Source organism: Kitasatospora sp. NPDC127060 (assembly GCF_042724935.1).
Taxonomy (GTDB): Bacteria; Actinomycetota; Actinomycetes; order Streptomycetales; family Streptomycetaceae; genus Kitasatospora.
This window is the reverse complement of record NZ_JBHXEG010000016.1, coordinates 46935-102966: the sequence shown is the minus strand read 5'-3', so window position 1 is coordinate 102966 and position 56032 is coordinate 46935. Positions and strand designations below refer to the sequence as shown.

Below are 56032 nucleotides of genomic sequence, written 5' to 3'. Positions count from 1 at the left end.
GGAACAGCGGCACCCGGCGCACCGTCACCCCGGCCCGCGCCAGCCGTTCCAGCTGTTCCTCGAACACCCTCCGCGCGGCCGGTTCGGCCCGCTCCAGGTACGGGCCGTCCGGTACCCCGACCACCGGCGCCGGGTCCGCCGACTCGGGCGCCGGCCGCCAGTCGTCGCAGAGCAGCGGGGCGGCCAGCGCCGCGCCCGCCAGGTCGTTGGTGAACACCCCCAGGGTGTCGAAGCTCGGCGCGTTCGGGATCACCCCCGCGACCGGGATCCGCCCGTACGTCGGCCGGAACCCCACCACCCCGCAGTACGCGGCCGGCCGGATCACCGACCCGACCGTCTGGGTGCCGATCGCCAGCGGCACCAGACCGGCCGCGACCGCCGCCGCCGAACCGCTGCTGGAACCACCCGGGGTGTGCCCCGGGCGGTGCGGATTGCGGGTCGGGCCCGGGGCGCTCGCCGCGAACTCGGCGGTCACCGTCTTGCCCGCGACCAGCGCCCCCGCCGCCAGCAACCGGTCCACCACCACGGCCTGCGGGCCGGCCAGCACCCCCGGCGGCAGGGCCGACCCGGCGTGCGTGGGCAATCCGTCCACGTGCACGATGTCCTTGACCCCGACCGCCACCCCGTACAGCGGCGGCCGCCCGGCCGCAACGGGGTACCGCGCGGTCAACTCCCTTGCCCGTGCCTGCAGTCGGTCGTGCCGACCGGGCTCCGCCACGAAGGCGCGGAGCAGCGGGTCCACCCGCTCGACCAGCGCGCAGAACCGGTCGACGTACTCGGGCAGAGCGGGCGCACCGGAGCGCAGCGCGGCGGCCTCGATGGTCAGCGACCGGGGCCGGACCAGGGATTCCTCCATAGCGGCCACGGTAGCGGCCGGCCGCTCACTGGTGCTCGGCGGACAGGTACGGCGCCTCGCGCAGGAAGTACGCCCCGCAGGTGTGGCAGCACAGCTCCGGGGTCTTCCCCCAGTCCACCGCCTCCCGCACCGGCGCCCCGGAACCGAGCTCCCGGCCGCACATCGCCACGCTCTGCACGCCCCGGACCATGTGCCACAGCCGCACCCCGCCGGCCTCCCCCTCGGGCCCGTACTCGGCTCGCATCTGATGCATCATGCCCCCATCGTCCGACCGCCCCCCACCCCCGGCAACCGGGGCCGCCACGGCGCTCCCGGTCCGCCGCGCACGAACGACACAAGGCCCACCGGGCGCCGTCCGAACCCCGCCACCCCCGTCCGGATCCGGCCACGGCGGCTCGATAGGGTGCGCGATCGCGACCCGCCCCGGCGCCCCGCGCCCGGCCCCCGTCGCCGGACCACAGCCTTCCCCTCTTCACAGCTGGAGCACCGATCGTGCGCTCTTCCCGCCTCCTGGCCTCCGCGGCCCTGGTCGCCCTCTCCCTCGGCACCACGGTCGGCGCCGCCACCGCCGGCGCCGTCGGTATCCCCGTGACCCCCACCGCGGCACCGAGCGCCCCCACCGGCCCCGCCACCCTGCCGACCCACCTGCCGACCACCCTCCCGACCAACCTGCCGACCCCGCCGATGCCCTCGCCCGGCGGCCCCTGCCCGGGCGGGTACCACCTGGAGAACCTCAAGGTCACCGGCAGCGGGCTGTCCGGCGTCACCCTGACCAAGGGCGGCGCCCCGCAGGAGGCGAGCGTGACCTTCGAGAACGACACCCCCGTCGACCTGAAGAAGCTCAGCACCCACTTCTTCGTCACCGACATCGGCGAGGAGGGCGCGCCCAACCAGCCCACCTGGGGCAAGGACGCCTTCACCGTCCAGGTGAAGCTGCCCGGCGGCGACTGGAAGCCCGTCAGCCCGAGCGCCATCGAGAACAACATGAGCTACATCCGCGCCGACCTCGGCACGTTCAAGCTCGCCAAGGGCGAGAAGCTCACCCTCCAGGTGCGCCTCGCCGCCACCGACAAGGCGCTCGCCGCCGGCTACTTCGCCCAGCTCGACGGCGCCTCCGAGTCCTTCCCCAGCAAGGACGTCCCGGGCGTCCGCCAGGGGCCGGAGGGCAGCTGCACCGGCTTCAGCGGCAGCTACCGCATCCCCGAGCTCTTCAAGGTCGTCGCCGGCACCCCGGCCCCCGCCGGCACGGGTACGCCCTCCGCGTCCGCCCCGGCCGCCCCCGCCACCCCCACCGCCCCCGCGCCCGGTGCCACCACGACCCCGGCCGGTCCCGAACTGGCGCACACCGGTGCCGACTCCAACACCCTGCCGATCGCCCTCGGCGGCGCGGCGGTGCTGGCCGCCGGCGCCGGCACCCTGTTCGTCCTGCGCCGCCGCAAGGCCGGCGCCCACAGCTGATCCTCCGCCACATGAACCGAGGGGCACGGACAACCGTTCGGGCCCCTCGGTGGTCTTCCCCCGGAGAGCGAACCCCGACCCCACCGCTGGAGCCCGCCGATGCGTCCCGCCCGCCTTCCCGCCGCCTGCACCCTGCTCGTGCTCACCGCCGGTCCGGTCGCCCTCGCCATGGCCCCCGCCCACGCCGCCGACACCCCGTCGGCCACCCCCACGGCCGCGCCGTCCGCCCCCGCGTCCTCCGCCACCCCCGGCGAGTGCCCGGAGGGCACCACCGAGGACCCGATCCCGGTCACCGGCGCCACCGACACCGCGGGCGAACTCTCCGTCACCTTCACCAACACCAGCACCGCGACGGTCAAGCAGCTCGCCACCACCGTCGCCCTCGCCGAGGCCGGCAGCCTCCCGCTCGAAGTCCGCGCGGGAACCGGCGCCTGGAGGCCCCTCACCGTCACCGGCACCCCGGTCAACACCGGCGGCTACCCGGTCCCCCAGGGCCAGAGGCTCACCCTCACCGTGCGCGCCGCCGCCGGAGCCCCGCACGGCGAGCACCGCCTCACCTTCACCGCCAAGTCCGAGGTCCTCCCGAGCGGCTCCGCCCCGGCGAAGAAGTACACCTGCCCCCAGCTCACCGCCACCTACACGGGCGCCCTCACCCCCACCGACCGCACCCCGGCCCCCGCCCACCTCGCCGACACCGGCGCCGGCACCGCCACCCGCCCCCTCGCCATCGCCGGCACCACCACCCTCCTCCTCGGCGCCGCCCTCCTCCTCCTCACCCGCCGCCGCCCCACCGCCGACTGACCACCCCGGGCCCGCCCCGGCCGGCGGACCGGCGTCGACGAGGAAGACCCCGGCCCCGGTCAGGACGCGACGCGCAGCAGCGCGCCGTCCTGCCACTTGAGGATCTTGTCGAAGCTCACGATGGCCCCCCGGAGGGGGTGGTTGCGGAGCTGGACGTGGTCGGTGAGGGCGTGGATGAGGAAGAGGCCGCGGCCGGATTCGGCGGTGAGGTCGGGGAGGGCGTCCAGGTCGACCGGGCGCAGGGTGGCGGCCGGGGCACGGTGGGGGAGGACGTGGGTGTCGTACGGGTGGCCGTCGCGGCGGGGGCGGTGGGCGGTGAGGACGCGGGCCGGGACGGTGGCGCGGGCGCGGCGGGAGCGGCGGGGGGCGCGGGCGCTGCCGACGGGGTGGGGGGCCGGGCGGCGGGCGGGCGGGGCGCTGGGGGCGGGCAGGCCCGGGCCGGAGTCGGTGACCTCGATCCGCAGCCGGTCACCGCTGATGGAGGCGGTCACCTGGAAGCCGTCGTCGGGCCGGCCGGTGGCGCCGTGTTCGACGGCGTTGGCGCAGGCTTCGGTGATCGCGACGCCGAGGTCGTCGGCGATCTGCGGGTCGACGCCCGCGGTCGCCATGGCACCGAGCAGGATGCGCCGGGCCAGCGGAACGCTGGCCGGGTCGCGCTTGAGGTGCAGAGTCCACCAGATGTCCACGGGAGGTCCCTCCTGGCTGCGGCTCCACATACAACTAGGTATCTCCGGGCGATTCGGCGGTGAACCGTGCCCGGGGGCGGCTACCGCCCGTTCGGCGGATGGACTGGGGACGGGGTCTGTGCCGAAGGGCGCGCTCGTGGTCCTGCACGCCGCGGCCGAACGGGGCATTCGTAGGGATTTCCCCCCCTGCCCGTGTCGGCGGTGTGCGCGATGAGATGATGGCCCGGCCATGACTGCCCTCCCCTCCGCCCCCGTCCAGGGCACCCCTGTCTTCGAGCGGGCCCGGCCGGCTCCGCCGGTGGGGGCCGCCTGGGACCTGCGGCTGGCCCGGGCGGTCCCGTTCGCGGTGGTGTGCACGCTGATAGCGGCCGCCGGGCACGCGCTGGCGGGTGGCGGGAACGTGCCGCCGGTCGCGCTGGCGACGGGCTTCGCCGCGGTGCTGGTGCTCGCGGTGGCGTGCGGTGGACGGGAGCGTTCGCTGGCGGCCATCGCCGGTGCGCTGGGCGCGGGGCAGCTGGGGCTGCACTGCCTGTTCCACGGTTTCGGCGGCCACGGCATGCCCGACGGCGTCCCGATGAGCGTGCCGCAGGCGGCCGGTCGGCTGATCTGCAACGAGGCCCGGCCGGGCACGCTGGCCGGGCTGCCGGGCGGCACCTCGCCGGAGCAGTTGGTGTCCTCCGCCGGTCTGGACCCGCACGCGTACGCCGCCGCGCCGTGGTGGCAGGGCGGCGTGCTGGGGATGACGCCGTCGATGCTGGCCGGGCACCTGGCCGCCGCGCTGGTGGCGGGCTGGTGGCTGCGGCGCGGCGAGGCGGCGCTGTGGCGGCTGGTGCGGGTGGCCGCGTCGGCGGCCCGGGAGCACTGGGCGGCGCCGCTGCGGTGGGCGCTGGTGCTGGTGGCCGCGCTGCTGCGCGGTCTGTTCGGCGCGGCCGGTCCGGTCCGCCGGTTCGGTGCGGGGGGCGGCGGGAGCCGGCTCTCCGCGGGTGCGGTGCTGCGGCACAGCGTGGTGCGGCGCGGTCCGCCGTGCGGGGCCCTCGCGTACTGATCCGGTGGTCCCGTGCGCCCCGTGATGGGGTGCCGGTCGGGTCCCGGTGAGGTGCGCGGTGTCCGGGTCGTTCCCGTCCTCCGACGGCGGCGGCCCCTGGCTCTGCCCCACCCACGTCCGCGCGTCCGGCGCCGCCGAGGCACGGTTCCCCCGTCGCCCGGTACGGCCGGCCGCCGAGCTCCGATCGGAGACCCCCATCATGCGTTCCCTTCCCACCCGCCGCCTCGCCGCCGTCGCCCTGACCGCCGCCGCCTCCGTGGTGGCGCTGGCCGGCCCGGCCTTCGCGCACGTCACCGTGAACCCGGGCTCGGCCGCCCAGGGCGGTTACGCGACGGTCAACTTCCAGGTGCCGAACGAGAGCGACACGGCGAACACGGTGAAGCTGGAGGTCAACCTGCCGATGGACCACCCGCTGGCCTCGGTCCGGACCCTGCCGATGCCGGGCTGGACGGCGACCGTCGAGAAGGCCAAGCTCGACAAGCCGATCAAGGTGCACGGCAGCGACGTCACCGAGGCCGCCTCCAAGATCACCTGGACCGCCGACACCGGCACCAAGATCGCCCCCGGCCAGTTCCAGGAGTTCCGGCTGTCGCTCGGCGCGCTGCCGACCGACGCCGACAGCATGGTCTTCAAGGCCCTGCAGACCTACGACAACGGCGATGTCGTCCGCTGGATCGACGAGGCCCAGGCCGGCCAGCCCGAGCCGGCCCACCCGGCGCCGACCCTGAAGCTCACCAAGGCCGCCGCCGGTGACGGCCACGGCGTCACCGCCTCCGCCTCCCCGGCCGCCGGCGCCCACGGGGACAGCTCGGACCACGCCGCCGCCTCCGGCGACACCAAGTCCAGCGACAGCACCGCCCGCACCCTGGGCGTGGTCGGCATCGTGGTCGGCGTGATCGGCACCGCCGTCGGCGTGCTCGGCCTGCGCCGGAAGAACAGCGGCTCCGCCTCCTGACCCCCGCGCCGGCGGGGCCGTACCCCGCACCCGTACCGGGTACGGCCCCGCCGGCGGTCCACCGCGCCTGATCGGATCCACCATGCACCGCACCACCCGCACCACCCGCACGTCCCGCTCCACCCGGCTGGCCGGCGCCGCCGCGCTCGCCCTGGCCGCCGCGCTGACCCTGTCCGCCTGCGGCTCCTCCGGTGGCGGCTCGACCGCCGCCAAGGTGACCCAGCAGAAGGACGACACCCCGTACCAGGGCACCAAGCTGGCCAAGAACTTCGAGAAGCCCGACCTCCAGCTGACCGACACCTCCGGCCAGCCGTACGACCTGCGGCAACAGACCAACGGCAAGGCCACCCTGCTGTTCTTCGGCTACACCAGCTGCCCGGACGTCTGCCCGACCACGATGGGCGACATCGGCGTGGCGATGAAGGCGCTCTCCGCGGAGGACCGGAAGAAGGTCAACGTCGTCTTCGTCTCCACCGACCCCCAGCGCGACACCCCCAAGGTGCTGCGCACCTGGCTGGACTCGATGGGCACCGACTTCATAGGCCTCACCGGTGACCTGGGGAAGGTGAAGACCGCCGCCAGGTCGCTGGGCATCATGATCGAGGACCCGGTGGTCAACGCGGACGGCACCGTCACCTCCACCCACGGCGCCCAGGTGCTGGCCTTCCTCCCCTCGGACGACAAGGCGCACGTGCTCTACATGAGCGGCACCGAGGAGAAGACCTACGAGCACGACCTGCCGCTGCTCGCCAAGGGGGTCGCGGCGTGATCCCGGCGAACCGGCGGTTCCGCCGCTCGGCGCTGGCCGGGGCGGTGCTGGCGACGGTCCTCGGCGGCGGGGCGATACTCGCCGCCTGCGGGACGGGCGACCAGGGCGGCGGCCGGACCGAGACCGGGCCGGCGAAGCTGACCGTGGCCGACCCCTACATCCCGCTGCCCCCGGCCGGCGGGATGGGCGCCGGCTACCTGACCGTGCGCAACGACGGCGGGCCGGACCAGCTGCTCAAGGTGACCAGCCCGGAGGCCGGGTCGGTCACCATGCACCGCTCGACCGCCTCGACCATGGAGCAGGTGAGCAGCCTGGACGTGCCCGCGCACGGCTCGCTGCAGCTCGCCCGGGGCGGCACCCATCTGATGATCATGGACTGGCAGAAGGCCCCTGCCCTGGGCGACGAGCTGGAGCTCGACCTGACCTTCGCCAAGTCCGGCACCATCACCGTCAAGGTGCCGGTCAAGGAGCTCACCTACCGCCCAGGCCAGAGTTAGGGGACCCGCCAGCATGGAGAAGGCCGCCCACCCCCGGACGGTCCGCCGCCGGACCGCCCGCGCCCGTACCCTCCCCCGGCGGATCGCCGCGGCGCTGGGGACGCTCGGCGCGCTGCTCGCGCTGATGCTCGCCGGTGCCGCGCCGGCCTCCGCGCACGCCACCCTGGACGCCACCGACCCGGCGCAGAACTCGGTGGTCGCCACCGCCCCGGCGGCGGTGACCCTGACCTTCAGCGAGAGCGTCTCGCTGTCCGGGGACTCCGTCCGGGTGCTCGACCCGGCCGGCAAGGCCGTGGACACCGGCAACCCGGCGCACGCCGACGGCAAGGGCGACACCGCCCGGGTCGGCCTGAACAGCGGACTCGCCAACGGCACGTACACCGTCGCGTGGCGGGCCGTCTCGGAGGACTCGCACCCGGTCGGCGGGGCGTTCACCTTCTCCATCGGCGCCCCCTCGGACACCTCGGTGTCCACCACCGCGCTGCAGGGCGCCAAGGCCGACGGCCTGGTCGCCGCCCTGTACGGCACCGGGCGCACCGTCGCCTACGCGGCGTTCGCGCTGCTCGCCGGGGTCGCCGCCTTCGTGCTGGTCTGCTGGCCGGCCGGCGCCGCCCGGCGACCGGTGCAGCGGCTGCTGATGACCGGCTGGACGGCGCTGCTGGCCTCCACCGTCGCGGTGCTGATGCTGCGCGGCCCGTACGAGCGCGGCTCGGGCATCGGGCAGGCCCTCGACCTGTCGCTGGTGCGCGCCACCCTGGACGAGCGGATCGGCACCGCGCTGGCCGCCCGACTGCTGCTGCTCGCCGCGGCCGGGATCTTCCTGTCGCTGCTGGTCGGGCAGCTGGGGCAGCCGTCGCAGCCGGTGGCCGCGCCGGCCGCCGAGGAGCAGGGCCGGGGCGAGTCCACCGAGGACGCGGAGTCCCGCGAGGCCGCCGAGCTGCGCGCGCTGGAGCAGCGGGCCGCCGAGCGGCCGCAGCGCGAGACCCGGCTCGGCCTGGGCGTGGCCGGACTGCTGCTGGTCGTCGCGCTCTCGGCCACCTGGGTCGGCGCCGACCACGCCTCGGTGGGCATCCAGGTCTGGCTGGCGCTCCCGTTCGGCGTCCTGCACCTGATCGCGATGGCGCTCTGGCTGGGCGGCCTGGCCTCGCTGCTGGTCGCCCTGCGCGAGGGCGTCGGCGCCGAGGTGGTGGACCGCTTCTCGAAGATCGCCTTCGGTTCGGTGGCCGTGCTGGCCGGCACCGGCATCTACCAGTCCTGGCGGGGCCTGGGCAGCTGGAGCGCGCTGACCGGCACCGAGTACGGGAAGCTGCTGCTGGTGAAGAGCGGCTGCGTGGTCGTGATGCTGGGCGTCGCCTGGATCTCCCGCAGCTGGCTGGCCCGGCTGCGCTCGGCCCCGGCCGAGGCGGCGGAGGTCGAGCGGGCCGAGGTGCCCGAGCCGGTCGGCGCCGCGGCGCACGGCGAGGACCCGGTCCGACGGGCCCAGCTGGAGCGCCAGCGGGCCGCCGCGGCGAGCGCCGGGCGCGAGCGCGGACTCACCCCGACCCGGGCCGGGCTGCGCCGCTCGGTGCTGGTCGAGGCGCTGGTCGCGGTGGCGGTGCTGGTGGTCACCACGATGCTCACCAACTCCCCGCCCGGGCGGGTGGCGGGCGAGGTCAAGGCGGCCGGGAACACCGCCCCGGTCGCGGGCGGCACCGCGGCCGCCCCGCAGACCGAGCCGGGCCGCACGGTGGAGCTCAAACTGCCGTACGACACCAAGGGCCGGACGCCGAACGCCAAGGGCACCGCGACCGTCACCCTCAACCCGGCCCGGACCGGCCCGAACGAGGTCAAGCTCGCGCTGGACGGCGCGGACGGCAAGCCGGTGGACGTCCCCGAGGTGCAGCTCGCCTTCACCCTGCCGGACCGCGACCTCGGCCCGCTGCCCGTCGCGCTCACCCCCGAGGGCACCGGCCGCTGGAGCGGCACCGCGCAGCTGCCGCTGGGCGGCACCTGGGTGGTCTCGGTGCAGATCCGCTCCTCCGACATCGACCAGACCACCCCGACCCAGCAGTTCAAGGTCGGGTGAGCGCGGTGGACGCGGTGGAACAGAACGCGGTGGATCAGGAAGCGATGGAACCGGAAGCGGTGGCACAGCACGGGGCGGCCCCGGCGGGCTTCACCCGGCGGGCGCTGCTCGGCACGGCCGGCGCCGGACTGCTGGTCGGCGCCGGGGCCGGGGTGGCCGGGGCGGTCGCCTACGACCGCCGGCCGGACGCCTCCCCCGAGGCCCCGGGCGGCGCCCTCGGCGCGGGCCGGGTACCGTTCCGCGGCGAGCACCAGGCCGGCATCCTCGAACCCCAGCAGGCCCGGGTCCAGCTGGCCGCCTTCGACCTGGTCGACGGCGCCGGCCGGGACGGACTGCGCGGCCTGCTGCAACGCTGGACCAAGGCCGTCGACCGACTGACCGCCGGGGAGCCGGCCGAGGAGTTCGACAACCAGGTCGCCCTGGACGCCGGCCCCTGCTCGCTCACCCTCACCCTCGGCCTCGGCGCCGCGCTGTTCGACAAGACCGGGCTGGCCGACCGCCGCCCGGCCGCCCTCGAACCGCTACCCGCCTTCCCCGGCGAGGCACTGGATCCGACGCGCGGCGACGGCGACCTGTTCGTCCAGCTCGGCGCCGACGACGCGCTGGTGACGGTGCACGCCCTGCGCACCCTGCAGAAGCTGGCGGCCGGCACCGCGACACTGCGCTGGCAGTCGGCCGGCTTCGCCCGGACCCCGGGGGCCACCGCCCGGCCGATCACCGGGCGCAACCTGATGGGCCAGATCGACGGCACCAACAACCCCAAGCCCGGCGAGGACGGCTTCGCCGCCAAGGTGTTCTGCACCGCCGGCGGGGACCAGCCGGCCTGGCTGGCCGGGGGCTCGTACCTGGTGTTCCGGCGGATCCGGATGCTGCTGGACCACTGGGAGGAGCTGCCGGTGGAGCGCCAGGAGCGGGTGATCGGGCGGCGCAAGGCGGACGGTTCGCCGCTGAGCGCGCCGGCCGGCTCGGGCGAGGGCACCCCGGTGGACCTCGCCGCCCAGGGCCCGGACGGGGCGCTGGCCATCCCCTCCGACGCCCACGTCCGGGTCGCCGCCCCGGCGGGCAACGGCGGGGCGGCGATGCTGCGGCGCGGCTTCTCGTACCACGACGGGGCGCTGCCGGACGGCTCGCCGGACGCCGGGCTGCTCTTCCTCGCCTTCCAGGCCGACCCGCGCAAGGGCTTCACCCCGGTGCAGCGCAAGCTCTCCCGGGGCGACGGGCTGTCCCGCTTCCTGCGGCACGAGGCGAGCGGGCTGTACGCCGTCCCGCCGGGGGTGCCGGCCGGAGGGTACCTCGGGCAGCAGCTGCTGGAGGGGTAGAGGGGGAGCGGTCCCGGCCTGCGAAACGCTTTCCGGCCGGGGCCGCGGAATCGTTATGGTGGCTGCTTCGGCACCACCCTGCTCCGGTACCACTCCCGTTCACTCACGGAGGCGTCATGTCGGCCACCCGCTACACCTACCTCGGTCCGGCCGGCACCTTCACCGAGGCGGCGTTGCACACCCTGCCCGAGGCGGCGACCCGGGAGCTGGTGCCGCTGTCCTCGGTGGCACTGGCGCTGGAGGCGGTGCGCGGCGGGGAGGCCGCCGGGGCGTTCGTGCCGATCGAGAACTCGGTGGAGGGCGCCGTCACCGCGACCAACGACGAACTGGCCTCCGGCGCACCGCTGATGATCTACCGTGAGGTGCTGCTGCCGATCACCTTCGCGCTGCTGGTGCGGCCGGGCACCGAGCTGTCCGGGGTGAAGACGGTGACCAGTCACCCGGTGGCCCAGCCGCAGGTGCGCAAGTGGCTGGCGGCCAACCTGCCGGACGCCGTCTGGGAGTCGGCCGCCTCCAACGCGGACGGGGCCCGGCTGGTCGCCGAGGGCCGGTACGACGGGGCGTTCGCGGGCGAGTTCGCGGCGCCGATCTACGGGCTGGACCCGCTGGTCAAGGAGATCGCGGACGCCCAGAGCGCGACCACCCGGTTCGTGCTGGTCGGCCGCCCGGGGCGGGTCTCCTCGCCGACCGGGGCGGACAAGACCTCGATGGTGGTCCGGCTGCCGGACGACCACCCGGGTGCGCTGCTGGAGCTGCTGCAGGAGTTCGCGGTGCGCGGGGTCAACCTGATGCGGATCGAGTCCCGGCCGACCGGCGAGGGGCTGGGCAGCTACTGCTTCCTGATCGACTGCGAGGGGCACCTGTCCGAGCGGCGGGTGGCCGAGGCGATGATGGGGCTCAAGCGGATCAGTCCGCAGGTGCGGTTCCTCGGCTCCTATCCGCGCGCGGACCGGCAGACCTCGAAGCACCGCCGGCCGGGGACCTCGGACGAGGACTTCGCCGCGGCGGCGGACTGGTTCTCCCGCGCGCTCGACGGGCGCGGGGAGATCTGATCCCGGCCCGGTCCACGCATGATCCACGACGCCTGAGCGCCATCTCGCGTCTTTCCGGCCTTTTCCGACCGCTATCGACCGTTATCGACCGGGCTGATCAAGTGCGGCGGGTGACCGTACCGTCATCCACAGGAACGTCCGGCTCCGGGGGCCGCTGTCCACAGGCCTCCGCACTGTCCACAGCCGAAAGTTATCCACAGGCCTGGGGATGAGTCGACAAACCGGTATAGCCATTGCCCAGAACTGGTCGGACCATCGGTTTGCGGCGCAGAGATGACTTATCCGACCAGAGTCACCCGGTTGCCTGCAAATCACCCGTGCGAGTGCTTCAATTCCCTCACCCGAGAAGGTTCATTGAGGTTTGAAAGCACAATTCCCTGGTTTCCATCGGCGGACGCCGATCGTCCGCTCTCGTCCACAGGGCCCGGGCCGGGCCTGTGGATAACCCGGCCCCGGCCCGGACCCCGCGCGTTGCCCCCAGGAGTTATCCACAGGATCCGGTGAGTTATCCCCAGGGGAAAACCGGTACCGGTGGAGGAACGCCCGCCCGGTACGCTTGGGCCTGTGATTGACCTTCGCCTGCTCCGTGAGGACCCTGACCGAGTGCGCGCCTCGCAGCGCGTCCGTGGCGAGGACGTCGACATCGTCGACGCCCTCCTCTCCGCCGACGAGCGACGCCGGTCCTCGGGCAGCCGCTTCGACGAACTGCGCAACGAGCAGCGGGTGCTCGGCAAGCAGGTCGCCCAGGCCAAGGGCGAGGAGAAGACCGCCCTGCTGCAGCGCACCAAGGAACTGGCCGCCGAGGTCAAGGCCGCGGACGCCGAGCAGAGCGCGGCCAAGGAGGAGGCGGACCGCCTGCTCCGCTCCCTGGCGAACCTCATCGACCCGGCCGCCCCGGTCGGCGGCGAGGAGGACTTCGTCACCCTGGAGGAGATCGGCACCCCGCGCGACTTCGCCGCCGAGGGCTTCGAGCCCCGCGACCACGTCGAGCTCGGCCAGCTGCTGGGCGCGATCGACACCGAGCGCGGCGCCAAGGTCGCCGGTGCCCGCTCCTACTACCTGACCGGTCCCGGCGCGCTGCTGGAGCTCGCCCTGGTCAACATGGCGATCGCCCAGGCCACCGCGGCCGGCTTCATCCCGATGATCACCCCGGCCCTGGTCCGCCCGGCCGCCATGGACGGCACCGGCTTCCTCGGCCAGGCCGCCGAGAACGTGTACCACCTCCCCGAGGAGGACAAGTACCTGGTCGGCACCAGCGAGGTCCCGCTGGCGGCGTACCACATGGACGAGATCATCGAGGCCGACAAGCTGCCGCTGCGCTACGCCGGCTACTCGTCCTGCTTCCGCCGTGAGGCGGGCACCTACGGCAAGGACACCCGCGGCATCATCCGCGTCCACCAGTTCGAGAAGGTGGAGATGTTCGTCTTCACCACGCCCGAGGACGCGGAGAACGAGCACCGTCGCCTGCTCCAGTGGGAGAAGGACTTCCTCAACGCGCTGGAGCTGCCGTACCGGGTGATCGACGTCGCCTCCGGTGACCTCGGCTCCTCGGCCGTGCGCAAGTTCGACATCGAGGCCTGGATCCCGACCCAGGGCAAGTACCGCGAGGTCACCTCGACCTCCAACACCACCGAGTACCAGGCCCGCCGGCTGTCGATCCGGATGCGCGAGGAGGGCAAGACCCGCCCGCTCGCCACCCTGAACGGCACCCTGGTCGCCGTCCCGCGCACCATCGTGGCGATCCTGGAGAACCACCAGCAGGCCGACGGCTCGGTCGTCCTGCCCGAGGCGCTGCGTCCGTACCTCGGCGGGCGGACCGTCCTCGAGCCGGTCAAGTGACCTCGACCGCACACCCGATCGGTGGCGACCTGCCCTACCGGCTGGTCGCCACCGACCTCGACGGCACGCTGCTGACCAGCGCGGAGGCCGTCTCGGAGCGCACCCGCGCCGCCCTGGCCGCGGCCACCGGCGCGGGCGCGCTGCACATCGTCGTGACCGGCCGCTCGGCCGTCTGGGCCCGCCCGGTCTTCGACGAGATCGGCTACACCGGGATAGCGGTCTGCGGCCAGGGCGCCCAGGTCTACGACGCCGGCGCGCACAAGCTGCTCACCTCGCTCACCCTGGACCGCCGGCTCGCCGCCGTCGCCCTGGAGAAGATCGAGGCCGAGACCGGCCGGCTGGCCATCGCCGCCAACCAGGACGGCCTGGACGGCCAGGTGCTGGCCGGCCCCGGCTACGAGCTGCTGATCGGCTCCGACCTCCCGGTCGTCCGGGTCGAGCGCGGCGAACTGCTCGCCTCCCCGGTCAGCAAGCTCTACATCCAGCACCCCGGTCTGACCGACGACGCCCTCGCCGAGGCCGCCCGGCGCGCCGCCGGCGACCTGGTCGGCGTGGTGATGGCCGGCGCGGGCGTGGTCGAGCTGCTGCCGCTGGGCCTGTCCAAGGCCACCGGCCTGGCCGTCGCGGCCCGCCGGCTGGGCGTGCGCGCCGCCGACACCATCGCCTTCGGCGACATGCCCAACGACGTGCCGATGTTCGGCTGGGCCGCGCACGGCGTGGCCATGGCCAACGCCCACGAGGAGTTGCTCGCCGTCGCCGACGAGGTCACCGCGGGCAATGACGAGGACGGCGTCGCCGTCGTCCTGGAACGCCTCTACCCGGAACGCTGAGCATCGGGGGCCCGCGGTGATCGCCAGCACGCCGGTGGCCCGGTGGACGTGGAGCGGGGCCGTCGACGCCCCCGGCCCGCTCGACTCCGACCTGCTCGACTCCGACCTGCTCGCCCGCTGTCTGCGGGACCTGCGGACCGGCTGGACGGCGCTGTCCGGGCAGCGGCTCGCGGTCGGTGAGCCCGACGTCCGGCTCACCCTCGGCGACACCGGCAGGCCGAACGCCCAGCTGTACCGGGGCGCCCTCACCAGGCAGTTGCCGCCCGGCCCGTACGGCTCGGCGGACGCCTGGTGCACCGTGCCGGGGCTGCTCGACGGCGGGCCCGGCCGGCTCGACGGGGCCGCGCCCGCGGCGGGGCTGTTCCGGCTGTCCGCCGGCGCGGACAGCCGCTCCGCCCGGGTGGAGCTGGTGACGTACTCCGACGCCTGGCTGCCCTTCGACCTGCGGGGCCGGGCGCAGCCCGCCGTGCACGCTGCGAACGCGCCCCGGCTGGCGGCCGTGCTGGCCGGACTGGCCGAGGCGCTCGGCCGGGAGACCGCCCCCGAGGAGCCGACCTCCTTCGGCACCCCCACCACGACCGGCGTGCTCCCTCGCCAGGAGCCGGACGGCAGCCCGTCCGACACCTGGTCCCGCTTCGAACTGGCGGGCCGGTACCGGGAGTTCGTCCACGCGCCCGGCCACGGCCGGATCGGCTACCGGCGCACCACCGCGACCCCGGTGCGCTACCTGCCGGTCTCCGACGGGCACGGGCCGCTCGGGTACCTGTGGGCCTGCGACAGCGAGCACGCGGCGAGCTTCGAACCGCTCGACCTGGCGGTGCTCGACCACCCGGAGCGCTACCGGACGGCCCGTGAGTGGCTGGCCCGGCTGCACACCGCCCACGACCTCGGCCTCACGCCCGGCGAGGCGCTGGCCGAGCTGACCGGACGGCCACCGGGCGAGGCCCACGGGCCGGTCGAGCTCCAGGTGCTGCGGGAGCCGGGCCAGCGGGACTGACCGGTCGAGCGGAGCCGGTCGAGTGGAGCCGGTCGAGTGGAGCCGGTCGAGTGGAGCCGGTCGAGTGGAGCCGGTCGACTGGTGCCTGCGCGGTCGCGAGCCGGCCGGCCGGGCGTGAGCGTCGCCGGTCAGGTCACCGGTCAGGTCACCGGTCAGCTCACCGCGCCCGGGGTGCCACCACGGCGGAGTCGGGCGCACCGCGGGCGGCCGGCCTGCGGGCGACTCCGTCCGCGAGCAGCAGCAAGGCGGCGGTCACCAGCGCGGCCATGTGTTCGTAACCCGCCAACTCCGGGTCCACCACCGTGATCGCGGACGTCACCAGCACCACGCCCAGCGCGGTCCAGCGCGCCCCGAACCGCCAGGCGACCAGCAGGCCCAGACCGACCACGGCCGCCGACGGCCCGGTGTCCCGGACCTGGGCGAACACGGCGGGCAGGTGGAGCAGGTGGCCGGGCGGCCGGGACACCCCGAAGCGCGCGTAGCAGGTGCCCACCAGCGAGCAGGTGTACCCGACGGCGACCGTGCGCCACGGGCCGAGGGTCAGCTCGGCGATCGCGAAGACCACGAACACCTGGGCCAGCGCCCCCCAGACCGGCAGGCCCAGGGCCGGCACGAATATCGAGACCGGGAAGCGCAGCAGCGCGACGTCCCACGGCTCGCTGGCCCGGACCACGCCTATCCGGGAGACCAGGGCCGCCCCGCTCGGGAACTGGTCGACCGCGGCGAACAGCAGCACCAGGCAGCTGGAGACCACGGTGAGGGTCAGTGCGGCGGCGCCCCTGGCCCTCAGTCGGGCGCGCGCTCGGCGGTGGAGCAGGCCCCACTCGCTCTCGACCGCGCGCCGGATGCCGGGACGGTTCACGACGCTCCTCCAGTCCCGATCAGGCGTCGATGGTGGCCGCACACCGGTCCGCGGCACCGGCGCGCGGCCGACCGTCGGAGCCCGGGGTGCACGGCCGCAGCAGCGCGAAGTAGGACAGGGCCGGTCCGGACTGCCGGATGACGTGCAGGCCGACGGCGTTGGCGTGCCGGGCCAGGGTCGCCGGGCGGATCTGGTGGCGGTCGAAGAACTCGCCGACGACCAGGCGGCCGGTCGGCTTGAGGACGCGGCGCAGCTCGCTCAGGGCGGCGGGGACGTCCGGGATCTCGCCCAGCGCGGTGACCAGGTAGGCGGCGTCGAACGTGGCGTCGTCGAAGGGGAGTTCGCGCGCGTCGGCCAGGGTGGGGACGATGGTGCCGAGGCCTGATCCGGCGGCCCGGCGCATCACGTGGTCGAGCATCTCCTGCTGGATGTCGACGATGTCCAGCCGGCCGTCGGCGCCGAGCCGGGGCGCCACCTGGAGCGACTGCAGCCCGGTGCCGGGACCGATCTCCAGCATCCGCTCACCCGGCAGCGGCTGGAGCTGCTCGGCCAGCCGCTCCCAGGACAGGAACGGCAGTGGCAGGTCGAGCAGTCGGTGCTGCGCGTAGGGGTACGGCGCGGAGTCGGTCACCCACCAGGCAGTGGCCGCGGCCGCGACCGAGGCGCCCGCGAGGGCCCAGATGCCGGGCTTGCCGAACGGGGCGCGCAGGGTTGGGGAGGGTTGGCGCATGGTTCTTCTCCAACGTTGGTCGTCGGCGTGGGGCGGTGGTGCCCGCTCAGTGGATGTGGCCGCCGCCGTTGGGGGCGGCCGCGGTGAGGAAGGCCGACGCGCCGTCCGCTCCTCGTTCCCGGGAAGGCCGGTGGCCTTCGCCGGTGGTTCGCGGCGGCGCTGCGGGGGCCGCGCACCCGCGCGACCCCGCACCGACCATCTGCCGTCCAGCCAACAGCAGTTGGGCCGGGCCGGACACGTGGCCAGCCCACCGGACCGGGGTAGGGATAACCCACCTGTCGGTCCCGGCCGTCGTGGTCGGGCGGGGTGGTGGTGCCGGCGGTGTCGGCCGGGGCGGTAGCGGGCCGCGGCTGCGCGGCGGCGCCGGCCCGGATGCGACGGCGGCGCGACGAGGCGCCGGGCAGCACCTTCCGGAAGGCAGCCACCGCCGCCGACCGCCAGGTCGGGCCCGGTCGGGTCAGGTCAGGTCAGGTCAGGTCGGGTCAGGTCAGGTCGGGTCAGGTCGGGTCGGGTCAGGTCGGGTCAGGTCGGGTCAGGTCTCGGCAAGCTCGGCTACCCGTTCGAGCTGCTCACCCGGACGATGAACCGCCCCGCACCGGCGGTGGCTCCTCGCTCTGCACGGGCGTGCTCAGTGGACCGTGATGCCGCCGCGCGTGGTCTTCACCACCACGCTGCGCGGCGCGTCCACGGCGGTGTTCGGCAGCGAGACGCTCGGCGACGACCAGGAGCTCTGCGCGTCGACGTGGTAGGTGGCGTCGTGAGGCACCTTGAGGTCGACCCCGCCGTAGCCCGTGGTGACCTTCAGGGAGGCGGGTGCCGCCGTGAAGGAGGCGCTGACCGCGCCGTCGGTGGTGATCACCTCGGCGTTCGGGGCGCTGCTGTCGGCGAGGGTCACCGCGCCGTACGTGCTCCGCACGGTCAGCGGGCCGGACGACTGGTCCACCTCGACCCCGCCCAGCCCGGTGGTCAGATCCAGTCGGCCGGTCAGGCCCTTCGCCTGGATCCCGGCGTCCCCGGTGCTCACCTGCGCGGCCAGGCCGGCCGGAACCGTGATCCGCAGGTGCCCCGAGCAGTCGCCGGAGCAGCCGGCGGTGACCGTGACGTCCGGCCCGGACCTGGCGACGGAGACCTGCGGGACACGGCCCGTGTAGCTGCCGTCCATGGCCACCGTGACCTGCGAGGAGCCGTCCTGATCCAGCGTCACACCGAGTCCGTCGGTCCGGACCGTCACCTGGCGGGCGCCCGCCGCGTCCTGCTGCCAGTTGCCGCTGTACCGGTGCTGCACCGGAAGCAGGGCGACCACACCCCAACTGGCCACGGCGACGACCGCGACGAGGACGGCCAGCCCCATGAGGAAGCATCCGCGGCGCATCTTCGGTGTGGTACTGATCTCAAGCTCCCAGGTAGCGCAGCACGGCGAGCACGCGACGGTGGTCTCCCGCCTCCTGCTGCAGATCGAACTTCACGAAGATGCTGCGGATGTACTTCTCCACCGCCGCCGTGCCGATCACCAGATCGGCCGCGATCCCGGCGTTGGAACGGCCCCCCGCCATGGCCGTGAGGACCTCCCGCTCGCGCGGCGTCAGGGTGGACAGCGGATCCCGCTGCCGGCTGCCGGCCAGCAGCTGCTTGACCACCTCCGGGTCGAGGACGGTCTCACCCGCGGCGACCCGGCGCAGCGCGTCCACGAACTCCTCGGCGTCCGACACCCGGTCCTTGAGCAGGTAACCGACCCCGTTGTCATTGGAGTTGACCAGGTCGATGGCGTAGCGCTCCTCGACGTAGTTGGAGAGCACCAGGACGCCGGTCTCCGGCCAGCGGGCGCGTACCGCCAGTGCGGCGCGCAGGCCCTCGTCCAGGAAGGTGGGCGGCATCCGGACGTCCGTCACACAGGCGTCCGGCCGGTGTTCGGCCACCGCGCGCAGGAGTTGCTCCCCGTCGCGGACCGCGGCGACCACCTCGATCCCCTGCTCGCTGAGCAGCAGTTCGATGCCCTGGCGCAGCAGCGCGGAGTCCTCGGCCAGTACTACCCGCACGGCAATTCCACCTCGATCACGGTCGGTCCACCCACCGGACTGCTGATCCGGAACCGCCCGTCCACCCCGGACACCCGGTCCGCCAGACCGGTCAGACCCGTACCGGCCGCGAGGTCGGCTCCGCCACGTCCGTCATCGCCAACCGTAACGTCCAATCGGGCGCCCTCCCGCCGGATCTCCACCCAGGCGCGGGTCGCATGAGCGTGTTTGGCCACATTGGTGAGCGCCTCGGTCACCGTGAAGTAGGCGACCGCCTCGATGGCGGAGGAGGGGCGCGGCTCCACCAGGACGTCGAGGCGCACGGGCACCGGAGCCAGCGCGGCGACGGCGGAGAGCGACGCCTCCAGGCCGCGGTCGGTCAGCACCGGCGGGTGCAGGCCGCGGGCCAGGTTGCGCAACTCGGCGATGGTGCTGAGGGTTTCCCGCCGGACGTCCTCGACCAGCTCGTTGGTCTCGTGGTCACCGGACTTCTTCAACCGCGAGCTGGCCCGGCCCAGGGTGATCGACATCGCCACCAGGCGTTGCTGGGCACCGTCGTGCAGGTCCCGCTCGATCCGTTTGCGCTCCGCCTCGGCGGCGTCCACCACCCGGGCTCGACTTTCCGTCAGCTCGGTCACCCGCTGCTCCAGTTCCATGCCGCGGGGCCGGGAGAGCAGTGCGACGGCCAGCGCGGTGTCCAGCGCCAGCAGGAGTCTGACCATCAGCGGGGAGAGGACCGCGCCGACCAGCAGCGCCACAGCCGCGACCAGCAGCGCCCGGGGCAGGGAATCCACCACGAACGGCCCGAGCTGGGCCTGGCCGCCGGGCAGGCCCCGGTAGTAGGCCGGAAGCAGCACCATGGTCAGCGGCACGGCCCAGGTCAGCGCCACCCCGACCACGGTCACCACCGCCACCGGCATCATCAGTACGAAGTAGCCGATCAGCCGCCAGGTGCAGAGGTTGTGGACGAGCGACTGCAGCGACTTGGCCAGCCGCCACGAACAGACCGGCACCGGCAGCTCGTCGAGCTCCAGCCCGCAGGTCACGGCGAACCGGGCGCGCTCGACGGCGGCCAGCCGGAACAGCGCCCACCCCGCCGCCACCGTGAGCGGCAGACCCACCAGGCCGGCCGGCGCCAGGCAGACGGCGGCGACCATCACGACCAGTACGACCAGTCCCGCCAGCGCCACCAGACCGTCGAGTACCAGGTGGATCGACGCCCACCACAGGACGGGGGAGGCCAGCGCACGCAGCGGATTGCCCGGCACCACCTCGCGGGGTGGCCGGGCGTCCGTCCAGGCTCTGCCGGTGGCACGGCCGACGATGTTCTCGGTCAACTGCTTCGGACCCGCTCTCGTGGGCGGTGCGGGCGGCGACCAGTTCACCGTCCGCACCTCGATTCGACAAGGGGACGGTACCCAACCCGACGACCCGTCGACAGCGAGGAGAGCCCACCAGCGGGGGTAGGGTTTACCCCCCGTCCGGCCGGTGGGTTCACGCTGCCGACCCGGCGCCGCCCGGTGCGACATCGTGGGGACATGACCGATCGACACTCGAACGCCGCCGGCCGCCCCTGCCCGGCCGGCGGGACCGACGACATCGAGCAGTTCCTCGTGCGCCACGGGGACACCATCGACGACCGGGTCGCCGAGATCGTCGAAGAGGTCCTCGGTGAGCAGCTGAGGCGGTCCCGGCGCGACGTCGTGCCGCCGGTCACCGTCGCGCTGCTGGCGGCCGCGGCCGTCTCGCCGGCACTCATGTGGTGGAGCCCGTGGACCGTCCCCCTGGTGTGGGCCGTCACCTCGGTCATCTGCGTCTCGCTGTCATGGACCGCCCCGACCCTGCGCCGCTCGTAACGGGCCCAGGGCCCCGCCCCGTCCCGCCCCGCCCTGCCCCGGTCGAGGGGTGCCCCCGCGGTCGACCGGCCGCGATGCGGTGGCGGCCACCGTGGGTTCATCCCCAGTTGTAGGATGACCGGGCAAGCGGTTGTAGGATGACCGACGACCGATGAGTGGTGTGCGAAGGGAGGCCCGGTATGAGCAGCGGCGGCAACGGCCTGCAGGCGGCCGGGCGGCGTTCCCTGGTGGACACCGCGATCGACCGGCTGCGCGAGCAGCTGGCCGACGGGGCCTGGCCGGTGGGCTCGCAGATCCCCACCGAGCACGAGCTGGCCGAACAGCTGCAGGTCGGGCGGAACACCGTACGGGAGGCGATCCGGGTGCTGGCGCACGCCGGAATGCTGGTCTCCCGGCAGGGCGAGGGCACCTTCGTACGGTCCACCAGCGACCCTGCGGCGGTACTGCGCGGCGTCCAGCGCTCGGGCATCCGGGACGTCCTGGAGGTCCGGGCGGCGCTGGAGACCGAGGGCGCCCGACTGGCCGCTCTGCGGCACACCCCCGAGGACATCCGGCGGATGCGGGCCGCACTGGCCCGGGAGGCCGAGGTCTTCGCCCGGCACCCCGAGCGGGCCAGCCGCGAGGCCACCGTCGAGCACGACCTTGAGTTCCACACCGCCGTCGTCGAGGCCGCGCACAACCCGGCCCTGGCCGAGGTGTACCGCTACTTCGGCGCCTCCGTGCGCGAGGCGATGACCTCCGCGTTCGGCGACCACGAGATGCCCGAGGCGGTCGTGGCCACCCACGAGGCACTGGTCGACGCGATCGAGAGCGGCGACCCGGACCGCGCCGAGACGGCGTGCCGCGCGCTGCTCGCCGAGCCGACCGCGGCCGTCGAGCAGCTGCTCGCGGCCATCGCGGCCCGGAAATAGGACGGCGCGAGCCCCCTTCCGTCCTCCCCGCGGCCGGTGGAGGCCTCCCTCCGCCGTGCCCGCACCACTCCTGATCCACGGAAAGAACAGCACACCCATGGCCGTCACCCGTGCCCAGCAGCCGGTTGTCACCGCTCCCGCCCCGCTCCCCGTCCGCGCCCGGCTGGCCCACCCCGCCCTGCTGCTGACCGGCATCCTGCTGGTCGCGCTGAACATGCGCGCCTGCCTGGCCGCCGTCTCCCCGATGGTCGCCGAGATCCAGCGGACGTTCGGGCTGTCCGCCACCGCGAGCGGGCTGATCACCACCGTCCCGGTGCTGTTCCAGGGCGTCGGCGCCCCGCTCGCCCCCCGGCTGACCCGCCGGTTCGGCGCCGAGCGGGTCGTGCTGGGCGCGGTGCTGGTGCTGGGCGCGGGCGTGCTGCTGCGGGTGCTGCCCTCGGTGTTCGCGTTGTACGCGGGCTGCGTGGTGATCGGCGTGGCCATCGCGGTGCTGAACGTGTCGATGCCGGGCCTGGTCAAGCGGGAGTTCCCGGACCGCGCGGCCACCATGACCGGCGTCTACTCGACCACCATGCTGGTCGGCGCGACCCTCGCGGCCGGCACCTCCGTCCCGCTGGAGCACGCGCTCGGCGGCGGCTGGCGGGCCTCGCTCGGCGCCTGGTCGCTGCTCGCGCTGGTCGCCGCGGTGGCCTGGCTACCGCAGGTGCTGCGCTCCCGGCAGGAGCAGGCGGCGGTCGCCACCGCGACCCGGCCCGCCAAGCCGATCGAGGGCCTCTGGAAGTCCCCGCTGGCCTGGCAGATCAGCCTGTTCATGGGCATCTCGTCGCTGCTCGTCTACACCCTGGTCGCCTGGATGCCGACCATCCTGGCCGACCACGGCATGGACCGCGGCCAGGCCGGCCTGGTCTTCGCCTTCTCCAACCTGGTCCAGGTGGCCGGCGCCTTCCTGGTGCCGCTGATGGCCGGCCGGATGACCAGCCAGCGCGCCCTGGCGGTCACCATGGCCGCCCTGAACGGGCTCGGCATCGCGATGCTGCTGGTCGCGCCGGTCTCCGGCGCCTGGGCGACGGCGGCCGTCCTCGGTGTGGCCCAGGGCGGTTCGCTGGGCCTCGGCCTGGCCTTCATCGTGCTGCGCACCGGCACCGCGGCCGGCGCCGCCCAGCTGGGCGGCATGTCCCAGGCGATCGGCTACCTGGTCGCGGCGGCCGGCCCGGTCGGCGCCGGTGCGCTGCACCAGCTCACCGGCGGCTGGGACGCCACCCTGGTGCTGATGCTGGTGCTGGTCCTGGTGGTCGGCGCGGCCGGCTTCGGGGCCGGACGGAACCGGACCCTGTAGGGCCCGGGGTCACCCGTCGGAGGGTGAGGGCCAGGCCCTACTCGAAGGCGAAGCCGAGGCCCTACTCGTCGGCGGCGAGGGTCAGCCCGGCGAGCTTCACCGAGGCCAGCACCGTGGCCCCGACGGCGACCACCAGCAGCAGCGGGACGGCCACCCCGAGGGAGACGTCGGCGCCGATCGCGGAGTCCCCGGCCACCGCCTCGGCGACCGCCCGTCCCCACTGCTGGATGCTCAGCGTCCGGGCGCCCTCGACGAAGTTTCCGATCAGCGACTCCCAGATCAGCGCGTACGCCAGCCCGGCCACCACCGCGTGCCGGGTGACCACGCCGAGCAGCAGGAACAGCGCGCTGTACGCGGCCCCGGCGACCAGTACGGCGACGGTGTAGCCGAGCGCCACGCCGTCCTCGGTGCCGTACAGCAGCAGCCCGGCGAGCAGCGTCGGGACGGCGGCGAACACCCAGGTGGTGCCGATCGCGACGGTCAGCTTGGTGGTGATGATCTGCCGGCGCGGCAGCGGTTTGGCGAGCAGGTAGACGATCGAGCCGTCGTCGATCTCGGTGGCGATCACGCCGGTGCCGATCACCAGGCCGAGGATCGGGACGAGGGTGCCGAGGTCCAGCTGGCCGAGGATCTTGACGGTCAGGCTGTGCGCGTCCCCGCTCGACCCGCTCGCGATGGCCGAGACGACCAGCAGCAGGGCGGGGGCCGCCAGGAGCAGGACGCCGCGGCGGCGGCCGAGCAGGCCGCGCAGGGTCAGCCTGGCGACGGTGGGGTTCATGGTCGGTCGGCCCCTTCCCGGGCAACAGTGGAGGTCATGCGGACACCAGGTAGGCGAAGACGCTCTCCAGCGACTCGTCCGCCGGGGAGACGGTGTACAGCCGGATGCCGGCCTCCCGGGCGACCCTGGGCAGCAGGGTCGTGAAGCCCTGGAAGTTCACCGCCTCGATCCGCAGTGCCCGCTCCCGGCCGTCCACCTCGATGCCGGTGGTCGAGCCGTCGGCGATCAGCGCGGCGGCGAGCCGGCGGTCGTCGCTGGAGCGGACCAGGTAGCGGTGCGGGCGGTCGGTCATCAGCCGCCGGATCCGCCGGAAGTCGCCCGAGGCGGCGTGCCGTCCGGCCACCACCACCTCGATGTGCCGGGCCAGTTGCTCGACCTCCTCCAGGATGTGGGAGGAGAACAGCACCGTCCGGCCGTCCGCGCCGAAGCGGCGCAGCAACTCCATCAGCTGCAGCCGCTGGCGCGGGTCCATGCCGTTGAAGGGCTCGTCCAGCAGCAGCACGGCCGGGTCGTGGACCAGCGCCGAGGCCATCTTGACCCGCTGCTTCATGCCCTTGGAGTACGTCCCGGTGCGGCGGTCCTTGGCGTGGGCCATCTCGACCAGGTCCAGGGCCCGCCGGGCAGCGGCGCCGGGCTGGGGCAGGCCGTGGAGTTCGGCGTTGGCGAGGACGAACTCCCAGCCGGTCAGGTAGTCGTACATCGACTCCCGCTCGGGGACCAGGCCGATCTGCCGGTACACCTGCTGGTTGCGCCAGATCGGCGCGCCGTCCAGGGTGACCGCGCCGCTGGACGGGGCGAGGAAGCCGCTCATCATGTGGATGAGGGTGGACTTGCCCGCGCCGTTGGGCCCCAGCAGGCCGGTGATGCCGGGGCCGATCGACATCGTGATGTCGTTGACCGCGACCACGTTCCCGAACCAGCGGGAGACCTTGTCAATGGTGATGGTGGCCATGCCGCCCTCTCAGACGTCTTGCCGGACACTGCGGTTGATCGGACGTGGTTGATCGGACGCGGTCGATCAGACGCGGCTGTAGCGGCGCAGCAGGAGCCGGTACGCCCCCGCCACCATCGCCACCGCGACCAGGGCGAACACCAGCGTGCCGAGCGCGCCCGGGGCGTGCCGGCGGTCGATGCCGTCACCGAGGTCGAACACCTCGTTGACCAGCGCCTCCACCAGGCCGTTCGGCGAGATCAGCGCCGTCCACTGGGCCGCGTCCGAGCCGCCCGGGCTCGGGCTGCTCATGCCCACCACGACCGCCGCGACCGTCGAACTCACCGCCAGGTAGCCCATGATGGCGGCCACCCCGAAGCCTCGGCGCGGGGTGCTCGCGGCGATCACCAGCGCCACCGAGGTCGGCACCAGGGCGTACAGCACGGCCGCCGCCAGGCCGTACAGGAAGTGGCCGGTGTTGTGCCCGAAGTCCATCCCGGCGAGCAGCGCACCGATGTACAGCACCAGCAACGGCGCTGCCATCAGAAGGAGTTGGGCACAGGCCATGGCGGCGAACTTGGCCCGGACGTAGTCGGCGCGGGTGATCGGGCGGGAGAAGTAGAGCGGGACGGTGTGGTACCGGAGGTCCCTCGAGAGCAGCACCGGCGCCTGGGAGGCGAGGAAGATCGACACCACCAGGCTGAGGCTGGAGAGGTAGCCGGCGTACTCGACCGGCAGTTCGTCCCGCTTCAGGTAGACCGCGGCCGCGACGAAGATCATCGCCGGGACGGTGACCACGCCCAGCAGCAGCATCGGCAGCACCTTGGACTTGCCGGAGCGGCCCAGTCCGTAGGTGGCGCGCAGGCTCTGGGTGAAGAGCGAGCGGGTCGCGTAGCCACGGCCCAGGCGCGGGCCGGTGTAGCCGCGGTAGCCGATGTCGTGGATGACGCCGGTGTCGGCGGGCCTGGTGTCAGGAGGCTGCGGCATCGTCCTTACCTCCCCTGGTGCCGTCGGTGCCGTCGGTGCCGTCCGTGTCGGCGGTGAAGAGCTCGGCGACCCGGTGCCGGCGCTGCTCCAACCGGACCAGGCCGAGGCCGAGTTCGGCGACCGTGTCGCGGATGGTGTCGTAGGTGTCCTCGCCGGCCAGCCGGACCAGCAGCAGGTGCGAGCCCTCCGCCTGGACCTCCAGCCCGCCGGCCGCGAGCCGCGCCCGGACCTCGGCGCCGGGCTCGGCGATCGCGTCCTCCGGGTGGTCGGTGACCTCGACCGCGAGGACGGCCGTCGCCTCGGTGAAGGAGGCGGTGGAGGAGGAGCGCAGCAGCTTGCCGCCGTCGATGACCACCAGGTGGTCGCAGGTGCGCTCCAGCTCGCCCAGCAGGTGGGTGGTGACCAGCACCGAGATCCCGAAGTCGGTGTGCACGCGGCGGATCAGGCCGAGCATCTCGTCCCGGCCGGCCGGGTCCAGGCCGTTGGTCGGCTCGTCCAGCAGCACCAGCTTGGGGTCGTGCACCAGCGCCTGGGCCAGCTTCACCCGCTGCTTCATGCCCGTCGAGTAGCCGCCCATCGGGCGGTAGCGCTCCTCGTACAGGCCGACGTGCCGCAGCGTGTCCGCGGTGCGCTCGCGGGCGGCGGTGGCGGGCAGCCCGGCCATCCGCGCCATGTGCACCACGAACTCGGTCGCGGAGACGTCCGGCGGCAGGCAGTCGTGCTCGGGCATGTAGCCGACCCGCTCGCGGATCTCCGAGCCCCGGGTGGCGATGTCCAGGCCGAGCACCTCGCCGCGGCCGGCGGTCGCCGGGGAGAGCCCGAGCAGGATCTTGATCAGGGTGGACTTGCCCGCCCCGTTGGCCCCGACCAGCCCGACGACCCCGGGCTGCACCTCGACGGTCAGCTGGTCGAGGGCGGTGACCCGGGGGAACCTCTTGCTGAGGCCCTCGGTCTTGATGACAGCAGTGGACACGCCCTCAACGTAACGGGCCTCTGCCACAAGGGCCATGAGCTGGAATGACGAGGCCGTCTAGTGCCCCGGTATGACACCGGGCCGGGCCACCCCTAGGGGGCCGCCCGGCCCGGTGTCACGTCCGCCGTCGGATCAGGAGCTCGGACGCTCCCACATCTCGGTGACCTTGCCGGAGGCGTCGAACGCGACCTTGTAGACGCCGCTCGAACAGGGGTAGAAGCCCTTCTGGTTCCCCGGCGTGGCGATGCACTCGTTGATGTGCTTCGCCAGGTCGGCCGCGTTGACGTCCTTCGGTGCGGCGACGACCGACTTGAGGTGGCCCTTGACGGTGGGCGCGAACTGCGCGGTCTTGTCGGGGCCCACCGCCTCGTGGGCGACGTCGTCGACGCCGCAGGCGTCCTTGGTCTCCTTGTAGACCAGGGCCGTCGCGCTGGTGCCCTTCTCGACGTTGATCCACTTCTGCCCGGCGGGCAGCGGGTCGCTGGTGCAGAAGCCCTCCGGGCCGCCGTCGGTGGGCTTGCCGCTCGGCGCGGGCTTGGCGGTGCCGGTGGCCGGAGCGGCGGTGGGCGACGCGGCGCCGGCACCGGCCGGCGCGGCGGTCGCGGTGGCGCCGCCGGCGCCCTGGTCGGACGTGTTGTCCGGGCCGCAGGCCGCGAGGCCCAGCGCGGCGGTGGCGACCAGAGCGGTGGCGAGCAGCCTCCTGGATGCAGACATGACGAAAGAACCCCCGTTTAACGCATGATCAGATGAAGGTGCGGCGGACAGACTAGCGCCTCCCGCCCACGGGACTCCTGGACGTGGACCGGGGCCTGCGCCGGCGCGGCGTCCCGGGGTTGCTGTGCGGGCATGTGTGCGGCCATGCGTGCGGCCATGCGGTGACCCTCACCGCTGTGGCACGGCTGTGACGGTCGGCGCACGAAGCCGTGGATCATCGCGGGATACAACTGGCACTGAAGGTTCACGAACGAGAGCGACATGGAACGGCAGGAACGCCCTGCCCTCCGGGGGAAACACATGCGCACCGCCTCACGCCTGATCGCCACCGCTGCTGCCGTCCTGACCGCCGGCCTCGCGCTGACCGCCTGCGACGGCCCGGGCACCGACTCGTCCTCGGCGGCGGGCTCCGCATCCTCGACGGCGGGCTCCGTGTCGTCGGCACCGGCCCCGGCCGCGTCCGGGAAGACGGCCCCGGGAGCCCGGGCCAGCGCGGATCTGCTCTACAGCGACGTGAACGGCCAGGCCTCCGCCTCCGGCCGTCACGTGTGCGCGGTGACCGGCTCCAAGGTCTCGATCATCCTGCCGAACACCACCCAGCAGACGCAGGTGGCCGTGACCGGCGGCGTCGACAACGGCACCCTCGACGTCTGCGGCGGCCTCGATGTCGACCCCTTCGCGAGCAGCCAGGGCTGACCAGGGCCGGAGGAACACCGGCGGCGCCTACGCCCACTCCCGAGGAGGAACCCGCGTACTCGGCCGCCCGGCTCCGCCCGGCGGCGCGGGGCGGAGCCGGGCTGCCGTTCAGGAGGAGAGGCGGTTCAGCGCCGCGGTGGCGATGCCTTCGACGTAGTTCGGGGCGTCGGTGGGCTGGCGGGTGAGCTCGACGACGGCGACCCTGGTGCCGCTGCGCAGGACCGCGACCCCGCCGCTGACGGTGCCGTCGCCGTTGTACGCCGGGTACCAGTGGGCGGCGCCGCCGGTGACGGTCAGGGTGTGGGCCGCGCCGTAGTACCAGTGGCCGGCGGGCTCGTCCCGGCAGTCCTCGACGAGCGCGACGAGCTGCTTCTCCCAGGTGTCGGCGGCGGTCCCGGTGGGGGCGCTCGCCGCCGACTCGATCAGTCGGCCGTCGGTGTCGAAGCTCCAGGTCACGGACGCGTACCCGGTGGCCTCGCCCTTGGTCAGGTCGCGCATCGTCTCCTCGCCGGAGCACGCGGACAGCCCCTGGCGTCCGGTCAGCGAAACGGTCGCGCCGACCGGGTTCAGGCCCTGCTGGACGTAGTCCTCGCTCTGGACGAGGGCGGCGGAGCCGAGTCCGGGCGCGGCGACCGCGGCGCGGTGCGGCGCGTTGTGCGTGGCGCCGTCGGCGGTGGCCGACTGGGTGCCGACGACGCTGACCGTGATCAGTGCGGCGGCGAAGCAGGCCGCGGCGGCGACCCGGTTGCGGCGAACGGACTTCTGCTGGACGGCCTGGTTCTCGGTCATCTGGTCCCCCTGCTGGTCGGGACGCCTGCTGCGTCCTCGTACAACCGGGGAGATGCCGCCGGAGGAACAAATGTTGGAGCCCTGACCGGCTGTTTCACAGCTGTGACAGAGCGGCCCTGACGACGCGGTCCATCGCGGCCGTCCCCAGGCAGGCATCGACCTCCAGCACCCCGTAGTGGCTGCCGCTGCGCAGCACGGCGATGCCGCCGCAGGGCTCCTTGCCCTCGGGCGCTCTGCCGGTGGTGTTGAGCGCTCCCGGGTAGAGGCCCATCCAACTCGCGGTGACGTCCGGGGCGAGTTGCAGCGTCGTGGTCTTTCCGTAGACCCAGTGCCCCGGCGATTCCTCCTGGCAGGGCACCTCCTCCAGCAGCAGACGCTCGCTGAAGTTCTGCGCCCGAGCAGGGCTCGGTGTCTCGGCGGCGACCTCGCGGGCGACCTGGTCGGCAGAGGCGACGGCCACCGTGGGGTCACCCGGATCGGTGCGGGTGGTGGTCATCAGTCCGCGGAAGTGGGCACCGGGCCCGCCCAGGGTCTGGCTGAGGGTCTTCTCGCCGGTGCAGGCCGCGTTGGCGTAGACCCCGTCGCCGTACCGGTCGGTGACGTGGATCCGCCCGATGCTGACGTCCGGGCCGAACGCCGCCGGTCCCAGCAGGTTCGCGGTCGTCACCGGCCCGGTCGCGCCGGTCGGCGAGGCGGAGGCGGAGAGGGAACCGGAGGACGCGGGCGCAGACCTCGGGACGGCCCCGCCGGGTGGCGGTGGCAGGACGAACCGGCCGGTCGCCAGTCCGAGCGCGGCGGCCGCCACCAGGGCGGCGACGGCGTACCGGGGTCGGACGACGGCGTGGCCGCCGCCCGCAGCGGGACCGCCGTTCACAGATCGGCGACCAGACGCTCGCGCATGAAGCGGCGAGCCTGGTGGATCCGGTCCCTGACCGTGCCCAACGGGATGCCCAGTTGCTCGGCGGCCTGGGCGTAGGTCAGGTCGCCCAGGTCGCGCAGCACGAAGGACTCCACCAGGGTGGGGTGCTGCTGCTCCAGCGCGGCCAGCGCCTCCATCACGTCGAGCCTGGTCCCGGCGATGACGCTGGTGGTGCGCGGGTCGACGGACTCGGGGAGGTCGGCGTGGCTGTCCTCGGCGCGCCGGCGCATCGAGCGGTAGGTGGACCGGGCGGCGTTCGAGGCGATCACCGTCACCCAGCCCAGGAAGGAGCCGCGGCCGCCGTACCCGCCCAGGTGCGTGCTGATGGACAGCAGCGCGTCCTGCGCGGCCTCCTCCGCGTCGGCGTGGTGGGGCAGGAAGCGCGAGCAGCGGCGCAGCACCACCGGCCGCAACTTCGCCAGCAGGTACTCCATCGACCCCGGGTCCCCCGCCTGGGCAGCCGCCACGAGCCGCTCCAGCTCGCCTTCCTCCAACACCCGGATCCCCCCGTTCGTCCCGCCCCGAGTACGGGTGTTCCACGCTCCCCCCGACTCCGGCAGAATGCTCCCACATGCGCAAGCTCGGCCGTTACCTCCTCCTGGAGCGGCTCGGAGCCGGCTCCTTCGCCACGGTCTGGAAGGCCTACGATCCGGAGCTCGACACCGAGGTCGCGGTGAAGGTGCTGGCCGAGAACTGGGCCGCCAACGCCGATGTGCGCGAGCGGTTCCTGGCGGAGGCGAGGCTGCTGCGCCGGATCGCCAGCCCGCGGGTGGTCCGGGTGCACGACGTCGGGGTGCAGGAGGAGCGGCCCTACTTCGTCATGGACTACGTACGTGGCGGCACCCTGGCGGACCGGGTCGGGCGGTGCGACCCGCAGGAGGCGCTGCGGCTGGCCGCGGAGGCGGGCTACGCGGTCCAGGTCCTGCACGAGGCGGGCGTGGTGCACCGCGACGTCAAACCGTCCAACCTGCTGCTCGCCGACGGCCCTGCACCGGCCGAGGTGCTGGTGGCGGATCTGGGCAGCGCGAAGCAACTGGCCGACGCGTCCGGGCTGACGGTGACCACGGGCACGCCCGCGTACATGGCACCGGAACAGGCCTTCCAGACCGGCGGGTTGGACGGGCGGGCCGACGTGTACGCGCTGGCCGTCGTGGCCTACGAGCTGCTGACCGGGCAGAAGCCGTTCGGCCCGGGCGGACGCGCCACAGCCCTGATGACCGACCAGCCGACCGCCTCGACGCTGCCGGCGCTCCCAGCCGCAACGGAGCTCCCACCGAACGTCGTCCTGCTGCTACGGGCCGCGATGTCCGTCGAACCGGCAGACCGACCGCCGACCGCCCAGGCCTTCGCGGACGCGCTGCTGGCTCCGGTTCCGCAGTCCCAGCCCCTCGAAGGCCCGCGGTGGCTGACCCCGCGCGCGGTCTGTCTTGCGTCGGGCGCGGTGTTCACGGCGACGGCCCTGCTGAGCTGGCTGCGGCGTTGAATCCGCGTCGACGATGACGACGGCCCCCCATGCCGTGGAACACCTGGAGCATCGCCAGCACGCCGCGGTCCTGCGTGATCCACGAGGACAATCCTTGCGAGTCCAACACGACCGTCTCGAAGCGTTCGGTCACGCCGCACTCGCCGAACCCGCCGACCCGGCGGACCCGCCTCCGGGAGGGCTTGGACAGCGCCTCGTTATCGAGAACGAGGGTGCCGTTCACGCGGCATCCTCCGGAGCGGCCCCTTCGCGATGGGCGGCGTGGTGTGCACGAATACGCTCTGCTCCGGCTGCGACCTCGGCCGGGTCGATCGGGCCGCGAAGGGGATCCGGACCGGGGCGGCCGGTCCTCGGTACGGCTGACCGATCGGGAGGGGCGGCACCTGCACACGCCGAAGGGCCGTCATCCTTTCGGTGCCGGGCGTCCCGGGCGCCACGACCGCCGCGCACGAACCGGGCGAGCGGGGCCGAGGGGCCCCGCTCACTCTCTGCTACGTCAACCTTGTCACTTGGGGGTGAAGACGAGCACGCGGTCCATGAGGAGTGAGGAGAAGGCGGGGCGGGTGAGGGTCTCGGGCTGCATGTACGCGCGGGCACCGATGCGGATCGCGCTCAGGTCGACGGGCCGGTCCCCGCCGTACTGCGCGCAGAAGTTGGTACTGACGGGCGGGAGCGTGGTCACGTGCGGTCCGGAGGGGCCGCTGTCACCGGCGCGGGTGAAGGACCAGGCGTAGAGCTTGTCCGCGTCCGGCTGGTCGTCGATGAAGTCGCGCGCACTGCCCTGGAGATCGACGTTGTTCTCTGCCGTGACGGCCACGGCCGCGTGGGTGTCGGCGTTGACCGTGACGCTGGAGTAGCTTGCCTGCCCGGTGGCCACGTGGTTCGCGCCGTAGGCGACCGCGAAGGAACCGTCTGGCAGCGAGAACTCGTTGGTGATCGGATCGTCGGCGTCGTTGGACAGGCCGTCCACCCCCGCGGTCGGGGGGTTCGTGATCAGGTTGGCCTGCAGCCCCGGATTGGACTCCTCGACGCCGCGCTCGACGACCTCGTCGTGCACGTCGAAGCCAGGGTGGGCGTCGATGATCCGCTGACGCAGCGTCTGCAGGGTCGGGTTGAGGTCGAGTTCGGTGGCACCGGTCCCGGAGACGCGCAGCGGGGGGACGGGCAGCGGATCGGCGGGGTAGACCGGGTTGGTCTCGTCTCCGGAGTCGCTGTGCGGCCGGACCCGGAAGACCTGGACCGGGGGTGTGGCGCGGTAGTCGTCGAGCGCCTTCTCGAAGCCGGGCTTGGCCACGATGGTGCGCGTCCCGAGGAGGAACTGGTCGGCGTCCTGGTCGAGGCCGAGCTTGTACATGGCCGGGGGGATGGTCATGTCATTGGTCTCACCCCCGAGGCCGGAGGCGTCCAGCATGTGGTTGACCTCGTCCCTGGTCCGCGCGTTGCCGGTGATCACCAGGGCGAAGGGCCGGCTGTACGATTCCCGGCCGGTCGTCTTCACGGTCTTGTTGTTGACCGGGTCGCCTACGGAGGTCCACACGACCGGACCGGTGTGGAGGGAGCCCTTCACGTTGGTGAGGTCGAAGGAGAAGTACTCCTCCGGGGGCGGGGTCGTGCCGATCAGGACGACGGCCTCGTCCTGGCGCAGGCGCCAGGTGACCGGCGGGTTGGTGTTGGGGGCCTGGCCGGGAACCTCCGGCATGTTGGTGACGATGTAGGGCGACTGGGGGTTGGGCCACAAGCCGCTGAAGAGGGCGCCCTCGCAGTACCGGCGGTTGAGGTCGAAGACCGCCTCGCTGCCCTCCTGCGAGACGTAGCCGGACTTCGCCAGCTGGTGCTTGAAGTGATCCACCTGGTGGCCGGTACCGCCCGGGGAATGGTGTCCGTCGGTGGCGTCCAGGATCGACGAGGCCCCGTGGGGGAGAGCCGACGGGGTGGCGGCCATTGCGCCCGGTGCGACCAGGAGCATGGCGGCGGCCATGGTGAGGAGCGCGGGACAACGCCGCAGAGGAGAAGTGTCCATGGTTAATCTCTATACAGATCAATGACGCGGAACCGCTCCACACGCCGCAGTCGTGCGCTGCCCTCACCCGTCCGGAACACCCCGCCAACCCGCTGGGCGGGTCGAGACCTTCGGCCTGATCGGCCGCCGCCGCACCATCGAGCCCTACGACTCGAACAGCGGCGAACTAGGTTCGCGATCACAGTGATTGGGCGTGACCTCTGCGTTTGGGCGGTCCTTCCGCGACCAGCCCTGGTTCGGTTCCGCCCCCACGCTCACCGCCGCAACGGGCCGATGCGCCGTTCGAGTGGGCTCCTGTCCGACCTTGACGGCGTTTGCGGAAGCGGAACTTGCCCAGGCCCGCCAGCACTTGGCCTCCGCACGGCCACTGCTCTTGGATCCGCCGCTCGGAAGCATCCTGTGCCCGTTCAGCCGCATGCGCGTGCGCCGGAACGAGAGTGAACACCGATCTGCCGAAGCTCCGCCGGTCACTCCCGCGGAGGTCAGGGGAGATTTGCCAAAGGCGCAGGCGATCATCGATATGGCGGAGAAGGCGATGCCCCACATGGGTCGCTACCGAGGGTCGATGTTCGCGCCTACGGGTGGTCGGATCGGCGCGGCGCACGCCGTGCCCTGGCGAACCTCCGTCCCCGGCTACCGGCGGCGAGCTCGCTGAGGCGCTCGCCGACCACGGAGACGCCGGGACGGGGCTCCTGCGCGTAGTACCAGGGCTTGCGCCGGCGCAGCAGTTCCTCACCGTGCTCGCCCCAGGTGAATCCTGGCTTCCGCAACAGCTTCCGGAACACCGCGTCGACCGTCTCCGGGCAGGCGGCGGCCAGGCGGCGGATCGGTAGTGGCGCGATCGACTCCTCGCGCAGGTACGTGCGCAGCGCGTCCTGGTACTGCCTGCGGCCCGCGAGGGACGGGTCGGCGAAGAGGTCCCGCAGCATCCCGTAGTCGGCGTAGAAGTTGAGTCCGTCGACCTCGTCGTAGATGACACCGACCGTGTCCGAGTCCGCGAGGGCCTGCGGCAGTTCGAAGGCCGGCAGATCGATTCCCGGCAGCCGCCTGCCCCGGGCCCGGTCGGGCCGCTCGGCTACGGCGGCCTCCTGCCGGTGCCGGTAGTAGGCGTTGAGCCGCTCCTCGACCTCGGCCGGGGGAAGGACCAGTTCGTCGCTACCGCAGAACTCGACGAACGCGGCCCGGTCCTCCCGCATCGAGCGCCAACCCTGTTCGATCTTCTCGGGGTTGCGGAAGACCAGTTCGGGGCGGCTGGCGGCCAACTGGAGCGCGGACCGGGCGATTTCAGTGGCGCTGGCCTTCGGGTAGGACGACATCGCCCCGGAGACCAGCCACACCCCGTCGGCCGAGTGGACGGGCACCAGGCAGGCGAGGAGGAACCCTCCCTTGGAAACTCCACGGAAGGCCTCCCGCCCGACGTTCGAGTACGTGCGGTACTCGAGGTCGTCGACCAGGTTCAGCAGAACGACGGCATCACCGTCCTTGTGCCGGACCTCGAAGACGCCCTCGACCGGGTCACGCCAGCCGAGCACCATCGCTCGATCGGCTTCGGTCAGATCCCAGGGCTCGCATGGCTGGCGTGGTACGGACCGAGGACGAGGCGTCGTTGCGAGGCCTGATCGAGCGCAGCTCCGAACTGAATGAAGGGCGAACTCGTCTCCTACGCCCAGGGGCCGCGCTTCGACCGGTGGTTGACGCCCCTCCTCCTGGAGGCCGCCGGGCCTCGGCGGCAGTTGGAGGAAGGCGATGCGATCCGGATCACCGACGACTTCATCCTGCGGTACCGCCTGCCGGACGGCTCGACCGTGGTGGACCGGTTCGTCGCCGGGCGGCCGGGTTCGGCAGTGGGAGGTCCAGCAGCCCGATCGTCTGCCGGAATCCGCCGCGGGTGCACAGGGCGACGATCCTGCCGTCCCGCGAGAGGTCGACGCCGCGCACGGTCACCTCGACGCCCAGCACCACGGTGCTGAACGGCACCGCCAGGTTCTCCTCGACGGCGGCGAACAGAGCCGATACCTCCTCGTGCTCGTCGTAGGTGTCGACCGTCGCCTCGTCGACCAGCGCGGCGAGTTCTCGCCTGCTCAACGTGCCCATGGCGCCACGCTAACCGACCTGCCCGTGCCGACTCGCGGGCGGCCCGAGGCGCTGCCGATTTCGCGCGTATCGTCACAGCATGCGCTTGAGTACCGTGATCCTCCCCATCCACCGGTGGAGCGAGGGGCAGAAGATCTGGCGGCGGGCCGAGGAGCTCGGGTTCCACGCCGCGTACACCTACGACCACCTCTCCTGGCGGTCCTTCCGGGACGAGCCCTGGTTCGGGTCGGTGCCGACGCTGACGGCGGCGGCCTGCGCCACCGAGCGGATCCGGCTGGGGACGCTGGTGACCTCGCCGAACTTCCGGCACCCGGTGACGCTGGCGAAGGAGCTGATCACGCTGGACGACGTGTCCGGCGGGCGGGTCACGCTGGGGATCGGGGCCGGCGGGACGGGCTTCGACGCGACGGCGATGGGGCAGGAGGCGTGGTCGCCGAAGGAACGGGCGGACCGGTTCGGGGAGTTCCTGCCGCTGCTGGACGAGCTGCTGCGCACCGACGCCACGACCCGCGAGGGCACGTACTACTCGGCGGTCGAGGCGCGGAACATCCCCGGCTGCGCGCAGACCCCGCGGGTGCCGTTCTACGTGGCCGCGACCGGCCCGCGCGGGCTGCGGCTGGCGGCCGAGCACGGGCAGGGCTGGGTGACGTACGGCGACCCGAAGGGCCCGGCGGACGTGCCGGTGGAGCAGGCGCCCGCGGTGATCGCCGCGCAGATCGCGAAGCTGACGGCCGCCTGCGAGGCGCAGGGCCGGGACGCGGCCACGCTGGAGAAGGTGCTGCTCCAGGGCTCGACGGCGGAGAAGCCGCTGCAGTCGCTGGACGCCTTCGTGGACTGGGCCGGGACGTACCGGGAGTTGGGGATCACCGAGTTGGTGATCCACTGGCCGGTGCCGGACTCGATCTTCGAGAACGACCTCGCCGTGTTCGAGCGGATCGCCACCGAGGGCCTCGCCCAGCTGGGCTGAGGCCGGGCGTCACGGGTGCGGGCGGGTGCGCTGGGCGGGGAGGGCGGGGGGCTGGGCCGGGGTGCGGCGGGCGAGCTCGGCGAGGGTGTGGAAGAGGACCTCGCCGAGCAGGACCGGCTCGCGGGAGGCGACCGGTGCGCCCGGGGGCTCGTGGGCCTCGGGGGAGTCCGGGGAGGGGAGGGTCGGGGGCGGCTCGTCACGGAGCTGGCGAGTGGGCATGGCTCTTCCTGCCGACGGCGGTGACCGGGGGGGAGTCCTGCCCGGCGTGCCCGCAGCGACACCCCGGGCGGGCCCGGATCGGCCGGAAACGGCGCCCGAAGGGCCGGAAGCCGACCGTACGGTCGGGGCCGCACGCCCCGGCCGCGCCGGTGACCGGGCAGCGGCGATGGGCGAAGATGGACCGGTGACCGAACCCCGCACCGCCCCCCGCCTCATCGCCACCGACCTGGACGGCACCCTGCTGTGCTCCGGCGGCACCGTCAGCGACCGCACCGCCGCCGCGCTGGCCGCGGCCGAGGCGGCCGGCGTGCAGGTGGTGTTCGTGACCGGCCGGCCGCCGCGCTGGATGCAGCAGGTGAGCCCGCACATCGGCGGTCACGGGGTGGCGATCTGCTCCAACGGCGGCGCGATCGTGGACGTGCGGCGCAGCGAGCTGATCGAGCACTTCCCGATGGCGGCGGAGACCTCGCTGGCCGTGGTCGAGACGCTGCGGGCCAAGCTGCCCGGCACCGCGTTCGCGTTCGAGTACACGGACGGCTGGGCCCGCGAGCCCGGGTACGAGGTGCTGATGTGGGGCGACGACGAGGTCCGCGCGGTCGGCCCGGCCGAGGAGCTGCTGGCGGACGGCGGCCCGGTGCGCGGCCTGTTCAAGCTGCTGGCCAAGCACCCGGAGCTGGACCCGGACACCTTCCTCGCCGAGGCCCGTACGGCCGCCGGGCACCTGGCCGAGATCACCCGCTCCGCGCCGATCTCACTGCTGGAGATCAGCGCACCCGGCGTCACCAAGGCCAGCACGCTGGCCCGTTGGTGCGCCGAGCACGGGATCGACCGCGCCGAGGTGGTGGCCTTCGGCGACATGCCGAACGACCTGGAGATGCTGGCCTGGGCCGGCACCGCGTACGCCGTCGCCAACGCGCACCCGCAGGTGCTGGCGGCGGTGTCGCTGCACACGGTGAGCAACGAGGAGGACGGCGTCGCGGCGGTGCTGGAGGGGTTGCTTCGACTGCTCTAGCTAGAGCCGGGCCGTCCAGCGCACCCTGGTCCCCTTCCGGTACGGTCCGCTCTCGTGCCAGGCCGCGCCGCCGAGGGCCTCGGCGCGCCGGGTCAGGTTGAGCAGTCCGCTGCGCCGCCCGCCCTGCGGGATGCCGACGCCGTCGTCGGTGACGGTGAGCAGCACGCCGGGTCGGCCGCCCCGGTCCAGCGACTCGGGGTCGCCGCCGACGGGCCGGCCGCCGTCGTCCAGGCGAATGGTCGCGTCGATCTCCATGCCGACCCGGGAGGCGCGCGCGTGCCGGGCCGTGTTGGAGAGCATCTCTCTCAGTGCGGCGAGGAGTTGGCGGCCGGTGTTCTCCCCGACGAGGCTCTCGACCGGCCCGACGAAGCTGACCGAGGGCTTGAAGCCGAGGGCGGCGGCGGCCTGGCTTGCCTCGCGCAGGACGCGGGTGCGCAGGGTGTCGGGGGCGTCGCCGTGGTTGTCGTGCTGGAGGGCGTAGATGGTGGTGCGGACCTCCTGGATGGTGGCGTCCAGTTCGTCGACGGCGTTGCCGATGCCGACCTTGACCTCGGGGACGACGGCCCGACGGGCGGCGCTCTCCAGCATCATCCCGGTGGCGAACAGCCGCTGGATGACCAGGTCGTGGAGGTCGCGGGCGATCCGGTCGCGGTCCTGGAAGACGGCCAGCCGCTGCTGGTCGCGCTGGCCCTCGGCGAGCCGCAGGGCGAGGGCGGCCTGGGAGGCGAAGGTCTCGGCGAGCTGCTTCTCGGCGTCGGTGAACGGCAGGGCGCCGCGCGAGCGCCAGACGCAGAGCCCGCCGAGCACCCGTCCGGCGGCGACCATCGGCACGGCCATCGACGGGCCGAAGCTGCGGGCCAGCCGCATCACCACGGTGGGGTCGCCGGACATGTCGTCCAGGTGGACGCTCTCCCCCTCCAGCAGTTGGGCGGCGAAGCTGTCCCTGGGCAGCAGTTCGCCGCGGACGAACTCGGCGGCCTCGCCGGAGGCGTGGGCGACCCTCATCTGGCAGTCCCCCTCCCCCACCGTGCCGGTGGGCAGCAGGATCATGCCGAGCGCCGCGCCCGCCAACTCCCGTACCTGTTCGGCTGCGACGGTGAGCGCGCCCTCGGCCTGCTCGGTGGAGAGCAGCGCGGTGGTGACGGCGGCGGCGCCGGCGATCCAGCGTTCGCGGCGGCGCCCCTCCTCGTACAGCCGGGAGTTCTCGATGGCCACGCCGGCGGCCGCGGCGAGCGCGTGCACCACCTGTTCGTCCTCGGGGGTGAAGGCGCCGCCGCCCTGCTTCTCGGTGAGGTAGAGGTTGCCGAAGACCTCTTCGCGGACCCGGATCGGCACGCCCAGGAAGGTCCTCATCTGCGGGTGGTGCGGCGGGAACCCGGAGGAGCGCGGGTCGGCCCCGAGGTCGGTCAGCCGCAGCGGTTCGGGGCGGTCGATGAGCGCGCCGAGGATGCCGCGGCCGGCAGGCAGTTCGCCGATCTCGGCGGCGGTGCCGTCGTCGATGCCGACGTGGATGAAGTCGGCCAGGCCGTGCCCGCCGGGGGCGATCACGCCGAGCGCGGCGTACCGGGCGTCGACCAGTTCGGCGGCGCCGGTGGCGATCCGGTGCAGGGTGGCGTGCAGGTCGAGCCCGGCACCGATGGCGACCACCGCCTCCAGCAGCCGCTGCATCCGGTCGGTGACCGCGGCGGCGGACTGCAGGCGTTCCGCGACCTCGGTGACCAGGGTGTCCAGCCCGAGCGAGGCGATCTCGGGCACCCGATGGGGCGTCTGCTCGGGGGCGGCTTCGGGGAGGCCTGGCGTGGGGTCCATGGAGAAAGCCTAGTTTGTACGGTTTTCAGCCGAAGGAGCGATGCCGCCATCAGGGCCCGCCCGCAGTGCCCTCCCGTAGCGCCCGCCCGTAGCACCCGGCATCAGTTCCCTCCCGTAGCGCCCGCCCGTAGCACCCGGCATCAGTTCCCTCCCGTAGCGCCCGCCCGTAGCGCCCGGCATCAGTTCCCGCCCGTAGCGCCCGGCATCAGCGCCCGGCGGGCGCCGGAACGGCGTCCGCGAGTCCGTCCGCCTCCCGCTCCCGGCGCCACAGCGCGTGCAGCCGCCCGTCCGGGTCGGCGACCAGCTCGGACCAGCGGCCCCGCTCGGCGACCCGGCCGGCGTCCAGCACCAGCACCTCGTCCACGGTGGTGTCGTCCAGCCCGGCGAGCCGGTGGGTGATCAGCACGGTGGTGCGGCCCGCCGTGGCGGCCAGCAGGTCGGCGGTGAGGGCGTCAGCGGTGGGCAGGTCGAGGTGCTCGGCGGGCTCGTCCAGGACCAGCACCGGGAAGTCGGCGAGCAGCGCCCGGGCCAGGGCGAGCCGCTGGCGCTGGCCGCCGGAGAGCCGGGCACCGTGCTCGCCGACCATCGTGTCCAGGCCCTCGGGCAGGGTGTCCGTCCAGTCCAGCAGGCGGGCGGCGGCGAGGGCGGCGCGCAGGCCGTCCTCGTCGGCGTCGGGGCGGGCGAGGCGCAGGTTCTCCCGCAGCGAGCTGTCGAAGACGTGGGCGTCCTGGGCGCAGAGGCCGATCACCCGGCGGACGTCCTCGCCCGCCAGCGCCCGGCTGTCCACAGCCTGTGGACGACCGGCGGCGAAGATGACGGACCCCGCGCCGGGCTCCAGGAAGCGCAGCAGCGCCTGGGCGAGGGTGGTCTTGCCGGAGCCGGAGGGGCCGACCACGGCGATCCGGCGGCCGGGCGCGAGGTCGAGGTCGACCCCGCCGAGCGCGTCCGCGGCCTGCCCGGGGTGCCGTACGGTCAGCCCGCGCACCGCGACGGGCAGCGGCTGCGCGGGCAGCCCGGCCGGCTCGGCGGGCTCCGCCACCGGGGCGGGGGCGGTCAGCACCTCGTCCAGCCGGGCCCGGGCGGCGCGGCTGCGCTGGCGGGCCTGGACGGCGAGCGGCATCCCGGTGACGGCCTCGAAGGCGGCCAGCGGGGTCAGCACCACGACGGCCAGGCAGACCGGGGCGAGCGCGCCGTCGCGCACCCCCTGGATGCCTACGGCGGCCGCGCCGGCCACGGTCAGCCCGGTGAGCAGCGCGATCAGCCCGGTGCCGAGCGCGGTGGTGGCGGCCGAGCGGGCGGCCAGGCCGGTGAGCGCGGCGTCGGCGCTGCGGACGGCGGCCAGCCGGCCGGGCAGCGCGCCGGCCACGGTGAGCTCGGCGGTGCCGCTGAGGGCGTCCACCACGGACGTGGCGAGGCGTCCCCGGGCGGGGGCCTGGCGCCGCTCGGCACCGGCCGACCAGCGGGCGGCGAGCGCGGGCACGAGCACCCCGGCGAGCAGCAGTCCGAGGCCGAGCACCAACCCGGCGGCGGGCAGGAAGACCGCCATCGCGACGGCCGAGGCGACGGAGACCACGGCGGCGACGGCGGCGGGCAGCCGCCAGCGCAGGTGGTGGTCCTGGATCGCGTCGACGTCGGCGACCAGCCGGGAGAGCAGGTCGCCGCGCCGGAAGGCGGGCAGCCCGGCCGGGGCGAGCACGGTCAGCCGGCGGTACACGGCGGCCCGCAGGGTGCCGAGGGTGCGCAGCACCGCGTCGTGGGAGACCAGCCGCTCGGCGTAGCGGAAGACGCTGCGGCCGATGCCGAAGGCCCGGACGGAGGTGACGGCCATCATCAGGTAGAGCACCGGGGGCATCTGGGAGGCCCGGGAGATGAGGTAGCCGGAGGTGGCCATCAGGGCGACGGCACTGCCGAGGGCGAGCGCGCCGAGCAGCACGGACAGGGCCAGCCGGGGGGCGGCGGGCTCGGCCTCCGGCTCCTCGGGCACGGCGGGGGCGGCGGTGGGCCGGCCGCTGTGGGCGAGCGCCGCGACCGGGCCCGGCGTGCCGGCCCCGGCGGAGGCCCCCGCCAGCCTGACCCGTTGCTCCGCGACCGCCAGCAGTGCCGGCCGGTGGGCGACCACCAGCACGGTGCGCGCCGGGTCCTCGGCGAGGGTGCGGACGGCGGCCACCACGGCCGCCTCGGAGTCTCCGTCCAGGTTGGCGGTGGGCTCGTCCAGCAGCACCAGTGGCCGGTCGTCGGCGAGCAGCACCCGGGCCAGGGCGAGCCGCTGGCGCTGGCCGGCGGAGAGCCCGGCACCGTCCTCGCCGAGTTCGGCGTCCAGGTCGGTGACGAAGTCGAGCGCGTGGGCGGCCCGGAGCGCCGTCCACAGCCGGTCGTCGGTGGCGTCCGGCCGCTGGAGCCGCAGGTTGTCGCGGATCGTCCCGGCGAACAGGTGGGGGTGCTGGGGCACCCAGGCGATCTGCCGCCGCCAGCTGTCCGGTTCGAGCTCGGCGAGGTCGTGGGTGCGCCCGTCGGCGGCGGTGATCCGCACGCTGCCCGCCTCGGGGGCGGTGAGGCCGAGCAGGACGGACAGCAGGGTGGACTTGCCGGCCCCGCTCGGGCCGGTGAGGGCGGTGCTGGAGCCGGGGCGCAGGGTGAGCGCGGCGCCGTCCAGGGCGGGCCGGGCGCGGCCGGGGTGGCGTACGGTCAGGCCCTCGGCGGTGATCACGGCGCCGGTGAGGTCGGGGGCCGGGAGCGTCCCGGCGGCGGGCAGCGGGGTCTCCAGCACCTGGAAGATCTCGTCGGCGGCGGTGAGGCCCTCGACGCTGGAGTGGTACAGCGCGCCGACCTGGCGGATCGGGACGTACACCTCGGGGGCCAGGATCAGGATCAGCAGCCCGGTCTCCAGGTCGAGGGTGCCGTCGACCAGCCGGAAGCCGACGGTGACCGCGACCAGGGCGACGGACAGGGTGGAGAGCAGCTCCAGCGCGAAGGAGGAGATGAAGGCGATCCGCAGGGTGCGCAGGGTGGCCTTGCGGTAGTCCGCGGTGATCCGGGCGATGGTGGCGGCCTGGGTGCGGGCCCGGTTGAACACCTTGAGGGTGGGCAGGCCGGCGACGACGTCCAGGAAGTGGTGGGAGAGCCGGGAGAGGGTGTTCCACTGCCGGTCCATCCGGGCCTGGGTGGCCATCCCGATCAGCACCATGAACAGCGGGATGAGCGGCAGCGTCCCGGCGATGATCGCGGCGGAGGTGAAGTCGGCGCCGACGATCCGCAGCAGCACGATCACCGGGACGACCACGGCGAGGGCGAGTTGCGGCAGGTAGCGGGCGAAGTAGTCGTCGAGGGCGTCGATGCCGCGGGTGGCGAGGGTGGTGAGTTCGCCGGTGCGCCGGCCCGCCAGGTAGGACGGGCCGAGCGCGGTGGCGTGGTCGAGCAGCCGGCGCCGCAGGGTGGACTTCACCCGGGCGACGGACCGGTGCGCGGTGAGTTCGGTGAGCCAGCCGACCAGCCCGCGTCCGACGGCGGTCAGGGCGAGCAGCACCAGCGGGGTGGTCAGTTCGCCGAGCCCGGCGCCGCGCTGGAAGGCGCGGACCACGATCTCGGCGATCAGGCTCGCCTGGGCGACCACCAGGGCCGCGCCCGCCCCGCCGAGCAGGACGGATCCGGCGAGGAAGTCCCGGGTGGTGCGGGCGTGTCCGAGGAGTCGGGGGTCGACCGGCTTCACGGCGTCAGGCCTGGTCGACGGGCGCGGCGGGCTGGTGGCCGGCAGCGGGCCCGGGGATGTGCTGCACCCCGATCCGCTTGCGGAACACCCAGTACGTCCAGCCCTGGTAGAGCAGCACCAGCGGGGTGAACACGGCGGCCACGACGGTCATCAGCTTGAGCGTGTACGGCGAGGAGGCCGCGTTGGTGACGGTCAGGCTCCAGTCCGGGTTGAGCGTGGACGGCATGACGTTCGGGAAGAGCGCCAGGAAGAGCATCGCGACCGCGGCCACGATGGTCGCCCCGGAGAGGACGAACGCCCAGCCCTCGCGGCCGAGTTGGTTGGCCACCAGGGCGCCGGCCAGGGCCAGCACCGCGACCACCAGGGCGGCCAGGCTGCGGCCGTTGCCGCTGTCCGCCTGGGTCCAGGCCAGGAAGACGAGGGCCAGGACGGCGGCGGCCAGACCGGCCTGGAGGGCGGCCCGGCGGGCCCGTTCGCGGATCTCGCCGACGGTCTTGAGCGCCGCGAACACCGCACCGTGGAAGGTGAACAGGGTGAGCGTCACCAGGCCGCCGAGCAGCGCGTACGGGTTGAGCAGGTCGGCGAGGCCGCCGACGTAGTTCTTCCGGGCGTCGATGTCCACGCCGCGGACGATGTTGGCGAAGGCCACGCCCCACAGGAAGGCCGGCAGCAGGGAGGTCCAGAAGATGGCCTCCTCCCAGTTGCGCTGCCAGCGGGCGCCGTCCCGCTTGGCCCGGTACTCGAAGGCCACGCCGCGGACGATCAGGCAGACCAGGATGACCAGCAGCGGGATGTAGAAGCCGCTGAAGAGGGTCGCGTACCAGTCCGGGAAGGCGGCGAAGGTGGCGCCGCCGGCGGTGAGCAGCCAGACCTCGTTGCCGTCCCAGACCGGGCCGATGGTGTTGATCAGCACCCGGCGCTCGGCGGTGTTCCGGGCGAGCGGCTTGGTGAGGATGCCGATCCCGAAGTCGAAGCCCTCCAGGAAGAAGTAGCCGATCCACAGGACCGCGATCAGCACGAACCAGACGTCGTGGAGTTGCATGACCCTTGGTCTCCTTTCCGTGGGTCAGTACTGGTCAGTACTGGTCAGTACGCGAAGGCGAGCGGCTTGTCGGCGTCCTCGTCCGCGGACGGGCCGCGCAGCGAGGGGTCCTTGGCCGGGGGCCGCTCGGTCACCACCGGGCCGGCCTTGGCGTACTTGACCAGCAGCCGGACCTCGACGACGGCGAGGATCGCGTACAGCGTGGTGAAGGTGGCCAGGGCGCCGATCTGGGTGCCGATGCCCACGTTCGGGGAGACGGCGCTGGCGGTGGTCATCAGGCCGAAGACGGCCCAGGGCTGGCGGCCCATCTCGGTGAAGATCCAGCCGAAGCTGTTGGCGATCAGCGGGAAGCCCATGGTGAGGATGCCGATCCGCCAGCTCCACTTGGTGAGCAGCGGGCCCATCTCCCGCTTCGGGGTGAGCATCAGCCGGGGCACCTCGGTCTCGCCGGTGCGGAAGTCGGGGTGCAGCAGGAACTTGCGGCGGGTGGTCCAGAGGCCGATCAGGGCGGCGACGAAGGAGGTCATCCCGAAGCCGATCATGAAGCGGAAGCCCCAGTAGGTCACGAAGACGCTCGGGATGTAGTCCTTGGGGTTGCCGCCGTGGGCGGCGGCCTCGGCGGCCGCGGTGTCGTTGATGCCGGGGACGGAGGAGCTGAAGTCGCTGTGGGCGAGGAAGGAGAGTATTCCGGGGACCTCCAGCTCGACCGAGTTGTGTCCCTTGCTGACATCGCCGACCGCGAAGATCGAGAACGGCGCGGGGGCCTGGGTGTCCCACAGCGCCTCGGCGGCGGCCATCTTCATCGGCTGCTGCTCGAACATGACCTTGCCGAGGGTGTCGCCGCTGAGCGCGGTGCCGGCGCCGAAGATCACCGCGATCACCAGGCCGAGCCGCAGCGAGGTGCGCATCACGGCGGTCTTCTTGGGGTCGGCGGTCTCGGGCCTGCGCTTGGCCTTCCAGAGGTGGAAGGAGGCGATGCCGACCATGAAGGCGGCGCCGGTGAGGAAGGCCGCGGTCAGGGTGTGGAAGACCACGGTCAGGGTGGTGTTCTGGAACAGCACCTTGGCGATGTCGGTGAGCTGCGCCTTGCCGGTGGCCGGGTCGATCGAGTAGCCGACCGGGTGCTGCATCCAGGAGTTGGCGGCCAGGATGAAGTAGGCGGAGAGCACGGTGCCCAGCGAGACCATCCACATGCAGGCACAGTGGATCTTCTTCGGCAGCTTGTCCCAGCCGAAGATCCACAGGCCGATGAAGGTGGACTCGAAGAAGAAGGCGATCAGCGCCTCCATCGCGAGCGGAGCCCCGAAGACGTCACCGACGAAGCGGGAGTAGTCGGACCAGTTCATGCCGAACTGGAATTCCTGCACGATTCCGGTGACGACGCCCATCGCGATGTTGATGAGGAAGAGCTTTCCCCAGAACTTGGTCGCGTGGAAGTACTTCTCCTTGTTCGTGCGCACCCAGGCGGTCTCCAGCCCGGCCACGACGGCGGCCAGGCTGATGGTGAGCGGCACGAAGAGGAAGTGGTAGACGGTGGTGACTCCGAATTGCCATCGCGCGATCGTCTCGTGAGCGATTGCCAGTTCCACGTCGCCCTCTCTCCCAACCGGCCCTTCTCAGGGCGTGTTCCGGACAAACTTCATCAATAGCCGTAGACCGTTGCACTACCGCGCAAGCTTGTCCGCTTGTGAACGTGAACACGTTCACAAGCACAGTATCCACCATCCTTACGGGGGAACCGCAGGTGGGGTGGGTTGACGTCCGTGTGCGGTGCGTCACGACGAGCGCGGGCGGTCCGCACAGTCTGCGGACCGGCCGGGGCCGGGGCAACGAACGGGCGGGCGCACGGACCGTCGCAGTTGGCCGAACCGGCGCTTGACAGCGGCACGCCCCGCTCGCGACGGCGAGCGGGGCGTGCTACCGGGGCGCCCGGCGCGGCCCTCGCTACGGACGGCCGAGGAGCTGGCCCCTCGGCTACGGACGGCCGAGGAGCTGGGCGCCCGAGGTGGAGTCGGCCCGGGCGGTAAAGAACTCGGTGAAGCCACCGACGAACTCCTCCACCGTGATCCGCCCGTCCCCGTCCACGTCCAACTGGCGGAACCCGTGCGACAGTTCGGCCGGATGCACCCGGGGGCCGCCGAACACCGCGCGGTACTCGTCGAACTCCAGGAAGCCACTGCCGTCGGCGTCCGCCGCGGCGAACACCGCCCGCAGCGCGGGCAGCAACCCCTGCTCCAGGTACGCCTCGTCCCGGTCACAGCCCGCCAGCGTCGCCGCCACGAACTCCTCCCGGCTCACCTCGCCGTTCCCGTCGGCGTCCATCCCCGCGCGCAGCTGCTCCCACCAGCCGTCGAAGGCCTCGTACACCCGCGCCTCGGCGGCCTCGTCCAACTCCAGCTGCCAGCACACGTTGTGCGCCATCGCCCGCAGGTCGTGCACGGTGATGACGCCGTCCCCGGTCTGGTCCAGCACCTCCCGGAAGAACCGGTCCACCCGGGAGCCGCGGGCGTCCCGGCGCTGCGGCCGCAGCCGGCGCGGCGGGGTCCGCCCCTCCTCCGGGGAGCGGTAGCGCATCCGCTCCGGCAGGCGCGGGACCACGGCCCCCGCACCGCGGTGCAGCACCACGGACAGCAGCGCGCCCCGGCGGGTACGGACCAGCCCGAGCCGCTCCCGCACCACCGGCGGCAGGTCCGCCACCGTCAGCTCGCGGATCGCCTTGGCGACCACCGCCCGGGTGATCCGCCAGCCGGCGTCCCCGAGGAACCACAACCGGCGGGGCCGGGGCGCCTCGCGCAGGATGTCGTCCAGCAGGTAGCGGGCCGCGTCGTTGAACTCCAGCTTCTCCCGGGCGTACCGGGCGAAGTAGGCCGGCAAGTCGGCCACGGTCTCCGGCAGTTCCTCCTCCGGCAGCTCGAAGGCGGCGATCGCCTCCCTGAACTCCCGGTACGCCGCGTCCAGTTGCACGGCGTCGTAGGCGTCCCCGCCGAGCCGCCGCATGGCGACCACGCACTCGAACAGCGTCAGCAGCACCCACACCCTGGTCGCCGCGGACCGCGCGTCGTACGGCTGCCCGTCCGGCATCGTGCCGCGGATCCGCTTGTGCGACCGGTTCAGCCGCGCCACCTCACGGTGCAGCGCGGCCGCGTCCTGGTAGAACAGCCGCTGCCGATGGTGTGCTCGATCCGCCGCCACGGATGCGCCCGGTACGTCGAGTGCTCGTGCATCCCGGCCCCCACCGCCGGATCCGCCGCCTGGATGATCAGCAGCCGCCAGGCCACCAGGGCGAGCCGCCGCTCGGAGAGGTCGCGCCTGAAGGACACGGCGGCCCGGTCAGCCACGGGGCTCGCCGGTGATCTCGGGGCCGATCACGAAGCCCTTGGCGGGACCCTCGGGGATGACGGCCTCCTTGCCGTACGGAACGCGGATCGATGATGCGTACTCCCGGCGGCCGGGGTTAGGGCTGGTCAGGACGGTCACGGTACCGCCCTCGTCGTAATCGTCGATGATCACGTAGACCGGAATGCCGGCGCGGGCGTATGCGCGACGCTTGAGGACGTGGTCGCGCTTGCGCGCCTCGGCGCCCGGCGAGACGGTCTCGACAACCATCGGCACACCCGAAGCCAGCACCCCCAAGCCCTCCGGATGCTCGATCTCATCGATGTCGTCGGACGCCACGAAGACATCCGGGATGAACACCTTCAGATCAGCAATCACGTTGCCGTCCTGCGCCGGCCCATAGCCAGTGCCGCGCAGAAAGTCGTAGAGAGCCCTACTCAGCCGCCTGTTGACAGTGAAATGACGAGCTCCGCCAGTGGGTGACAAAGTGATCGTCCCCTCGATGATCTCCGCGCGGAAGCCCTCGGGCACATCCATGGACTTCCACGCTTGCCACAGCACCTGGTCCAGGTTCACGACGGCCACCTCAGCAACTAGCGCGCTCACGAGACACCTTCTTTCCCGTCCAGTGTGATGAGCCCGTGCGAGCTCGTACAAGCGACGGCTGCACGGTCGCACACGACCGAGGGGCCGACTGGGTGAACGGGCGCGGATTCACCCGAACGGGGAGTTTGGGGCCCGGGAACGCGAGAACCGCAGGGCGGGCCGGGGAGACGGCCCGCCCTGCGGTTCGGGGTGCGGCAGGGTTCGCGGCCTCCTCCCGAGCGGGCGCGAACCGGGTGGGTCAGGAGGTGGGGCGGGCGCCCTTGCGGCGGGAGACGTAGAGGGCGGCGGCGCCGAGGCTGAGGGCGGTGGCGGAGCCGAGGGCGAGGTAGGGGGTGGCCGGGTCGGAGCCGGTCTCGGCGAGTTCGGTGGCCGAGCCAGTGGTGGCGGCGGTCGCGGCGGCGGCTGTCGCGGTGGTGGTCTTGGTGGTGGTCTTGGTGGCGACGGTCTGCTGGGCCGAAGTGGTCGGTGTCGTGGCCGACTTGTCGGTGGTCGAGGCGGTGTCCGTGACCGGGGTGACCGTGCCGGGCTCCTGGGCGCCCTGGTCGGCGGGCTTGTCGGCCGGCTTCTCGGCGGGCTTCTCGGCGGGCTTCTCCGCCGCCGCCTTGGCGTCGGCGAGGGCCTTGTCCGCGCTGTTCTTCGCCGCGAGGGCGGCGTCGACCGCCTTGTTGGCCGTGTTGATCTTCCGGAAGAGGTCGACCCTGGCGTCGTCCGCGGCCGTGCCCGCGGCGGCGGCGGCCTGCTTGGCCTGCTTCTCGGCGGCGATGGCGGCGTTGGCCCTGTCCATCGCCTTCAGCAGGTCCTGCCGGGCCTTCTCGCGCTCGGCGTCCGACGCCTTGTCGTAGACGGACATGGCCTTGTGGAGATCGTCCTCGGCGGCGGTCCGGGCCTCGGTGGCCTGCTTGGCGGCGGCCTGCGCCTCGCGGAGCTTGGTGAGGTAGGGCTCCGGGTCGAAGGCTTCGAGCTTGGCGGCGATGTCGGCCTGGTCGGCCTTGGCCTTCTGGTACGCCTTGGCCGCGTCGGCGGCGGCCTTCTCCAGGTCGGCGATCGAGCCGGTGTCGTTCCGGGTCTGCGCCGCCGGAGCCGACTCCGCGAAGGCGGGTGCCGCGGAGAGCACGGCTGCGGGCGAGATCACGGCGGCGACGAGGGCGGCCGAGACCAGCGTACGGCGGAGTTTCACAATGACCCCTTTCGGGTCGAAAAGGAAGGCGAAGACCTTTGCGCGGGCATCTCCTGACGCTCCGACAGCGCCGATCATAGGCACACGGATTCTTAACCCTCCATGCCGACTTCCGGCAGTGAACGGGCCTTCGGAATTGCTCGGTTCGCAGCGGAATTGACGAGTCGACAAAGGTTCAGGAAACCCGGTTGCCATGCGTGGGCAGTTCGACCCGGAAGGTGGCGCCGGCGCCGGGGGCGGTGTTCAGGGTGAGGGTGCCGCCGTGGGCGCGGGTGAGGGCGGTGGCGATGGCGAGGCCGAGTCCGCCGCCGCCGCCGTTGTCGCGGCTGCGGGAGGCGTCGACCCGGTAGAAGCGGTCGAAGACCCGCTGGGCCTGGTCCCCGGTGAGGCCCGGGCCGGCGTCGGCGACCTCCAGCAGGCAGATGCCGCCGGGCCCGCCGCCGACGCCTATCCGGACCGGGGTGCCGGGCGGGGTGTGCTTGACGGCGTTGCCGACCAGGTTGGTGACCACCTGCCGCAGCCGCGCCTCGTCGCCGAGGACGGGTGCGGCGCCGGGGGCGCCGGTGCCCGCGGGGCCGGTGAGGGCGACCGGGCGGCTCGGGTCGAGCGCGGTGAGGTCGTGCAGGGCGTCGGCGGCGAGGGTGCGCAGGTCCATCGGGGCGAGGTCGAGCGGGCGTTCCTCGTCGAGCCGGGCGAGCACCAGGAGGTCCTCGACCAGGGTGCCCATCCGGACGGCTTCGCTCTCGATCCGGGTCATGGTCCGCTTGACGTCGCCCTCGGTGGGCAGCGCGCCCATCCGGTACAGCTCGGCGAAGCCGCGGATGCCGGCCAGCGGGGTGCGCAGTTCGTGCGAGGCGTCGGCGACGAAGCGCCGCATCCGGGCCTCGGATTCGGCACGGGCGGCGAAGGCCGCCTCGATCTGGGTGAGCATGCCGTTGAGCGCGACGGACAGCCGTCCGACCTCGGTGCCGGGGGAGAGTTCCGGCATCCGGTGCGACAGTTCGCCGGCGGCGATCCGGGCGGCGCCCTCCTCGATCCGCCGCAGCGGCCGCAGTCCGGCCCGGACGGCGAAGAAGCCGAGCGCGGCGATCAGCAGCAGGACGCCGCCGCCGATCGCCAGGAAGGAGGTGCCGAGCCGGCCGGTGGTGGTGTCGACGTCCTCTCGGGAGACGGCGACCATGACGTAGGTCGGGTTGGTGACGGGCGAGGTGAACGCGCCGAGTCCGGGGGTCGGCGTGCGCGGGGCCTGGATCGGCAGCACCAGGACCCGCCAGCTGTGGTGGCCGCGCTGGTCGGGCAGGTCGAAGGGGGTGTCGGGGGCGGTCTGGGTCGGGTCCAAGCCGCCCAGTTGGGGTGCCGGATCGCTGTCCGAGACGGGCTGGCGCAGCGACGTCTGGACCTTGCCGTCCGCGGACAGCCACTGCACCAGGTACTGGCTGGGCAGGCTGATCCGGCGCCCGGCGACGACCGGTTTGCCGGTACCGGGCGGGTTCACCTGAATCGGCGCCTTGCGCGACAACGGCACGCCGTAGCGCTGGAGTTGCTCGTCCAGCTGCTCGACCAGCTGGGCCCGTACGGCGCCCAGCACGAAGGTGTCGCTGACCGCGAGCCCGGTGGTCACCAGCACGAGCGCCAGGACCAGGAGCCGGGCGCGCAGCGACAGCCGGGAGGTGAAGCGGGTGAACACGGGCCGGGCCGGTCCGGTCAGCCCTGCGGGGGGCGGCGCAGCGCGTAGCCGATGCCTCGCACGGTGTGGATCAGCTTCGGGCCGTGCGCGGGGCCGGAGTCGAGCTTGCGGCGCAGGTAGGAGATGTAGGACTCGACGATGGAGAGGTCGCCGCCGAAGTCGTAGGCCCAGACGTGGTCGAGGATCTGCGCCTTGGAGACCACCCGGCCGACGTTCGCCATCAGGTAGTGGAGCAGCTTGAACTCGGTCGGCGAGAGCGCGACGGGGGTCCCGGCCCGGGTGACCTCGTGGGCGATCGGGTCCAGGCTGAGGTCGGCCACCACCAGGCGGCCGTCCTCGGCGGGCCCGCCGGCCCGGCGCAGGATCGCCCGGATCCGGGCGATCAGCTCCTCCAGGCTGAACGGCTTGGTGACGTAGTCGTCCGCGCCCGCGGCCAGGCCCTGGACCTTGTCGCCGACGCCGTCCTTGGCGGTGAGGAACAGCACCGGCAGGTGGTCGCCGGGGTGTCCGTGCGCGGGGCCGGCGATCTGGCCCCGGCTGGTGCGCTCGCGCAGCTTCTCGACGACGGTGAAGCCGTCGAGGTCGGGCAGCATCACGTCGAGGACCACGAGGTCGGGCCGCTCGACGGCGATCAGGTCCAGCGCCTCGGTGCCGCTGGCGGCGGAGGCCACCCGGAAGCCGGAGAACCGCAGTGAGGCGGCGAGCAGTTCGCGGATGTTCGGCTCGTCGTCGACGACGAGGAGGAACGCCTCGCCCTGGCCCCCGGCCACGGCGGGGCCGCCCGGTGTGGTGACAGTGCCTTGCACGGGGGTTTCGCCTCCCGGTCGGACGATGACGTTCAGCATGAGGCTAGCCCCCGGAGGCTACGCGGCATGGATGAATGTTGGATTAACACCTTAACGGTCGGTTTTTCGCCGACAAGCCCCGAGGGGTGGGGCTCGGTGGTGTGCGCACCGGTGTGCAGGCGTGGGTGCGCCCGGGTGTGCGTTGAGGTGCACGTACGGGTGTGCGGACCGACGCTACGGGAACGACCAGGCGGCCGGGGGCCACGCTCCCCGACCGCCTCGTCAGCCGCGTCTTCGGCCGCTCCGTCGGTTCAGTGGGCGAACTGGCCCGGCCGGTAGTCACCGGCGGGCTGGCGGATCATGACGTTGCCGCGGTTGAACGCGTTGATCAGCGCGATCACGCAGACCAGCGCGGCGAGTTGCTCCTCGTCGTAGTACTTGGCCGCGTTCGCCCAGGCCTCGTCCGTCACCCCGTCCCCGTCGGCCAGCCGACTGCCCTGCTCGGCCAGCTCCAGGGCGGCCCGCTCGGCGTCGGTGAAGACGGTGGCCTCGCGCCAGGCGGCCACCAGGTTCAGCCGGGTCGCCTCCTCCCCGGCGTGCACGGCGTCCTTGAAGTGCATGTCGACGCAGAAGCCGCAGCCGTTGATCTGGCTGGCCCGCAGCCGCACCAGTTCCTGGGTGGCGTAGGGCAGCGTCGAGTCCGCGATCGGCTGGTGCGCGGCGATGAGGTGCTTGAAGACCTTGCCCATGACGGGGCTGGCGAAGGCGTTCAGTCGGGCTTCCATCGGGTGCTCCTCCGTTGTCTCGGCTTGGTTCGGTGTCTCGGCTTGGTTCGGTGCCTCGGCTTGGTCCGGTGCCTCGGCTTGGTTCGGTGCCTCGGCTTGGTCCGGTGCCTCGGCTTGGTCCGGTGCCTCGGCTTGGTTCGGTGCCTCGGCTTGGTTCTCGGCTTCGGTCCGCCGTACTGCCCTCTGGGACAGGGCAGCCGGACCGCCTGTGACAGCCCCGGCCGTGACCTGCGTCACCCGCCGTTCCACGGGCGCAGCTTCTCCGGGTTGCGCACCACCCAGATGTGGGTGATCAGCCCCTCGGCGATCCGGAAGGCGATCACCGTGTCGGTGACGCCGCCCTGCTCGACGACCAATCCGGGCAGGCCGCTGACAGTGCGCTCCCGCAGCGTCCGGCCGGCCGTGAGCCGGGTGGAGCCGGCGTAGGCGCGGGCGATCCACTCACTGCCCGTGAGCGGCTCCAGCAGGGCGCCGGCCAGGCCGCCGCCGTCGGCGATCACGGTGGCGCCGGGGTCGAGGAGGTCCATCAGCGACCTGACGTCCTTCGCCTCCCAGGCCCGCTTGAACTCCCGGACGATCCCGGCCTGCACACCGGTCGGCGTCGCCGGGGCCTGGGCCGTGCGGATCCGGCGGCGGGCCGAGGAGGCCAGCTGGCGGCAGGCCGCCGCCGAACGGCCGACGACCGCGGCCACCTCGGCGAACGGGTACTGGAAGACGTCGTGGAGGATGAACGCCACGCGCTCGGCCGGCGTCATGGACTCCAGGACGACGAGGAAAGCCATGTTGACCGACTCGTCGAGGGTGATCCGGTCCACCGGGTCCGCCGCCGCGCCGTCGGCCCCGTCCCGGTGATCGGGCAGCGGCTCGGGGAGCCACTCGCCCACGTAGCGCTCCCGCCGGGCCCGGGCGGAGCCGAGCTGGTTGAGGCAGATCCGGCTGGCGACCGTGGTCAGCCAGCCGCCGGGCGAGGCCACGGCGTCCCGCTGCTCCGGGGGCATCGCGTACCAGCGGGTGTAGGTCTCCTGCACGACGTCCTCGGCGTCGGCCAGTGAGCCGAGCATCCGGTAGGCCACATTGGTCAGTTGGCGCCGCTCGTTCATGATCACGCTCAGGTCGTCGTCGTCCATCGTCCGCCTCCCGGGGTCGCCTCCACCCTTACGACCGGACAGCGGGCCGGAATGTGACATCCGCCCCGCACCTCACATTCCGGCGGGCCGCGCTGTCGTACCCGGCAGACGGCACCGAACGGTACGGAGGACCCACCCGTGAACGACTTCCAGACCACCGCCGACCTGGTCGGGATCCAGGCCCTGCAGAGCGAGTTCACCGACGCGGTGATGATGCGCGACGGCGCCCGCCTCGCCGGACTGTTCACCCCGGACGGCGTGCTGCGGATGCCCGACGTCCCGATCGAACTGGTCGGCCCGGAGCAGATCCTCACCGGGCGCCAGGCGCTCCAGGACCGCTGGGACTTCTTCGTGCAGAACACCCACCCCGGATCGATCCGGATCGACGGCGACACCGCGACCGGACGCGCCCACATGCACGAGCTGGTCCGGCTGCTGGACGGCCGCGAGGGGCTCAACTACGCCATCTACCATGACCGTTACCAGCGCACGACGGACGGCTGGCGGTTCGCCGAGCGGGTCTACGAGGTGCGGTACCTCGACACCAGCCCGCTGGGCGGCTCGGCCCCGCACAGCGCCGGGAGCGCGGCCCCGGCCGACGCCGGGTTCGGCGCCCCGGCGGACGCGGAGCGCCTGGAACGGGCGGTCACCGCGCTGGCGGCGCGCGGCTTCACCGTCGAACTCCTCGACACCGCCGCCGACGCGCGGGCCCGGGTCCGGGAGCTCGTCCCGGCGGGCGCCACGGTGTTCACCGCGGCCAGCGAGACCCTCCGGCTGTCCGGCATCGACGAGGACCTCAACGACGACGCCGCCCACCGCTCCGTCAAGTCCCGGGTGATGGCGATGGACCGGACCACCGAGGCCGACGGCATCCGGCGCCTGCTCGCCGCCCCCGACGTGGCCGTGGGCAGCGTCGCCGCCGTCACCGAGACCGGCTCCCTGGTGATCGCCTCGGCCAGCGGCAGCCAGCTGCCGGGCAGCGCCGGCGGCGCCGGTACGGCGATCTGGGTCGTCGGCGCCCAGAAGGTGGTCCCCGACCTGCCCACCGCGCTGCGTCGGCTGGAGGAGTACGTGCTCCCGCTGGAGGACACCCGCTCCCGGGCCGCCTACGGCCAGCCCAGCGCCGTCAACCAACTGCTGGTGCTCAACGCGCCGACCCGCTTCTCCCGGGGCGTCGTGCTGCTGCTGCGGGAGGCCGTCGGGTACTGAACGTCGCCCCCTGAGCGTCTGGTACTGAGCGACGGGCACTGACCGTCGGGTACTGAGCGACGGATCACTGAGCGACGGGTGCACGGGAAGTCGGACCGGCCGACTTCCCGTGCACCGCGTCGCGCGTCAGTCGGTGCCCTCGGCCTCTTCCGCGTCCGGCTCCTCCGGCCTGGTGTGGAGCACCTCGCGGCCCTGTTCGGCGGCACGGGCGATCGACTCGGAGACGAAGTCCAGGAAGCGGGCGATGTTCTCCAGCCGGTTGCCCGCCGGGGTGCCCACGCCGAGGACGCCGACGCCCTGGCGGGTGGTGTCGACGAGCTGGGCGGTGACCTGGGCGCTGACCATCATCGACCGGTACCAGATGTCGTCGTCCACGAAGTAGCGCTCGCGGCGCCGCTCGTCGCGCTCCCGGGTCACCATGCCCTGGCCCTCCAGGAAGGCGATCGCCTTGGAGATGGTCGCCGGGCTGACCTGGAGGCGCTCGACGAGTTCGGCGGCGGTGAGGCTGCCCGCGTCGGTGAGGTAGAGGCAGGCCAGCACCCGGGACGCCATCCGGCCCATGCCGGACTGCATCAGGACGGTGGTGAACACCTCCTCGTACGCGCGCACCGCCTCGACGTCGCGGCCGTGCGGCAGCGGGGTGGGGTCCGACCCCGGCGGCACGGGCTGCCGGCGTCGCTGGGCGCGGTGTCCGGTGGCCCGGTGGGCGAGGTCGGCGCGGTAGGTGGCGGGGCCGCCGTTGCGCATCACCTCGCGGGTGACGGTCGAGGTCGGCCGGTCGAGCCGCCGGGCGATCTCGGCGTAGGCGAGGTCCTCGGCCAGCCCCAGCGCGATCTGCTGGCGTTCCTGCTGGGTGAGTCGTCCGCCCGGCATCGCGGCCTCCTTCGGGGTCCGTGGTCTGTGCGCCCACGATAGCGTTCACCTTCATGCCATTGCAACGATCGGGCGTTCGGACCACTACACTCCCGGCCGACTCGTTGCAATGGTTCACCATCATCCATCCGGCGATATGCGCTTCTCGCACGACCAAGCCACTACCGAAACAGTGAACGCAACGTAGCTTTTCCTCCGTCAGAAACCAGAGAGGCGTGCTTCGCTATGCGCCCGCCGGGGCCCGGGCGCGGGGCGAACGAAGATCCACCCCTGGATACCGGTGGCCCCTTGCCCGCCGCAAGGGGCCACCGGCGGACGGCGCCTGCGCGGGAAGTCGGCCGGTCCGACTTACCCCCCCCGGCCCGGCCAGGTGACGGCCGGCGGGTTGCAGGGGGGGCCAACCACCGGCGGGGTTGACCGGGCGGGGTG

General features: G+C 73.3%; 52 protein-coding genes and 2 pseudogenes (1 of these 54 running past the window's edge). 20 read left to right on the top strand and 34 right to left on the bottom strand.

Annotation, left to right across the window (positions count from 1 at the left end; genetic code table 11):
- Together ACFWIS_RS12610 and ACFWIS_RS12605 are read right to left on the bottom strand one after the other, a co-directional pair.
- Positions 1-856, bottom strand: partial view of an amidase gene (locus ACFWIS_RS12610; RefSeq protein WP_380452626.1) — the 5' portion only. The gene continues 461 nt to the left of window position 1, outside the view; only the first 856 of its 1317 coding nucleotides appear in the window; it begins with the start codon at positions 854-856; its stop codon lies off the left edge, out of view.
- A 25-nt stretch (positions 857-881) separates the two neighbouring features.
- Positions 882-1112: a hypothetical protein gene (locus ACFWIS_RS12605; RefSeq protein ID WP_380452624.1), complete on the bottom strand. Its 231-nt coding sequence runs from the start codon at positions 1110-1112 to the stop codon at positions 882-884.
- Between the two features lie 236 nt (positions 1113-1348).
- Between ACFWIS_RS12605 and ACFWIS_RS12600 the strand changes: the two genes are divergently transcribed.
- Both ACFWIS_RS12600 and ACFWIS_RS12595 read left to right on the top strand, forming a co-directional pair.
- Entirely contained in the window at positions 1349-2314 is a 966-nt protein-coding gene (locus tag ACFWIS_RS12600; RefSeq protein ID WP_380452622.1) for an LAETG motif-containing sortase-dependent surface protein, read from the top strand.
- Between the two features lie 99 nt (positions 2315-2413).
- A complete protein-coding gene (locus ACFWIS_RS12595; protein ID WP_380452620.1) occupies positions 2414-3115 on the top strand; it encodes an LPXTG cell wall anchor domain-containing protein in 702 nt (233 codons plus the stop codon).
- A 59-nt stretch (positions 3116-3174) separates the two neighbouring features.
- Here ACFWIS_RS12595 and ACFWIS_RS12590 read toward each other — a convergent pair whose 3' ends face one another.
- Positions 3175-3801, bottom strand: a complete 627-nt coding sequence (locus ACFWIS_RS12590; protein ID WP_380452618.1) for an ATP-binding protein — start codon at positions 3799-3801, stop codon at positions 3175-3177.
- A gap of 229 nt (positions 3802-4030) precedes the next feature.
- Here ACFWIS_RS12590 and ACFWIS_RS12585 point away from each other — a divergent pair, with 229 nt between their 5' ends.
- The 10 genes from ACFWIS_RS12585 to ACFWIS_RS12540 all read left to right on the top strand — a co-directional run bounded on the left by ACFWIS_RS12585 (position 4031) and on the right by ACFWIS_RS12540 (position 15169).
- A complete protein-coding gene (locus tag ACFWIS_RS12585; RefSeq protein WP_380452616.1) occupies positions 4031-4846 on the top strand; it encodes a hypothetical protein in 816 nt (271 codons plus the stop codon).
- Between the two features lie 199 nt (positions 4847-5045).
- Entirely contained in the window at positions 5046-5801 is a 756-nt protein-coding gene (locus tag ACFWIS_RS12580) for a YcnI family protein (RefSeq protein WP_380452615.1), read from the top strand.
- A gap of 82 nt (positions 5802-5883) precedes the next feature.
- Positions 5884-6570 (top strand): SCO family protein, encoded by a 687-nt coding sequence (locus ACFWIS_RS12575; RefSeq protein WP_380452613.1) that lies wholly within the window; start codon positions 5884-5886, stop codon positions 6568-6570.
- Positions 6567-7067 carry a copper chaperone PCu(A)C gene (locus ACFWIS_RS12570; protein WP_380452611.1) on the top strand — a complete coding sequence of 167 codons (501 nt, stop codon included), beginning with the start codon at positions 6567-6569 and terminating at the stop codon, positions 7065-7067. The genes ACFWIS_RS12575 and ACFWIS_RS12570 overlap by 4 nt, the downstream gene beginning before the upstream one ends.
- Before the next feature lie 13 nt (positions 7068-7080).
- On the top strand, positions 7081-9132 hold the full coding sequence (locus ACFWIS_RS12565; RefSeq protein ID WP_380452609.1) for a FixH family protein: 2052 nt from the start codon (positions 7081-7083) through the stop codon (positions 9130-9132).
- Between the two features lie 44 nt (positions 9133-9176).
- Positions 9177-10451: an iron uptake transporter deferrochelatase/peroxidase subunit gene (efeB, locus tag ACFWIS_RS12560; protein WP_380452607.1), complete on the top strand. Its 1275-nt coding sequence runs from the start codon at positions 9177-9179 to the stop codon at positions 10449-10451.
- Positions 10452-10567: 116 nt separating this feature from the next.
- On the top strand, positions 10568-11503 hold the full coding sequence (gene pheA, locus ACFWIS_RS12555; protein WP_380452605.1) for a prephenate dehydratase: 936 nt from the start codon (positions 10568-10570) through the stop codon (positions 11501-11503).
- Positions 11504-12067: 564 nt separating this feature from the next.
- The gene (serS, locus tag ACFWIS_RS12550) at positions 12068-13342 is read left to right on the top strand and encodes a serine--tRNA ligase (RefSeq protein ID WP_380452603.1); all 1275 of its coding nucleotides are present in this window, start codon (positions 12068-12070) and stop codon (positions 13340-13342) included.
- The gene (locus tag ACFWIS_RS12545) at positions 13339-14172 is read left to right on the top strand and encodes an HAD family hydrolase (RefSeq protein ID WP_380452601.1); all 834 of its coding nucleotides are present in this window, start codon (positions 13339-13341) and stop codon (positions 14170-14172) included. The genes serS and ACFWIS_RS12545 overlap by 4 nt, the downstream gene beginning before the upstream one ends.
- A gap of 16 nt (positions 14173-14188) precedes the next feature.
- Complete coding sequence (locus ACFWIS_RS12540; protein WP_380452599.1) at positions 14189-15169, top strand: hypothetical protein; 981 nt, start codon at positions 14189-14191, stop codon at positions 15167-15169.
- Positions 15170-15326: 157 nt separating this feature from the next.
- Here the strand turns inward: ACFWIS_RS12540 and ACFWIS_RS12535 are convergent, their stop codons facing one another.
- From ACFWIS_RS12535 to ACFWIS_RS12515, 5 genes are all read right to left on the bottom strand, one after another.
- Entirely contained in the window at positions 15327-16031 is a 705-nt protein-coding gene (locus ACFWIS_RS12535) for a hypothetical protein (protein ID WP_380452598.1), read from the bottom strand.
- A 19-nt stretch (positions 16032-16050) separates the two neighbouring features.
- Positions 16051-16761, bottom strand: coding sequence for a class I SAM-dependent methyltransferase (locus tag ACFWIS_RS12530; RefSeq protein WP_380452596.1), 711 nt, complete (start codon positions 16759-16761; stop codon positions 16051-16053).
- A 628-nt stretch (positions 16762-17389) separates the two neighbouring features.
- Positions 17390-18133 (bottom strand): DUF4097 family beta strand repeat-containing protein, encoded by a 744-nt coding sequence (locus ACFWIS_RS12525; RefSeq protein WP_380452594.1) that lies wholly within the window; start codon positions 18131-18133, stop codon positions 17390-17392.
- A 19-nt stretch (positions 18134-18152) separates the two neighbouring features.
- A complete protein-coding gene (locus tag ACFWIS_RS12520) occupies positions 18153-18797 on the bottom strand; it encodes a response regulator (RefSeq protein WP_380452592.1) in 645 nt (214 codons plus the stop codon).
- Positions 18788-20113, bottom strand: coding sequence for a sensor domain-containing protein (locus ACFWIS_RS12515; protein ID WP_380452590.1), 1326 nt, complete (start codon positions 20111-20113; stop codon positions 18788-18790). The genes ACFWIS_RS12520 and ACFWIS_RS12515 overlap by 10 nt, the downstream gene beginning before the upstream one ends.
- A 201-nt stretch (positions 20114-20314) precedes the next feature.
- Here ACFWIS_RS12515 and ACFWIS_RS12510 point away from each other — a divergent pair, with 201 nt between their 5' ends.
- From ACFWIS_RS12510 to ACFWIS_RS12500, 3 genes are all read left to right on the top strand, one after another.
- Positions 20315-20632 carry a hypothetical protein gene (locus ACFWIS_RS12510; RefSeq protein ID WP_380452588.1) on the top strand — a complete coding sequence of 106 codons (318 nt, stop codon included), beginning with the start codon at positions 20315-20317 and terminating at the stop codon, positions 20630-20632.
- A gap of 179 nt (positions 20633-20811) precedes the next feature.
- The gene (locus ACFWIS_RS12505; protein ID WP_380452586.1) at positions 20812-21543 is read left to right on the top strand and encodes a FadR/GntR family transcriptional regulator; all 732 of its coding nucleotides are present in this window, start codon (positions 20812-20814) and stop codon (positions 21541-21543) included.
- A gap of 97 nt (positions 21544-21640) precedes the next feature.
- Positions 21641-22879 carry a CynX/NimT family MFS transporter gene (locus tag ACFWIS_RS12500; protein WP_380452584.1) on the top strand — a complete coding sequence of 413 codons (1239 nt, stop codon included), beginning with the start codon at positions 21641-21643 and terminating at the stop codon, positions 22877-22879.
- Between the two features lie 61 nt (positions 22880-22940).
- On the opposite strand, the gene ACFWIS_RS12495 is transcribed toward ACFWIS_RS12500, so the two are convergent.
- From ACFWIS_RS12495 to ACFWIS_RS12475, 5 genes are all read right to left on the bottom strand, one after another.
- Complete coding sequence (locus ACFWIS_RS12495; protein WP_380452582.1) at positions 22941-23657, bottom strand: ABC transporter permease; 717 nt, start codon at positions 23655-23657, stop codon at positions 22941-22943.
- Positions 23658-23691: 34 nt separating this feature from the next.
- The gene (locus tag ACFWIS_RS12490; protein WP_380452580.1) at positions 23692-24609 is read right to left on the bottom strand and encodes an ABC transporter ATP-binding protein; all 918 of its coding nucleotides are present in this window, start codon (positions 24607-24609) and stop codon (positions 23692-23694) included.
- Between the two features lie 66 nt (positions 24610-24675).
- On the bottom strand, positions 24676-25575 hold the full coding sequence (locus ACFWIS_RS12485) for an ABC transporter permease (protein WP_380452578.1): 900 nt from the start codon (positions 25573-25575) through the stop codon (positions 24676-24678).
- Positions 25559-26584: an ABC transporter ATP-binding protein gene (locus tag ACFWIS_RS12480; protein WP_380452576.1), complete on the bottom strand. Its 1026-nt coding sequence runs from the start codon at positions 26582-26584 to the stop codon at positions 25559-25561. Before ACFWIS_RS12480 ends, ACFWIS_RS12485 begins: the two co-directional genes overlap by 17 nt.
- Positions 26585-26680: 96 nt before the next feature.
- The gene (locus tag ACFWIS_RS12475) at positions 26681-27262 is read right to left on the bottom strand and encodes a hypothetical protein (RefSeq protein ID WP_380452574.1); all 582 of its coding nucleotides are present in this window, start codon (positions 27260-27262) and stop codon (positions 26681-26683) included.
- A gap of 300 nt (positions 27263-27562) precedes the next feature.
- Here ACFWIS_RS12475 and ACFWIS_RS12470 point away from each other — a divergent pair, with 300 nt between their 5' ends.
- On the top strand, positions 27563-27958 hold the full coding sequence (locus ACFWIS_RS12470) for a hypothetical protein (protein WP_380452572.1): 396 nt from the start codon (positions 27563-27565) through the stop codon (positions 27956-27958).
- 108 nt (positions 27959-28066) lie between these two features.
- Here ACFWIS_RS12470 and ACFWIS_RS12465 read toward each other — a convergent pair whose 3' ends face one another.
- The 3 genes from ACFWIS_RS12465 to ACFWIS_RS12455 form a co-directional block, all read right to left on the bottom strand.
- Positions 28067-28747, bottom strand: a complete 681-nt coding sequence (locus ACFWIS_RS12465) for a hypothetical protein (protein WP_380452570.1) — start codon at positions 28745-28747, stop codon at positions 28067-28069.
- 94 nt (positions 28748-28841) lie between these two features.
- Entirely contained in the window at positions 28842-29621 is a 780-nt protein-coding gene (locus tag ACFWIS_RS12460; protein ID WP_380452568.1) for a hypothetical protein, read from the bottom strand.
- Positions 29618-30163 (bottom strand): RNA polymerase sigma factor, encoded by a 546-nt coding sequence (locus ACFWIS_RS12455; protein ID WP_380452566.1) that lies wholly within the window; start codon positions 30161-30163, stop codon positions 29618-29620. Before ACFWIS_RS12455 ends, ACFWIS_RS12460 begins: the two co-directional genes overlap by 4 nt.
- A 74-nt stretch (positions 30164-30237) precedes the next feature.
- Here ACFWIS_RS12455 and ACFWIS_RS12450 point away from each other — a divergent pair, with 74 nt between their 5' ends.
- The gene (locus tag ACFWIS_RS12450; RefSeq protein ID WP_380452564.1) at positions 30238-31149 is read left to right on the top strand and encodes a serine/threonine-protein kinase; all 912 of its coding nucleotides are present in this window, start codon (positions 30238-30240) and stop codon (positions 31147-31149) included.
- A 25-nt stretch (positions 31150-31174) separates the two neighbouring features.
- On the opposite strand, the pseudogene ACFWIS_RS12445 reads toward ACFWIS_RS12450, so the two are convergent.
- The 4 genes and pseudogenes from ACFWIS_RS12445 to ACFWIS_RS12430 all read right to left on the bottom strand — a co-directional run.
- Positions 31175-31282 (bottom strand): annotated as a pseudogene (locus tag ACFWIS_RS12445) (DNA-binding protein); the annotation flags it as partial.
- Positions 31283-31654: 372 nt separating this feature from the next.
- Positions 31655-33169, bottom strand: a complete 1515-nt coding sequence (locus ACFWIS_RS12440; RefSeq protein ID WP_380452562.1) for a hypothetical protein — start codon at positions 33167-33169, stop codon at positions 31655-31657.
- 575 nt (positions 33170-33744) lie between these two features.
- Positions 33745-34704: a hypothetical protein gene (locus ACFWIS_RS12435; RefSeq protein WP_380452560.1), complete on the bottom strand. Its 960-nt coding sequence runs from the start codon at positions 34702-34704 to the stop codon at positions 33745-33747.
- A 235-nt stretch (positions 34705-34939) separates the two neighbouring features.
- Entirely contained in the window at positions 34940-35263 is a 324-nt protein-coding gene (locus ACFWIS_RS12430; protein ID WP_380452558.1) for a hypothetical protein, read from the bottom strand.
- A 79-nt stretch (positions 35264-35342) separates the two neighbouring features.
- Between ACFWIS_RS12430 and ACFWIS_RS12425 the strand changes: the two genes are divergently transcribed.
- On the top strand, positions 35343-36230 hold the full coding sequence (locus tag ACFWIS_RS12425) for an LLM class flavin-dependent oxidoreductase (RefSeq protein WP_380452556.1): 888 nt from the start codon (positions 35343-35345) through the stop codon (positions 36228-36230).
- A 9-nt stretch (positions 36231-36239) separates the two neighbouring features.
- On the opposite strand, the gene ACFWIS_RS12420 is transcribed toward ACFWIS_RS12425, so the two are convergent.
- Complete coding sequence (locus ACFWIS_RS12420) at positions 36240-36449, bottom strand: hypothetical protein (protein ID WP_380452554.1); 210 nt, start codon at positions 36447-36449, stop codon at positions 36240-36242.
- 166 nt (positions 36450-36615) lie between these two features.
- Between ACFWIS_RS12420 and ACFWIS_RS12415 the strand changes: the two genes are divergently transcribed.
- Complete coding sequence (locus tag ACFWIS_RS12415) at positions 36616-37461, top strand: HAD family hydrolase (RefSeq protein WP_380452552.1); 846 nt, start codon at positions 36616-36618, stop codon at positions 37459-37461.
- Here the strand turns inward: ACFWIS_RS12415 and ACFWIS_RS12410 are convergent, their stop codons facing one another.
- The 12 genes and pseudogenes from ACFWIS_RS12410 to sigJ all read right to left on the bottom strand — a co-directional run bounded on the left by ACFWIS_RS12410 (position 37462) and on the right by sigJ (position 53521).
- A complete protein-coding gene (locus ACFWIS_RS12410) occupies positions 37462-39270 on the bottom strand; it encodes a GAF domain-containing protein (protein WP_380452550.1) in 1809 nt (602 codons plus the stop codon).
- Positions 39271-39475: 205 nt separating this feature from the next.
- Positions 39476-42976: a thiol reductant ABC exporter subunit CydD gene (gene cydD, locus ACFWIS_RS12405; protein WP_380452548.1), complete on the bottom strand. Its 3501-nt coding sequence runs from the start codon at positions 42974-42976 to the stop codon at positions 39476-39478.
- Between the two features lie 4 nt (positions 42977-42980).
- Entirely contained in the window at positions 42981-44018 is a 1038-nt protein-coding gene (gene cydB / locus ACFWIS_RS12400; protein WP_380452546.1) for a cytochrome d ubiquinol oxidase subunit II, read from the bottom strand.
- A gap of 44 nt (positions 44019-44062) precedes the next feature.
- The gene (locus tag ACFWIS_RS12395; RefSeq protein ID WP_380452544.1) at positions 44063-45607 is read right to left on the bottom strand and encodes a cytochrome ubiquinol oxidase subunit I; all 1545 of its coding nucleotides are present in this window, start codon (positions 45605-45607) and stop codon (positions 44063-44065) included.
- A 385-nt stretch (positions 45608-45992) separates the two neighbouring features.
- A complete protein-coding gene (locus ACFWIS_RS12390) occupies positions 45993-46340 on the bottom strand; it encodes an EF-hand domain-containing protein (protein WP_380452654.1) in 348 nt (115 codons plus the stop codon).
- Positions 46341-46682: 342 nt separating this feature from the next.
- Positions 46683-47296 (bottom strand): annotated as a pseudogene (locus ACFWIS_RS12385) (oxygenase MpaB family protein); the annotation flags it as partial.
- Between the two features lie 52 nt (positions 47297-47348).
- The gene (locus ACFWIS_RS12380) at positions 47349-47930 is read right to left on the bottom strand and encodes a Uma2 family endonuclease (RefSeq protein ID WP_380452542.1); all 582 of its coding nucleotides are present in this window, start codon (positions 47928-47930) and stop codon (positions 47349-47351) included.
- Between the two features lie 268 nt (positions 47931-48198).
- The gene (locus ACFWIS_RS12375; RefSeq protein ID WP_380452541.1) at positions 48199-49137 is read right to left on the bottom strand and encodes an LAETG motif-containing sortase-dependent surface protein; all 939 of its coding nucleotides are present in this window, start codon (positions 49135-49137) and stop codon (positions 48199-48201) included.
- A 175-nt stretch (positions 49138-49312) separates the two neighbouring features.
- Positions 49313-50824, bottom strand: coding sequence for a sensor histidine kinase (locus ACFWIS_RS12370; protein WP_380452539.1), 1512 nt, complete (start codon positions 50822-50824; stop codon positions 49313-49315).
- 17 nt (positions 50825-50841) lie between these two features.
- A complete protein-coding gene (locus ACFWIS_RS12365) occupies positions 50842-51594 on the bottom strand; it encodes a response regulator transcription factor (protein WP_380452652.1) in 753 nt (250 codons plus the stop codon).
- A 326-nt stretch (positions 51595-51920) separates the two neighbouring features.
- Positions 51921-52394 (bottom strand): carboxymuconolactone decarboxylase family protein, encoded by a 474-nt coding sequence (locus ACFWIS_RS12360; RefSeq protein WP_380452537.1) that lies wholly within the window; start codon positions 52392-52394, stop codon positions 51921-51923.
- Between the two features lie 233 nt (positions 52395-52627).
- Positions 52628-53521: an RNA polymerase sigma factor SigJ gene (gene sigJ / locus ACFWIS_RS12355; protein WP_380452535.1), complete on the bottom strand. Its 894-nt coding sequence runs from the start codon at positions 53519-53521 to the stop codon at positions 52628-52630.
- A gap of 138 nt (positions 53522-53659) precedes the next feature.
- Between sigJ and ACFWIS_RS12350 the strand changes: the two genes are divergently transcribed.
- Positions 53660-54730, top strand: a complete 1071-nt coding sequence (locus ACFWIS_RS12350) for an LUD domain-containing protein (RefSeq protein WP_380452533.1) — start codon at positions 53660-53662, stop codon at positions 54728-54730.
- Positions 54731-54856: 126 nt separating this feature from the next.
- Here ACFWIS_RS12350 and ACFWIS_RS12345 read toward each other — a convergent pair whose 3' ends face one another.
- On the bottom strand, positions 54857-55603 hold the full coding sequence (locus tag ACFWIS_RS12345; RefSeq protein WP_380452531.1) for a helix-turn-helix domain-containing protein: 747 nt from the start codon (positions 55601-55603) through the stop codon (positions 54857-54859).
- Positions 55604-56032: the final 429 nt, after the last annotated feature.

Coding starts and splice junctions, on each gene's coding strand:
- ACFWIS_RS12605 (WP_380452624.1), bottom strand. CDS start 1,112: ATGATGCATCAGATGCGAGCCGAGTACGGGCCCGAGGGGGAGGCCGGC.
- ACFWIS_RS12595 (WP_380452620.1), top strand. CDS start 2,414: ATGCGTCCCGCCCGCCTTCCCGCCGCCTGCACCCTGCTCGTGCTCACC.
- ACFWIS_RS12585 (WP_380452616.1), top strand. CDS start 4,031: ATGACTGCCCTCCCCTCCGCCCCCGTCCAGGGCACCCCTGTCTTCGAG.
- ACFWIS_RS12580 (WP_380452615.1), top strand. CDS start 5,046: ATGCGTTCCCTTCCCACCCGCCGCCTCGCCGCCGTCGCCCTGACCGCC.
- ACFWIS_RS12575 (WP_380452613.1), top strand. CDS start 5,884: ATGCACCGCACCACCCGCACCACCCGCACGTCCCGCTCCACCCGGCTG.
- ACFWIS_RS12565 (WP_380452609.1), top strand. CDS start 7,081: ATGGAGAAGGCCGCCCACCCCCGGACGGTCCGCCGCCGGACCGCCCGC.
- efeB (WP_380452607.1), top strand. CDS start 9,177: ATGGAACCGGAAGCGGTGGCACAGCACGGGGCGGCCCCGGCGGGCTTC.
- pheA (WP_380452605.1), top strand. CDS start 10,568: ATGTCGGCCACCCGCTACACCTACCTCGGTCCGGCCGGCACCTTCACC.
- ACFWIS_RS12530 (WP_380452596.1), bottom strand. CDS start 16,761: ATGCGCCAACCCTCCCCAACCCTGCGCGCCCCGTTCGGCAAGCCCGGC.
- ACFWIS_RS12525 (WP_380452594.1), bottom strand. CDS start 18,133: ATGCGCCGCGGATGCTTCCTCATGGGGCTGGCCGTCCTCGTCGCGGTC.
- ACFWIS_RS12510 (WP_380452588.1), top strand. CDS start 20,315: ATGACCGATCGACACTCGAACGCCGCCGGCCGCCCCTGCCCGGCCGGC.
- ACFWIS_RS12505 (WP_380452586.1), top strand. CDS start 20,812: ATGAGCAGCGGCGGCAACGGCCTGCAGGCGGCCGGGCGGCGTTCCCTG.
- ACFWIS_RS12500 (WP_380452584.1), top strand. CDS start 21,641: ATGGCCGTCACCCGTGCCCAGCAGCCGGTTGTCACCGCTCCCGCCCCG.
- ACFWIS_RS12495 (WP_380452582.1), bottom strand. CDS start 23,657: ATGAACCCCACCGTCGCCAGGCTGACCCTGCGCGGCCTGCTCGGCCGC.
- ACFWIS_RS12490 (WP_380452580.1), bottom strand. CDS start 24,609: ATGGCCACCATCACCATTGACAAGGTCTCCCGCTGGTTCGGGAACGTG.
- ACFWIS_RS12485 (WP_380452578.1), bottom strand. CDS start 25,575: ATGCCGCAGCCTCCTGACACCAGGCCCGCCGACACCGGCGTCATCCAC.
- ACFWIS_RS12480 (WP_380452576.1), bottom strand. CDS start 26,584: ATGGCCCTTGTGGCAGAGGCCCGTTACGTTGAGGGCGTGTCCACTGCT.
- ACFWIS_RS12475 (WP_380452574.1), bottom strand. CDS start 27,262: ATGTCTGCATCCAGGAGGCTGCTCGCCACCGCTCTGGTCGCCACCGCC.
- ACFWIS_RS12470 (WP_380452572.1), top strand. CDS start 27,563: ATGCGCACCGCCTCACGCCTGATCGCCACCGCTGCTGCCGTCCTGACC.
- ACFWIS_RS12465 (WP_380452570.1), bottom strand. CDS start 28,747: ATGACCGAGAACCAGGCCGTCCAGCAGAAGTCCGTTCGCCGCAACCGG.
- ACFWIS_RS12450 (WP_380452564.1), top strand. CDS start 30,238: ATGCGCAAGCTCGGCCGTTACCTCCTCCTGGAGCGGCTCGGAGCCGGC.
- ACFWIS_RS12440 (WP_380452562.1), bottom strand. CDS start 33,169: ATGGACACTTCTCCTCTGCGGCGTTGTCCCGCGCTCCTCACCATGGCC.
- ACFWIS_RS12435 (WP_380452560.1), bottom strand. CDS start 34,704: ATGGTGCTCGGCTGGCGTGACCCGGTCGAGGGCGTCTTCGAGGTCCGG.
- ACFWIS_RS12430 (WP_380452558.1), bottom strand. CDS start 35,263: ATGGGCACGTTGAGCAGGCGAGAACTCGCCGCGCTGGTCGACGAGGCG.
- ACFWIS_RS12425 (WP_380452556.1), top strand. CDS start 35,343: ATGCGCTTGAGTACCGTGATCCTCCCCATCCACCGGTGGAGCGAGGGG.
- ACFWIS_RS12420 (WP_380452554.1), bottom strand. CDS start 36,449: ATGCCCACTCGCCAGCTCCGTGACGAGCCGCCCCCGACCCTCCCCTCC.
- ACFWIS_RS12415 (WP_380452552.1), top strand. CDS start 36,616: ATGGGCGAAGATGGACCGGTGACCGAACCCCGCACCGCCCCCCGCCTC.
- ACFWIS_RS12410 (WP_380452550.1), bottom strand. CDS start 39,270: ATGGACCCCACGCCAGGCCTCCCCGAAGCCGCCCCCGAGCAGACGCCC.
- cydB (WP_380452546.1), bottom strand. CDS start 44,018: ATGCAACTCCACGACGTCTGGTTCGTGCTGATCGCGGTCCTGTGGATC.
- ACFWIS_RS12390 (WP_380452654.1), bottom strand. CDS start 46,340: ATGGACGCCGACGGGAACGGCGAGGTGAGCCGGGAGGAGTTCGTGGCG.
- ACFWIS_RS12360 (WP_380452537.1), bottom strand. CDS start 52,394: ATGGAAGCCCGACTGAACGCCTTCGCCAGCCCCGTCATGGGCAAGGTC.
- sigJ (WP_380452535.1), bottom strand. CDS start 53,521: ATGGACGACGACGACCTGAGCGTGATCATGAACGAGCGGCGCCAACTG.
- ACFWIS_RS12345 (WP_380452531.1), bottom strand. CDS start 55,603: ATGCCGGGCGGACGACTCACCCAGCAGGAACGCCAGCAGATCGCGCTG.